Origin of the sequence: Inediibacterium massiliense, assembly GCF_001282725.1 — a bacterium.
GTDB lineage: Bacteria > Bacillota > Clostridia > Peptostreptococcales > Thermotaleaceae > Anaerophilus > Anaerophilus massiliensis.
The window spans coordinates 173,015-230,685 of record NZ_LN876585.1 but is presented as its reverse complement, the minus strand read 5'-3'; the positions used below and the strand labels follow the sequence as shown (position 1 = coordinate 230,685).

At 29.7% G+C, this 57,671-nt stretch carries 44 protein-coding genes and 1 other annotated feature (2 of these 45 running past the window's edge); of the genes, 11 read left to right on the top strand and 33 right to left on the bottom strand.

Annotated elements, in window-relative coordinates; translation table 11 throughout:
* From BN2409_RS03705 to addB, 19 genes are all read right to left on the bottom strand, one after another.
* Positions 1-390 carry the 5' portion of an MBOAT family O-acyltransferase gene (locus BN2409_RS03705; RefSeq protein WP_053955322.1) on the bottom strand. Its footprint begins 1,020 nt before the window's first position, so 390 of the gene's 1,410 nt are visible here — the first part of the coding sequence; the start codon lies at positions 388-390; the stop codon falls past the left edge of the window.
* 15 nt (positions 391-405) lie between these two features.
* Positions 406-1,536, bottom strand: a complete 1,131-nt coding sequence (locus BN2409_RS03700; protein WP_207642554.1) for a hypothetical protein — start codon at positions 1,534-1,536, stop codon at positions 406-408.
* Entirely contained in the window at positions 1,478-3,115 is a 1,638-nt protein-coding gene (locus tag BN2409_RS03695; protein ID WP_053955320.1) for a glycoside hydrolase family 26 protein, read from the bottom strand. Before BN2409_RS03695 ends, BN2409_RS03700 begins: the two co-directional genes overlap by 59 nt.
* A gap of 127 nt (positions 3,116-3,242) precedes the next feature.
* Complete coding sequence (locus tag BN2409_RS03690) at positions 3,243-6,059, bottom strand: phosphodiester glycosidase family protein (RefSeq protein WP_053955319.1); 2,817 nt, start codon at positions 6,057-6,059, stop codon at positions 3,243-3,245.
* Positions 6,060-6,201: 142 nt separating this feature from the next.
* Entirely contained in the window at positions 6,202-6,855 is a 654-nt protein-coding gene (locus BN2409_RS03685) for a LysE family translocator (RefSeq protein WP_207642553.1), read from the bottom strand.
* Between the two features lie 332 nt (positions 6,856-7,187).
* Positions 7,188-8,090 (bottom strand): transposase, encoded by a 903-nt coding sequence (locus BN2409_RS03680; RefSeq protein ID WP_053955317.1) that lies wholly within the window; start codon positions 8,088-8,090, stop codon positions 7,188-7,190.
* A 175-nt stretch (positions 8,091-8,265) separates the two neighbouring features.
* Positions 8,266-8,646, bottom strand: coding sequence for a type II toxin-antitoxin system PemK/MazF family toxin (locus tag BN2409_RS03675; protein ID WP_479691172.1), 381 nt, complete (start codon positions 8,644-8,646; stop codon positions 8,266-8,268).
* Positions 8,618-8,893: a CopG family ribbon-helix-helix protein gene (locus BN2409_RS03670; RefSeq protein ID WP_053955315.1), complete on the bottom strand. Its 276-nt coding sequence runs from the start codon at positions 8,891-8,893 to the stop codon at positions 8,618-8,620. The genes BN2409_RS03675 and BN2409_RS03670 overlap by 29 nt, the downstream gene beginning before the upstream one ends.
* Positions 8,894-9,028: 135 nt before the next feature.
* Positions 9,029-10,204: an alanine racemase gene (alr, locus tag BN2409_RS03665; RefSeq protein ID WP_110942930.1), complete on the bottom strand. Its 1,176-nt coding sequence runs from the start codon at positions 10,202-10,204 to the stop codon at positions 9,029-9,031.
* A gap of 28 nt (positions 10,205-10,232) precedes the next feature.
* Positions 10,233-10,853, bottom strand: coding sequence for a LolA family protein (locus BN2409_RS03660; protein WP_053955314.1), 621 nt, complete (start codon positions 10,851-10,853; stop codon positions 10,233-10,235).
* Between the two features lie 61 nt (positions 10,854-10,914).
* Positions 10,915-12,456 (bottom strand): NAD(P)H-hydrate dehydratase, encoded by a 1,542-nt coding sequence (locus tag BN2409_RS03655; RefSeq protein ID WP_053955313.1) that lies wholly within the window; start codon positions 12,454-12,456, stop codon positions 10,915-10,917.
* A gap of 14 nt (positions 12,457-12,470) precedes the next feature.
* Complete coding sequence (gene acpS / locus BN2409_RS03650) at positions 12,471-12,836, bottom strand: holo-ACP synthase (RefSeq protein ID WP_053955312.1); 366 nt, start codon at positions 12,834-12,836, stop codon at positions 12,471-12,473.
* Between the two features lie 323 nt (positions 12,837-13,159).
* Positions 13,160-13,756: a hypothetical protein gene (locus BN2409_RS03645; protein ID WP_053955311.1), complete on the bottom strand. Its 597-nt coding sequence runs from the start codon at positions 13,754-13,756 to the stop codon at positions 13,160-13,162.
* An 83-nt stretch (positions 13,757-13,839) separates the two neighbouring features.
* The gene (mgtE, locus tag BN2409_RS03640) at positions 13,840-15,177 is read right to left on the bottom strand and encodes a magnesium transporter (protein WP_053955310.1); all 1,338 of its coding nucleotides are present in this window, start codon (positions 15,175-15,177) and stop codon (positions 13,840-13,842) included.
* A gap of 210 nt (positions 15,178-15,387) precedes the next feature.
* Positions 15,388-16,284, bottom strand: coding sequence for a phosphatidylserine decarboxylase (locus BN2409_RS03635; RefSeq protein ID WP_053955309.1), 897 nt, complete (start codon positions 16,282-16,284; stop codon positions 15,388-15,390).
* A 13-nt stretch (positions 16,285-16,297) separates the two neighbouring features.
* The gene (locus BN2409_RS03630; protein WP_110942929.1) at positions 16,298-17,467 is read right to left on the bottom strand and encodes an HD-GYP domain-containing protein; all 1,170 of its coding nucleotides are present in this window, start codon (positions 17,465-17,467) and stop codon (positions 16,298-16,300) included.
* A 5-nt stretch (positions 17,468-17,472) separates the two neighbouring features.
* Positions 17,473-18,369 (bottom strand): tRNA epoxyqueuosine(34) reductase QueG, encoded by an 897-nt coding sequence (queG, locus tag BN2409_RS03625; RefSeq protein WP_053955308.1) that lies wholly within the window; start codon positions 18,367-18,369, stop codon positions 17,473-17,475.
* Positions 18,370-18,384: 15 nt separating this feature from the next.
* Positions 18,385-21,951 carry a helicase-exonuclease AddAB subunit AddA gene (addA, locus tag BN2409_RS03620; RefSeq protein WP_053955307.1) on the bottom strand — a complete coding sequence of 1,189 codons (3,567 nt, stop codon included), beginning with the start codon at positions 21,949-21,951 and terminating at the stop codon, positions 18,385-18,387.
* Positions 21,932-25,312 carry a helicase-exonuclease AddAB subunit AddB gene (gene addB / locus BN2409_RS03615; protein ID WP_053955306.1) on the bottom strand — a complete coding sequence of 1,127 codons (3,381 nt, stop codon included), beginning with the start codon at positions 25,310-25,312 and terminating at the stop codon, positions 21,932-21,934. Before addB ends, addA begins: the two co-directional genes overlap by 20 nt.
* Positions 25,313-25,570: 258 nt before the next feature.
* Between addB and BN2409_RS17600 the strand changes: the two genes are divergently transcribed.
* From BN2409_RS17600 to BN2409_RS03605, 3 genes are all read left to right on the top strand, one after another.
* Positions 25,571-25,702, top strand: coding sequence for a hypothetical protein (locus BN2409_RS17600; protein ID WP_278320178.1), 132 nt, complete (start codon positions 25,571-25,573; stop codon positions 25,700-25,702).
* Positions 25,703-25,941: 239 nt separating this feature from the next.
* Positions 25,942-26,286 (top strand): LysO family transporter, encoded by a 345-nt coding sequence (locus BN2409_RS03610; protein WP_199872915.1) that lies wholly within the window; start codon positions 25,942-25,944, stop codon positions 26,284-26,286.
* Positions 26,276-26,869, top strand: coding sequence for a LysO family transporter (locus tag BN2409_RS03605; protein WP_053955305.1), 594 nt, complete (start codon positions 26,276-26,278; stop codon positions 26,867-26,869). Before BN2409_RS03610 ends, BN2409_RS03605 begins: the two co-directional genes overlap by 11 nt.
* Positions 26,870-26,891: 22 nt before the next feature.
* Here the strand turns inward: BN2409_RS03605 and BN2409_RS03600 are convergent, their stop codons facing one another.
* Positions 26,892-27,680, bottom strand: coding sequence for a metallophosphoesterase (locus BN2409_RS03600; protein ID WP_053955304.1), 789 nt, complete (start codon positions 27,678-27,680; stop codon positions 26,892-26,894).
* 77 nt (positions 27,681-27,757) lie between these two features.
* Positions 27,758-27,996, top strand: a binding site (T-box leader).
* A gap of 157 nt (positions 27,997-28,153) precedes the next feature.
* Here BN2409_RS03600 and brnQ point away from each other — a divergent pair.
* Positions 28,154-29,446 (top strand): branched-chain amino acid transport system II carrier protein, encoded by a 1,293-nt coding sequence (gene brnQ, locus BN2409_RS03595; RefSeq protein ID WP_053955303.1) that lies wholly within the window; start codon positions 28,154-28,156, stop codon positions 29,444-29,446.
* Positions 29,447-29,473: 27 nt separating this feature from the next.
* Here the strand turns inward: brnQ and BN2409_RS03590 are convergent, their stop codons facing one another.
* A complete protein-coding gene (locus tag BN2409_RS03590) occupies positions 29,474-30,283 on the bottom strand; it encodes a histidinol-phosphatase HisJ family protein (RefSeq protein WP_053955365.1) in 810 nt (269 codons plus the stop codon).
* Positions 30,284-30,479: 196 nt separating this feature from the next.
* On the opposite strand from BN2409_RS03590, the gene BN2409_RS03585 reads away from it, so the two are divergent.
* Complete coding sequence (locus BN2409_RS03585; RefSeq protein WP_053955302.1) at positions 30,480-32,609, top strand: ATP-dependent helicase; 2,130 nt, start codon at positions 30,480-30,482, stop codon at positions 32,607-32,609.
* Positions 32,610-32,615: 6 nt separating this feature from the next.
* Here BN2409_RS03585 and BN2409_RS03580 read toward each other — a convergent pair whose 3' ends face one another.
* From BN2409_RS03580 to BN2409_RS03565, 4 genes are all read right to left on the bottom strand, one after another.
* On the bottom strand, positions 32,616-33,650 hold the full coding sequence (locus tag BN2409_RS03580; protein WP_053955301.1) for a 5-oxoprolinase subunit C family protein: 1,035 nt from the start codon (positions 33,648-33,650) through the stop codon (positions 32,616-32,618).
* A complete protein-coding gene (gene pxpB / locus BN2409_RS03575) occupies positions 33,647-34,390 on the bottom strand; it encodes a 5-oxoprolinase subunit PxpB (RefSeq protein WP_053955300.1) in 744 nt (247 codons plus the stop codon). Before pxpB ends, BN2409_RS03580 begins: the two co-directional genes overlap by 4 nt.
* A 61-nt stretch (positions 34,391-34,451) precedes the next feature.
* Positions 34,452-35,672, bottom strand: a complete 1,221-nt coding sequence (locus BN2409_RS03570; RefSeq protein ID WP_053955299.1) for an NRAMP family divalent metal transporter — start codon at positions 35,670-35,672, stop codon at positions 34,452-34,454.
* An 11-nt stretch (positions 35,673-35,683) separates the two neighbouring features.
* Positions 35,684-36,442, bottom strand: a complete 759-nt coding sequence (locus BN2409_RS03565; protein ID WP_053955298.1) for a LamB/YcsF family protein — start codon at positions 36,440-36,442, stop codon at positions 35,684-35,686.
* A 463-nt stretch (positions 36,443-36,905) separates the two neighbouring features.
* Between BN2409_RS03565 and BN2409_RS03560 the strand changes: the two genes are divergently transcribed.
* A complete protein-coding gene (locus BN2409_RS03560; RefSeq protein ID WP_053955297.1) occupies positions 36,906-38,927 on the top strand; it encodes a methyl-accepting chemotaxis protein in 2,022 nt (673 codons plus the stop codon).
* Between the two features lie 46 nt (positions 38,928-38,973).
* Here BN2409_RS03560 and BN2409_RS03555 read toward each other — a convergent pair whose 3' ends face one another.
* On the bottom strand, positions 38,974-39,381 hold the full coding sequence (locus BN2409_RS03555; RefSeq protein ID WP_053955296.1) for an NUDIX domain-containing protein: 408 nt from the start codon (positions 39,379-39,381) through the stop codon (positions 38,974-38,976).
* Positions 39,382-39,656: 275 nt separating this feature from the next.
* On the opposite strand from BN2409_RS03555, the gene nuoE reads away from it, so the two are divergent.
* The 5 genes from nuoE to gpmI all read left to right on the top strand — a co-directional run bounded on the left by nuoE (position 39,657) and on the right by gpmI (position 47,359).
* Entirely contained in the window at positions 39,657-40,139 is a 483-nt protein-coding gene (gene nuoE, locus BN2409_RS03550; protein ID WP_053955295.1) for an NADH-quinone oxidoreductase subunit NuoE, read from the top strand.
* A 3-nt stretch (positions 40,140-40,142) separates the two neighbouring features.
* The gene (gene nuoF / locus BN2409_RS03545; RefSeq protein WP_053955294.1) at positions 40,143-41,885 is read left to right on the top strand and encodes an NADH-quinone oxidoreductase subunit NuoF; all 1,743 of its coding nucleotides are present in this window, start codon (positions 40,143-40,145) and stop codon (positions 41,883-41,885) included.
* A gap of 16 nt (positions 41,886-41,901) precedes the next feature.
* The gene (locus BN2409_RS03540) at positions 41,902-45,468 is read left to right on the top strand and encodes a molybdopterin-dependent oxidoreductase (RefSeq protein ID WP_053955293.1); all 3,567 of its coding nucleotides are present in this window, start codon (positions 41,902-41,904) and stop codon (positions 45,466-45,468) included.
* Positions 45,469-45,566: 98 nt separating this feature from the next.
* Positions 45,567-45,746, top strand: coding sequence for a DUF362 domain-containing protein (locus BN2409_RS03535; protein WP_053955292.1), 180 nt, complete (start codon positions 45,567-45,569; stop codon positions 45,744-45,746).
* Positions 45,747-45,799: 53 nt separating this feature from the next.
* Positions 45,800-47,359, top strand: a complete 1,560-nt coding sequence (gpmI, locus tag BN2409_RS03530; protein WP_053955291.1) for a 2,3-bisphosphoglycerate-independent phosphoglycerate mutase — start codon at positions 45,800-45,802, stop codon at positions 47,357-47,359.
* Positions 47,360-47,625: 266 nt separating this feature from the next.
* Here gpmI and BN2409_RS03525 read toward each other — a convergent pair whose 3' ends face one another.
* The 7 genes from BN2409_RS03525 to BN2409_RS03495 all read right to left on the bottom strand — a co-directional run.
* Positions 47,626-48,252, bottom strand: coding sequence for an ECF transporter S component (locus BN2409_RS03525; protein WP_053955290.1), 627 nt, complete (start codon positions 48,250-48,252; stop codon positions 47,626-47,628).
* Complete coding sequence (locus BN2409_RS03520) at positions 48,249-49,820, bottom strand: ABC transporter ATP-binding protein (protein WP_053955289.1); 1,572 nt, start codon at positions 49,818-49,820, stop codon at positions 48,249-48,251. Before BN2409_RS03520 ends, BN2409_RS03525 begins: the two co-directional genes overlap by 4 nt.
* Positions 49,793-50,653, bottom strand: coding sequence for an energy-coupling factor transporter transmembrane component T (locus tag BN2409_RS03515; protein ID WP_207642552.1), 861 nt, complete (start codon positions 50,651-50,653; stop codon positions 49,793-49,795). The genes BN2409_RS03520 and BN2409_RS03515 overlap by 28 nt, the downstream gene beginning before the upstream one ends.
* A gap of 127 nt (positions 50,654-50,780) precedes the next feature.
* The gene (locus BN2409_RS03510) at positions 50,781-52,076 is read right to left on the bottom strand and encodes a nitrogenase component 1 (RefSeq protein WP_053955287.1); all 1,296 of its coding nucleotides are present in this window, start codon (positions 52,074-52,076) and stop codon (positions 50,781-50,783) included.
* A complete protein-coding gene (locus BN2409_RS03505) occupies positions 52,042-54,261 on the bottom strand; it encodes a nitrogenase component 1 (RefSeq protein WP_242847903.1) in 2,220 nt (739 codons plus the stop codon). Before BN2409_RS03505 ends, BN2409_RS03510 begins: the two co-directional genes overlap by 35 nt.
* A 25-nt stretch (positions 54,262-54,286) precedes the next feature.
* A complete protein-coding gene (locus BN2409_RS03500; protein WP_053955285.1) occupies positions 54,287-57,529 on the bottom strand; it encodes an S-layer homology domain-containing protein in 3,243 nt (1,080 codons plus the stop codon).
* Positions 57,530-57,543: 14 nt separating this feature from the next.
* Positions 57,544-57,671: the 3' portion of a C1 family peptidase gene (locus tag BN2409_RS03495; protein ID WP_053955284.1), read on the bottom strand. It continues 1,474 nt past the right edge of the window; 128 of the gene's 1,602 nt are visible here — the last part of the coding sequence; its start codon lies off the right edge, out of view; the stop codon is at positions 57,544-57,546.

The following is a 57,671-nucleotide window of genomic DNA, read 5'->3' as shown; positions in this document are numbered from 1 at the left end:
ATAAGCAATGAGTTGAAAAGTATAAAAGGAAATTCCTACTGGTAACATAATCTTTGCTAATAGCGTATCTTGCCAAGGAAACACAATTCCCATAAATTTTTCTATATTTTTTAATATAAAACCTGTATACTTAAAAAATACCAAATTTAGAATATTGACCAAAATCCCTATCCAGCAATATATTTTTCCATACTTTTTTGTGATCCCTAAAGAACACATATAGGTAACCCATGAAACAATCATAAATAAAAATAAATATCTGATTCCAGATGCTCCATAAAAAATGATATTGGCTACCGCAAGAATATATATTCTCTGTTTTGGAAAACTATAGAAAAATAAAAAAGTAATTAAAAGTAAAACAAAAAATTCAAAAGAGTGAAATAGCATATTGTGTATCCTCCATTATTCCTTCATATCCCATTTTTGTATTTCATCCCATAACCGATCCGATAATATTTTATATCCTTTAGGGGTTAAATGTATATGATCTGAAAACAAATTGTAGTCTATTGTCTGATTAAAATTTTTATACTCTATAGGTTGATTTTTAAAATAATCATCAATTTTGTTCATATTTTCTTGAAATCCAGGTTTAGACACATTTTCTTCTAACAATTTGTCATTCATTGCTGCAAGAAAAATAAAAGTATCTTTATTCTTTTGAAACTCTATAATTTTATTTAAAAAATATATTTGTGGATTACTCTCATCCATGACAAAAGCTGCATCAGAAAACTCTCTTTGATACATAGGCTCTTTTAATAAATCTTTTAAAAAATCTTTTTCCGTCCAAGCCTTCACATCTTCATTAGAAGCTATATTTCCTCTTACTTCCTTTATCTTTTCTTTACAATAAGCTTGTATATAATCCTTATACTTAAATATAGCTATCTTTTCATACATATTATTTTTCATAGGCTTTAATGTTTTTTGAATAAATTTCTCTTGTTTTTGATTTGCCATTAATTGTGGCTTAATGTGGTCATAAGTTTCTTTATCTACTTCCTTTAATTGATCCTTTAACCAAAAAACTGCTGGAGGATCAGGATTTCTTGCTACAAAGCCTGCATAAATTACATTAATGATCACATGGTCTCTTGAAATACCATATTGATCCATCTTCTTTAAAACAGTATAAATATCTCCTGTTTGCATAGATGGCATAGATAAATTAAACACTCTAAAGTTTTTTCCTGACTGTTTTGCTCTTTCATTTAAATAATGAGCCATAGAAGAATCAGCAGGTCCTGGACTACTAAACCCTACTGAATCTCCTAATATGACTACATAGTCACTTATGTTCTCTTGATCAATTATTTTTTTTACTTGCTCAAAAACTCCTTCTATATTCGTGGGACGATTTTTTACTGCATCATAAATCAATCGATCTTCATATACTGCTTGAGCAGGTATCACATAAGGAATACCAAACTGGAGTACCAATATATATAAGATCATATAAATAAATACTTTTTTAAATGCCTTCATCTTTTTTTCCTTCATCTTTTTTTCCTTCATCTTTCTTTCTTTCATCTTTTTTTCTTTCATCTTTCTTTCCTTCATCTATTTCTTTGTAATCCTTTAATCTTTGTCTAAAAGTATTGACTACATCATCTCTATTGTCAAGTCTGTAGATTCTAGCAGGATTTCTATTTGGATCCCAATCAATTCCATTCCACCAAATAGCTACTTTTATATTCTTAAATGGATGCATGTACATATAATCAAACATCCCATGAATCCAGCTTACCTTATCTCCACCAATTTCATTAGATCCAAATTCTGTAATCATAAAAGGCTGTTCAAATATAGACATATATTCATTATAAACCTGAGGATAAATTTGTTCAAAGCTTCTCCATACTTCACCAGGATAATAATTTCCTGTATTATAGCCTGTAAGACCTATAATATCTACATATTCATCACCTGGATAATAATTTAGATAATGATTCCATTTAAAATTAGGGAAAGATAAATCATGAGGATTCCATACCCAAATTACATTATCTACACCATATTGTTCAAATTTATGATAAATATATTTCCAAACTTCTTTGTAAAGGTTTGTATCCTTAGAAGAATAATAGCTTGAATATACGCACCAATCTCCATTCATCTCATTGTTTAATCTAAATAAAACAGGATGATTAAATTCTTTTAATTTTCTTGCATATTCATCAAAATAAGCATCATATTTTCCATCTAATATATCATAAGTAATGCTTTTATTGTCTTCATTCATATGCATAGTTTGAAGAGTAAGCTCTACATATCGATTGTTATTATATGCATTTTTAAGCTCTTCAAGAGGCATAGGTACATCTAGTGATTGATATCTTACTAAAAACTTAAATTCATAATCTAATCTATTTTCTATACTTTTTAGATAAGAAAAGCTTGCAGGGGCACTTTGTTCAAATATTCCCCATCTTAGTTTATCACTTTTTAAAAAGTATTTGTCATAAAATTCCTTTGTCTCTTCATTTAATTTTCTCTCTACAGGTTTAAATTTTGTGTTGATACTAGAAACTCCTTGCTTTTCTATGATTTTAAAACTAGAAATCACATCCATATAATCTTCAAAATTATAAAATTGTCTAGATGATTTTATAAAAATTGTATAAACTTCCTTGTTATTTTTTACAATTTCTGCACTTACATAAAAGTTTTTATCATTTTCTATTTTAGAAAGTTTTTTTCTATTCCATTTTAATAAATGTACCTTCATACCATTAATAGTTGCCGTATTCTCATATTCTTTTATATGATCTTTATCGTTTTTTATAAATGCATTGCTATAGTTTTTATACGCATTAGCCACATTAGGCGTATTATAAAAACTATCATAATAAATTTCAATTTCTCTTTCTTGGTCTTTGATCACTGTTTTTACAGCTTCAATTGAAGTGTCTACCTCCATATGGCTTGGATAATCTATCATATATCCATCTCCATAATTTACATATCTATTCTTTTCTTGATTGACAGATTCAATATATGAAAATCCACTTTTTTGAATCTTAGTATTCAACTCTAATCCTTGAGCATAGGAAAAAACACTATAAAAACACATAATTCCTATACAAATTCCAATCCCTATTTTTTTCATATGTATCTAATCCTTTCTAATGAAATTTTGACAAATTCCATCTTATTATAGCATAGTTTTATATTCCTTTACATCATTTGTATATAGAAATACTCCTTGAAAGTTCATCCAAGGAGTATTCCTTTCCTTAATTTTTTTCATTTAGTGGCAGAATTTCATATGTTATTCCATCATCATTTACAGTAAACATAAGATAAGTAAAGCCTTCCCACTTATCTATATCTCTATTTTCAGAATAAGATTTTAACTCTGCATAATAAATTCCTTCTTTTGGATATACGCTAAAGAGATCATGTCCTCCAGTAAGAACCCAAACCTCTGCATTTTTTTCTTTTTTAAATTTATTTAATGTATCATTAAATAATTTTTCTTCTAATGGATCTTTAAAACTCAATGGTTTTGGTAAAGTAATGATTATGTTTTTACTATCTGCTTGATTAACTGTATTTAAAAACCATCTCCATTGTTCAAAGTTCGTCTCTCTTAATCCGCCCTTTGTATTATCCAGAGAAATCAATAAGCTGTTTTTATATTTTGTAGAGCTATATCCTCCCCCTACAACAAAGGTAGAATTTTTAAGTTGTTCTTTTAATCTAGGATCTATTTGCTGTGTAAATAAATTGACCTCTGCTTTTTCATTTGAAGTTTGAGCTGTTTTTATTATATCCTCTGGATTCATTCCTAAAATAGCTCCATGAGCAAGCAACTTAAATGAATTTTGTCCTTTTAATTCAGCTTTGATATTTTTAGGATTTTGTTCTTGATTTTCAGACTGTGGAATGGTTCCTGTAAAAGTATTTGGATAAGATACAGTCAAATCGTCTATATAAATTTTCCCTGCATCTTTAGACAGCTTATTTGTTTCTACTACATAAACTCTTTCCAGTCTAGATTTATTGCCTATGCTCTCTGGAATATTTCCTTCTACATATTTCCATCCATCCCAATCTATGCTATTTGCTAATGTTATATTTTGTTCCGTTCCATTTGCTGTAAACATTTTCGCTTTTAGACTATGACCACTATGATTTCCATATACCCACATTCCTATTTTTTGTGGTTTGTCTGTGAAATATTTTCCTCCATTATTAAATTGTAAATAAGCAGCTCTTGTAGCATCTGTTTTTGTAAAATCATAAGAAAGTTCTCCTGATGATTGTCCATTTTTACTTATATTCGATAGTATATATCCTCCTAATACTTCAGATGGATAAGATAAAAACTGGCCATTCATGTTTTCAAAATCATCAATCACTACTTCTTTTGACCCGACTACTACAGGAATATATTTTACTAAATTTTTATAAGAAAGCTTCATCACTCCTGAACCACTTTGATTTCCTGCATGAAAATATCCCATTTCATCTAATGTTCCTAAATTATTAGGAATTTCAACATTTAAATCCTTTATATTGATGCTGCTTCCATATCCATCTTTATCTGTAATTTTAGCCGTTAAATTCGTTTTTTGATTATTTCCTAATTGTATTTTCCCAGGAAATATATCGAGTCTTGTAATTTGATCTATGACATGAATGGGTAAGGTAGCTGTTTTTCCTTCAATTTCTGCCACAATTGCTCCATCTCCTGGACTTTGAGCATAAAAAATTCCATTTGTAACTTTTCCTTCTACTCCTTTTACCTGCCAATTGATTTTATTTACATCTATTGATAAAGGATAATAATTTGCATCATAACCTTTTACTTGGATCTTCTTTGAACTATTTAAAGGCACATTAGAATCTTCTATTTGTAACATCATACCTCCGATTTCATCTGTTCTAGGGGCATTACTCACAACCCCTACTCCATTCATAACTCTTCTTTCTACTCCTTCTGAAAGATTGTTGATCACCTTTTTATTTTCTTCTCCCAAAGGTCTTAAAACCATATCTGTAGAACCGCCACCATCTAGATTAATAGCATCATAAGCCCCCAGTGAAATCATAATCTGTGCCAATTCTTCTTGAGTTACCCCTGTATAAGACCCTACTCTTCCATCTATCGTTACAATAAAAGCTTCTTTTTTATCCTGCGATATCCCTAAAGCAGTTCTTGGTTGATTTCCTTTTATATTGATATAGTAGTTAGATTGTGGTATACCATCCTTTACAAGTAAACCTCCTCCTCCTACAGCAAATTTAAGATTAGAGATATCCATATTCGCCTGATTTGTGAAATTTACCATATCCCCAACTGCAAAATTTTGTTGTAATTCTGTTGCTTTCATTCCTGCAGCAAATATCACAGATCCATTAGGAGGAATCACTTTAGCTGTACCTCCTGGTAAAATCTCTGTTACAATATTATTTTGTATAACCATTTGTATCCCTCCTGCTAAATTTTTAGCAGGCGTTTGAACTCCCCATTTTGGAGTATATATTACAGATATATGTGCATAATCAGATTCTTTATTAGCAGCTAAAACTTCAAAGTTATATCCCTTTGTCACATTGGTTAATACAATTGCATTATTCACCCAATTTTGAATGGTAGGAATTTTTTCATTAGTAAAACTCATACTAGGTACAGCTTGTCCTAAATAAGCTGTAGTCGTAAGCAACTCTCCATCTCTTACCATAGGACCTATGGTAGCTGCTCCTTTCATATTAAAAAAGTCTCCATTCACAGCTCCAACTACATCACTTCTCTGATTTACAAATTCTGATACCTTTGCCTTTTGTCCTAATCCATTTTGATGAAATAATAAATCTAAGGTAGCATATGGTTCATCTAAATTCACTCGAATGACATTTATATTCACCCATCCACTATTGGTAAACTTCAGATGTTGTTCATGCTTTATTCCCTTTGCTATGTACGATTCATTTTTTTGTTCATAAACAGTATTTGCAATATTTGCATAAGAAAAACTTGGTATACTTATAAAAGCTATAGAACACGCAAGTCCCATAGACATAATAACTTTTTTAAAGTTATGCATATCCTACTCCCCCTTTTCATTTCTTTATTTTCATTATATCAATATATGTTGACTCTATGGTTACGAATACATTACAATCTCATATCATTTAAAATTTGCATATTCCTATAGAATAAAATCAAGGTGATCCAAAGGATCACCTCTAACATTTTATCATTCCTTTTACAATATTGACGATTCCTAATAAACTAATAATACATCCTACTACTTTATCTACCAAAGTAAAATTTTCTATTGTATAATCCCTCTTAGAGTATTGTACAAAATTTGAAATACAAAACCATAAGATACAAGAACCTGAAAAAATAGATGCAATCAAAGTTATATGCTGTATAAATGTTTGTTGATTCACATCAACCTTCAATTTTGCAAACATAGCTAAAAAAATAAAGAAAGTCATTGGATTAGATATTCCCATCAAAAAAGTAGAAAAATACGGATGTATAGATTCTTCTTGAAATTCTTTTTTGTTTTTCTTATTTTTTTTATTTTTAATTGCTTGTAACAAAATATTCATTCCAATAATCAAAAATAAACTTCCTGTTATATAATAAATTAAAGCAGTATGCTTTTCTAAAAAAACATCTATATAATCCATGCCTAAAATAGCCATAGTAGAATAGACAATATCAGAAGTGGCTCCACCAACCCCCGAAAAGAATCCTTCTTTCCACCCTTTGTGAATACTTCTTTGTATAGATAAAATTCCAATAGGTCCTACAGGGGTTGACATTAACATCCCCATAATTATTCCTTTTAACATATAGATCATTGTAGTATTTACTCCTTTAAACATATTTAGACATAATTCTTTATTTACTATATGTTTCAAGTTTACAATTATTTCATCATAATTGCAAGCAACCTAGGGACGGTTAACAAATTTTATATACTATTCCATACAAAAATCTTCCTTTGAAAGAATTATCGATAGACTTTTTTGAAATACATAACTGAAACTATGTATTTATCCTCAATTTTATTTACACTTAGTACATAATTTTCTATGTATTATAAAAAAATCTTTTATCATAAGATAAAAGGCTCATTTATTTAATATTATTAAATACTATTTTATTTTTAGGCATCAAAAATAACCCCTTCTTTTTTCTTAATATTTATTTCAATTTAAGCACTCTTTATCTTTAAAAATTGATCTAATAACTCCTTTTCTTTAAATGCCATCTCCATCCCTATCATAGATAAACTAGACACTCTTGTCTGCGTAATATTTCCGACTAATTGACATATATTCTTCTGATTTATATTGCAATAACAACTCATCAAAAAACAGCTAATAGCTCTTAATTTTACATATTGTCTTTTATATTTGACATGCACTCTATTTTTCTCCATTTTAAAATATTTGGCTACCATTTCTATGACTTGTTCTCCTGTATAATCTCGTGGAATAATCCTTCTTTCACTTTTATATACATTTTCAACTTTTTCAAATTCTACATCAATAATATCATCTTTGCTCTCACATTTTTTTACAAATTCAATATAAGCCTTCTTATTTTTCATACGATCTAAATTAAGTATTTCACTTAAAAAAGAAGTATCTAATATTTCAAATTGATTCGTCCCTTTTATATAATCATTCAAACTACAAAATCCATATTCTTCTATTCGGTCTTTGTAATTAGACAAATCCTTAGGATTATTATGAATATAGGCAGATAAAACAATAAAATATTTTTCATCTTTAATTATTTTACTTTTAAATCGGTCTTGAAATAAATGTCCATGTCTATTATATTTTCTATTGAAATATTGAGCATAACAAAAATTAATACTATGCATAATTTTAGATATGTCTGCTCCATTGCAATCTATAATCATATGTCCATGACTATCCATAAGACAATAGGCATACACTTTAAACTGAAACTTTTTTTGATATTTGTAAATTAATTTAAAATATTTAATTTTGTCCAGATCATCTAAAAATAAATTTACTTCGCTGATACTTCTAAACATAATATGATAAATTCCTTCTTCACTTTTTACTCTAGCGACTCTAGGCATAAAGAACTACTCCTTTCATCTTTTAGAAGTAGTTTTTACATTCTATAGTTTATTATACTTAATGTTTAACCGTCCCTTATACCACCTTATACCACCTTACCACCTTATACCACCTTATATGCCACTTAATGTTTAACCGTCCCTTACATGCCAAAAAGACTGTCATTTGACAGTCTTAAAAATCTATAAGTCCGAAACTTATTAATAAACCCTCATTTACTTTATCCATCATTTCGTCATCTGAGTGTCCTATTTTTTCTCTTAATCTTCTTTTGTCAATAGTACGAACTTGTTCTAGTAAAACTACTGAATCTCTCGTTAATCCATATTCTGAGGCGCTAATCTCAATATGGGTTGGTAGTTTTGCTTTATTAATTTGAGAGGTTATAGCAACTACAATAACTGTAGGGCTGTATTTATTTCCGATATCATTTTGTACCACAAGGACTGGTCGAACTCCTCCCTGTTCCGATCCAACTACAGGGCTAAGATCTGCATAGAAAATATCTCCTCTTTTTACAATCACACTATTCACACTCCGCCAGCCTTGATTCATAGGTCTGTAACCCATTTACATCCATATCTAATCCCATCTCCGATAATGCTAGATTCATTGCTCCCATTTCCCTATAGCCTTTTTTCATATCCTCTCTAATTTGCATTTTGCGCCTCTCTCTAATATATAATTTCATTGCTTCTCGTATAAATTCACTTCTATTCCTTTGTTCTATTGCTACAATATCATCTACTTCTTGTAAAAGTGTATTAGGCAAGCTGATCATAATTCTTTTGGATTCAGCCATGTCCGCACCTCCTAAAGTCATGAAAATAGGACACCACATGGGCACTCGTATCCATACTAAAAATATATACAACATTATATACTATTTATTATAAGTGTGTCAATATGATCACTTTTTTATACTAATTTCCAAAATCTACATACCCAAGTAGTCTTTAATCTTTATAACTTCATTATTTTTGATATATACTCTTGGAATTCTTCTTCCAAGCATACATACAATTTCATAATTGATGGTACCTAATTGATTTGCTAGATCATCTGCAAGTATTGTATTTTTACCATCACTTCCAATAAGTATTACTTGTTCTCCTACTTGAATATCTTCTATAGAACTTACATCAATCATACATTGATCCATACATATTCTTCCTACTACAGGTACTTTTTTTCCTTTTACTAAAGCTTCTCCTTTTCCTGATAACATTCTTGTAAATCCATCTGCATAGCCTATAGGCAAAGTTGCAATTTTAGATTTTTTAGGAGTAAAAAATTTAAGTCCATAGCTAATTCCTACTCCTCCATCTAGTGTTTTTACATGGCTAATTTTAGCTTTTAAAGATAGTACAGGTTTTAGATTTAATCTTTCTTTTTTGACTTCTTCTGAAGGATAAAGTCCATAAAGAATTACCCCTGCTCTTACCATATCTAAATGCATGTCTGGTAAATCCATAATGGTTGCACTGTTTCCTACATGACGAATAGGAATATGGATATTCTCTTCTTTAAGCATTCGATCCATACTTATAAATCTTTCATATTGCTTATTTGTAAAATCTTTACTCTGTGCATCTGCTACTGCAAAATGAGTAAACATACCTTCAACTTTTACATAAGGGAATTTTATGATTTCCTTTATGATTTCTACCGTTTCCTTATTAGGCAAAAATCCTATTCTACTCATGCCTGTATCTATTTTAATATGAAAAATTACATATTTTTTTAATTTTTGTGCCACATCTGAATAAGCCTTTGCATCTTCTAATGAATAAATAGTCTGAATAATATTATTTTCTATGACCTCTTGTGCACATTCTTTAGGCGTATATCCTAAAATCAATATAGGTGTGTCCTTATATCCTTTTCTTAATTCCAAAGCTTCTGATAGTGTTGCTACAGCAAATCTTTCTGCTCCATTTTCAAGGAGTGTTCTTCCAATTTCTAATGCTCCATGTCCATATGCATCTGCCTTAATAACCCCTGTAATTTTAATTTCTTTTTTTACAAGATTTCTGATTTCTCTCATATTATGAGCCAAATGGTCTAAATTGATTTCTGCCCATACAGGTCTTGTTTTTTCTAAGGATAACACTTTTCTCCCCCTCTTTCTTTGAAACACCTCATCTTATCTTGAAAAAATCATTTTCTATGGTAGGATTATATTCAAACCCATCATATTTTACCCTCATTCTTATATGATCACTTGAATCATATACTTCTAATAAAAAAGGTTCTTTTTTTTCTATATTGATCCATAATATTTGTTTATGAAAATAAGCATAGTTCCCAGGAATTTCAGTAGTGATTACAAGATAGTCTTTATGTTCTTTTCTTTTTTTATCTATTTGTACATTTTCAGATTCTAAATAATTCTTTATAAAATATCCTAAAAACATATTTTGTTCATCAGATTTTGAAAAATCATCTAGGATAAAGGTTTGTTCAATTAAAGGATGATACACCCATGCTCTTTTTCCATCAAATAAAGTCACTTTTCCTTTTAAAGTGTCCGGATATATGGTTTCAAGCTTATACTTATTTGGTTTTTGAAACCATTGCTTTACAATATACTTTTGCATATCTTTATTTCCATGAATCTCAATTTCTGCTTTACATGTATAAGAATTGATTTGATTTAGTTTTTTTTGAACATCATATAATAAATCCTCTTTTGTTTTTGGACTACATCCTCCTAAAAGACACACTATAAGTATCCATAATCCTATCTTTTTAATTCTCAAATTCATCCCTCCACGCAAAATCTCCTTTATTATCTTTACGTAGAAGTTTTAAAATTTATTCCTATCTTCCTACAACTTCTTTGATAGCTACAGGAATTTCATTGATCATATCAGAAGCAAGCATACCATATTCTCCTAATTTTTGTGCTGCTAAATCTCCTGCTCTTCCATGAATGTAAACTGCTGCAATGGCTGCATGAAAAAGGTCTATTCCTTGGCTAATAAATCCTGTAATAATTCCTGTGAGTACATCTCCACTGCCTGCTTTAGCCATTCCTGGATTTCCTGTCCTATTGATATATATTTCTTTTTTAGGATTTCCTACTATTGTTCTTGCTCCTTTTAATACAATGACTACATTCCATTTTACTGCATATTCTAATACTACTTCTATTGGATGCTTCTTAATATATTCAATGTCTAATCCTATAAGTCTTGACATTTCTCCCATATGAGGAGTTAATACTACATGCCCCTCAATCAGTTTTATAAATTCTTTTCTATTGGCAAGTCCATTAATAGCATCTGCATCTAATACAATGGGTTTTTTCGTATTTTCTAATATATTTCTTAAAAGTTCTTCTATTTCTCTATTATTTCCGCTTCCAGGACCCATGGCAATCACATTAGATTCTTCAATAATTTTTACAATTTTTACAATATCATTAATTCCTAAAATGCCTTTTTTATATTCATGAAGAGGAATCGTAATCCCTTCTACTAATTTTGTCTCCATAATAGTATTTAAACTCTCAGAAATTGGAATTTTTAAAAGACCTGCTCCACTTCTTAATGCTGCTTTGCAACTTAATATACCCGCTCCTGTCATACCAGCAGACCCTGCAAGAATATATACCTTTCCATAGTCCCCTTTATATGTATCTTTTTTTCTTATAGGTAAAATCTTTTTTACAATTTCTTTTGTAATCAAATTCACATTTAAAGATATCTTGGAAAACGTGTCTTTAGGAATTCCTATTTTTTTTATCTTTAGCTCTCCTGTATATTCTGCTCCTGGATATAATAGATTTCCAATCTTAGGAAGTTCCAGTACAATAGTTTGATTTGCGCGAATCGCTTCTCCATAAATCTTTCCATCATTTGCTCCTATGCCTGATGGAATATCTATAGAAACCACTTTCTTTTTTAAGTCATTCATTGTTTGAATTACTTTTTTTGTGAAACAATCTATCTCTCTACTTAATCCTGTTCCAAAAATAGCATCTATAATCATATGAGATTTCTCTAGAATATTCACAAATTTCTTTAAGTCTTTCTGAATTATGTGAATAGGTATATTTAATTTTTGTAAGATATGATAATTCATTTTTGCATCTTGAGAAAATTTCTCTACAGCACCTATAATACATACCTTCGTAGGTATCCCTCTATGAAACAGGTGTCTCGCTACTACAAATCCATCTCCTCCATTGTTTCCCACTCCACAAACAATCACTATTTCTTCATTTTCTTTTATATTTTTTAATATTTCTTCACATACAGCTATTCCTGCATTTTCCATAAGGATCATGCTAGGTATTAAAAACTCATCCATAGCCATCCTATCTAATTTTTTCATTTCATCCCCTCTTACAACCTTCAAACATAACCCCTCCTCTAAATGGCTAATGCTTGTGCTACTGCATAATCTCTACTATGCGATATAGTAATCATGATCTCTTTTATTCCTTTTTGATCTGCAATTTCTTTTGCTCCATTATAAAGTTTTACAAAGGGCTTTCCCAAGTGATCTCTTTCTATCTCAATATCTATCCATTTAAAATTTCTAAGTCCTGTTCCAAGGGATTTCATCACAGCTTCTTTTGCAGCAAAATTTCCTGCTATAGTATTTTTTCTATAATCAATAGATACAAAATACTTGATTTCTTTTTTTGTAAATACTCTTTGTAAAAATTTATCATTTTTATTCATAGCATTAGATATTCTGTCTATTTCTATTATATCTATTCCTATACCTTTCATATTAAAAACTCCTCATTTCTTATATATACTTATATATTCTATTGTATTCTTTAAATTCCTCTTAAAACTAAAAAGTACGTATCAATACGTACTTTAGACTGTTAGCAAACTATGTTTAAGCAAAGTAATAAACATTAGGAACATTTATTGAGAATTTATGAAAATATAGAATAAATGAGAAAATCATTAGCATTACATTGTTTGAGCATAGCGAGTTTGTAATGCTATTTTCGAGTGTTTCTTCATATTTTCCAAATTTGAAAATTAGTGACGTTGTTTATTAATTTGATTAAAAACTCAAAAGTACGTATAATTACGTACTTTTAAAGGAATTTTTTATCTAATTTATTTGTTTCTTCATATCCTAATGTATTATGAAGATAATGATACAAATCATCTACTGTTTTTTCTAGCTCTATCTTTTCATCCCAGCTGCTTTTTAATTGATCTCTTAGTTTTATAATCTCATCTGTAAGATCTTCTATTTTACTGCTTCCTTTGTCAATTTTTTCATAGGCTATAGAAATAGTTTCTGTGAGTAAAGCTTTATTTAATATTTCTATCTCCTTTGGAAGTGTCTCTAGCATAAATTGAAATTCATCAATTTTGTCATTTGCTTGAAGTATTTTCTCTTTTGTTTGTTCTAATGAATCTAGTGCATTTTCATTTTTATTATTATTTACTTCATCAGAAAATTGAAGTACCCTCTGCATTAAATCCTTTTTTAATTTTTTATATATTTTAATTTGTTTGGTAGCTTCTCTGTATTCTATGACTTTTTCTTTTAAAACTTTTGAAGTTTTCTCCATAGACCTTGTCATATCACTTTTAAATAAAGATCTCCACTGACTATCTTCAATCAAAATAGGAATTTTGTTTTTCTTAATAATATTTTCATCTAATTCAATGTTCTTTGCCATGGCCTATAACCTCCGTTTTTGCGATCCATACAAATATATCGTAAATTCAATAGAATCTTCATCATAGGACCTAGGACCCAAATTTATGCAATCCCTAAAATCTTGGTAGCAATAGAAAAATATACAAATAAAGACACTGCATCTACAATGGTGGAAATCATAGGACTGGCCATAATAGCAGGATCTAGTTTAAAGGTTCTAGCCAAAATAGGAAGCATTCCTCCAACTACTTTTGCCCACATAATTACAATCAATAAGGTACTACATACTGTCACACTAATTCCTAAATCTACATGTTGTATATAATATAATCGAAGAAAATTAATCGAAGAAAGTATAATACCTACTACACAGCTCACTCTAAGCTCTTTCCATAAAACTCTAAAAATATCATTAAGTTCTATTTCATCTAATGCCATTCCCCTTATAACTAAAGTAGATGACTGAGCCCCTGCATTTCCTCCTGTGCCCATAATCATAGGCATGAAGGCCGCTAATGCTACTACAGATTGTAATACATCTTCAAATTTTTTAATAATACTTCCTGTAAAAATAGCTGAGATCATCAAAAATAAAAGCCATAAGATTCTTCTTCTTGCTAGTGTAAAAACACTCGTTTCTAAATATTCCTCCTCAGATGGAGCAATAGCCGCCATTTTATGAAAGTCCTCTGTATTTTCTTGTTCAATAACATCTACAATATCATCTATGGTAATAATTCCAATGAGCCTTTCTTCTTTATCTACAACTGGCAATGCAATAAAATCATATTTTTTAAAAACACTTGCAATTTCTTCTTGATCATCTTTTGTAGTAACAGAAATAACTCCTGTCTCCATAATTTCTTCCACTGTTTTATCATCGTCACTCACTACTAATTTTCTTAAAGATACAATTCCTTCTAATTTTCTATTTTCATTCATTACATAACAAGTATAAACAGTTTCTTTATCTAATCCTATTTTTTTAATATATTCTATAGACTCTTTTACTGTCATTTCTTTTTTAAGTCCTACATATTCAATAGTCATCAAACTACCTGCTGAATTAGCAGGATAATTTAAAAATTGATTGATTAATTTTCTTTCTTCCTCTTTTGCATTTTTAATAATTTTTTTGACTACACTTGCAGGCATTTCTTCTAAAAAGTCAATCATATCATCAAAAAACAATTCTTCCATAATATATTCAATCTCTTTATCTGTAATGGCACTAATAATATACATTTGATGTTCATTTGAAATATTAGAAAACACTTCTGCTGATATATTTTTAGGAAGCAGTCTAAAAAGAATTAAAGCACTATTTATATCTAACTCTTCTAAAAGCTCTGCAATATCCATAACATTCATTTGTATTACTTCTTCACGTGCCTTTGCATACTTTTTTTTCTCAATAAGTTCTATAATTTGATCTTTCATCGCACTCCTCCTTAGGAGAGCCATAAAGAGATGGTTATGGCCCTTTTATTTCCTACTTTTTTGTTCCTCTGCCTCGGCAACGGACTAGAATCCATAACCATCACAACCTTTCTATGCTATGATCCAAAACAAAAAAACTCTACTTAACTGTAGAGAAATAAGTATTTTTTCTTTTTTATTATATTCTATATTTCTTCTATTTTCAAGAAATTATGCCTTATTTATTCCTATTCTTTCTCCCATATTCACCTTTGTTTCTATTTCGTTTTCTGTATTTTTGAGTAAATCTTGATCTATATGAGCAGCTCCTTTTTTTAGAAATAAAATAACTGTAGACCCTCCAAATTTAAAATATCCTTTTTCTTCTCCCTTTTGAATTCTCTTGTTTGGTATATACGTTTGAATAATAGACCCTACACAAGTAGCTCCTACCTCTATCATAATCACTTCTTTAAAATGATCTGATTGAAATAAAGTAATTTCTCTTTTATTTTGACAATAAATAGATGCTACTTTTTTAAGAGCAATAGGATTCACTGAATAGTACATTCCTTTTATCTTTTTTGTCTCCATGGGTATTCCACTATCAGGAAAATGAAATCTATGATAGTCAGCTGGACATAGTCTAATCACTATACAAGCTCCTCCATCATACTCCTTAGATAACTTTTCATCTCCTATTAACTCTTCTAAAGTATACGTAAAACCTTTTACTTGTATAATAGAGTTTTTATCTATATTTTCATAAGCAAGAATTCTTCCATCTGCTGGAGATACCAAATGACTTTCCTCTTTTTCAATAGGTCTTGCCTCTTTTTTTAATCTTCTTGCAAAAAAATCATTAAAATTTTTATAATCCTCTATATTTTCTATTTCTGCTTCCTTCATATCAATTTTAAGATCTTCTGCAAATTTATGAATTTTTCTTTTACTAGAAGATAAATCTTGCATTTTTCCATATATACTTGAAAACATCTTTCTTTTTACAATCATTTCAAGAATCGTACTACCCGTTTTTGTATCATAAATCCATCTTAAGAAAGAATCTCCTGCTACAATCTCTTTTTCTTTTGTAGCAGTTTTCCTATTTATATAATAAATCTCCAAACTATTCCTCCTTTTAAGAAATTGCACCTTGTTTTTTAAAAGAATTGTCTTCTCCTAGATTTCTAGATACACAAGCGTTAGGAACCTCATAGAGCATTCTTTCAATAACAAGATTTGTCTCTTTCATTAAATCTATAGACTTCATTTGTACTGTTACTGCATTTTGCTTTACAATTTTTATTTTTGGACGAAGAGGAAAATCTGTATGAATTTCTTCTACTACTCCTATTTCCTTATTGCTAAGCTGTACCAAAGTTCCCACAGGATAAGGAATGATTTTTTTTACAAATACTTTTACCATATCAAAATCAAATTGTCTTCCTGCACTTCCCATAATCATCTCTATGGCTTCATTTGGAGAAACAGCTCTTTGATATGGAGTATCTGAAATCATAGCATCATATGCATCTGCAACAGCAACAATCTTTGCAAGCTTATTAATTTTTTCATCTTTATATTGATTAGGATATCCTGTTCCATCTACTCTTTCATGATGCTGAAGGGCAATAAGTTTTACATTTGTACTCAGTTGATACTGATCTTTTAATTGATCATAGCCTTTCTTTGGATGTTGTTTTACAACCTCCCACTCTTCATTTGTAAGAGTACCTCTCTTTAGAAGAATCTCTTTAGAAATTGATGCTTTTCCTACATCATGAAGCATAGCCCCTATACATAGATCATACAATTCATTTTTATTTAAATTTAATTCAATTCCTAAAACCAAGGATAAAACTGCTACATTTACAGAATGTTGATAGGTATAGGTATCCATATTTTTGATATCTACCAACTGAATCATAATATCTTTGCTTAAAGCAATGTCTTCTACGATATCTTTTGATATTCCACTTAATACTCCTAGCTTCTTTTCTTGTTGTTTCTCATATTGTCTGCCTTTTATACTATTTCTATTTTGATAAGAATGATTAAATCCTTCAAAGGTTTCTTTCATAGATTTTACTGCTTCATTTCTAAGAGTAGGACTAATTACATCTTCTATTTCATTATCACTATATTCATCATGAATGTAAATACTATATATTCCATTTTCTTTTATTTTTTCTATTAATTTTTCATTCAACCTTACCCCTTTTTGAAGTAGCACTCTATTATCTCTATCGTGTAGTGTCTGGGCTAGATACATATCATCTTTTGCAAAATCAACGGGTACAAGTCTCATTATCATTACTCCTTATCTTTAAAAATATATAGATTCCTTTGAATGGTTTTTCTACCTCTCCAGCTAAATGAACGATCCTTATATTTTTTTTGAAATCCTTTATTAGACAAATTTTTGATTTCTGTTTCATCTATTTTATGAATAATGTTTTCTTTAAATTCTTCTAAAGGCGTAATTTTAACATTTTCATTATGGGGACATACATCTTGACAAATATCACATCCAAATATGGTTTTTCCTTTTTTTAAGATATTTTCTTCCTCATCCGTCAAAGCTTCTTTTTTCTGTGTTAAATAAGCAATACACCTTTTAGGATTCATTTCGTAGTTTGAAAGCAATGCTCCTCCTGGACAGCTCTTTATACATTTGCCACATTCTATACAAGTTTTATTAGAAGGAGAATCTACTTCAAAAGGATAATTATTAATCATATATCCAATAAATACATAAGAACCATAATCATCTGTAATAATATGATGATTCATACCAAAATATCCTACTCCAGAAATATATGCTAAATACCGATCTACCAAAGGACCATTGTCCACAAAAGATTGATAAGAAAAATCCTTTATTTCATTTTTTAAAAAATGCCCTATTTTTTCTAATTTTTCTTCAATTACTTTGTGATAATCCAATCCATAAGTATATTTAGATAAATTTCCACTTTCTTTGTTTCCTATAAAATAAGGAAAAAGACATACAATAATAGATCTGGCATCTTCCATAATTTCTTTTGGATTGATTCTTTTTTGTATTTCCTTCTCTTCAAAGCCTGTCAAATATCCTTTTTGAATTCTTTTTTTTAAAATATTTTCTAATTCTTTATAAGGTTCTGCTGGTGCAATTCCTACATGTTCAATATTCATTTCTCTACAAAATTCTTTTAACTTATTCTTCATTTCTGTCCCTTCTATTTACAATACTCTCGCTTCTTTTTCTATATCAAATAAATAAATATAACTTTCTTTTACATTCTTTTTAGTAATTTCTTCTAAAGCTTCTTTGTACAATTCTATCTGTATCATATATTGATTGATAATTTCTTCTTTATTTTGAGTACCTATATAATCTGTCTTGTAATCTATTAAAACCAATCCATCCTCTTCCTCAAAATAGCAATCAATAATTCCTTGGATCAACAATTTTTCATGACAATCCTCTACATTTGAAATGACTTGCAAAGCTTTTTTTACAAAATTAAATGGAATTTCTCTATATATTTTTTTTGCTCCTATCATTCTTTTTCCAATAGAGTTTTTAAAAAAGTTTAGAATCTTTTTAATATCTATATTCTCTACATCTTCTCTTTTTAACAATTCTATCTCTATCATATTTTCTATTTGTCCTTTGATTTGTTCTTGTGTTCCTACCTTTGATAAATTAAGATGCTGCATGACAAAATGAATCAATGTTCCTCTTTGAGCTCCTGTCAACTTTTTTGTTTTTTCCATAAATTTTGGCCTTTGAACTAATGCTGGGATATTCATCTTAATTGTATCTAATTCCTTGAAAGATAATTTTTTAATTTCTGTTACAGACATTTTAGATGGAATTTGAGTAGCAATCTCATAAGGATACCTAAAATTCAATCTACTTTCTACAAATTCTTCATTTTCTACATTCTGCGTTGTAAAATTTTCCAAAAATTTTCTAAATGCTAATTGGTTGATTTTCTTTTCTGTTTCTTCTTGTTGAATATCTCTTTTACTCAATCTTTCAACAGTCCATCTTGAAGCATCTTTCCATAATTTATTTTTATCTACTGGAATATTTGCCCATTCTCTTAATTTTTCTCCATCTTTATGCCTTATAAGTACTGGTCCTATCCAGTCCATATAATTTTTTCCATGAGATAAATAAAAAGAATGAATTGGATTTGTCCATTTCTTACAAGTTTTTTCTAAATCTTTTATAGCTCCTACTAAAATAAGTTTATCTTTTGCTCTTGTCATAGCTACATATAGTATTCTCATTTCTTCCGATAAACTTTCTGTTTTAATTTGATGTTTCATAATAATCTTAGGAAGTGTATCTGTATATTGTCTTAAGTTTGGTTCTACATATCTAGGGCCTAACCCTAAATCTTTATGAAATAAAACTTGTGAATAACTATCTCTAAGGTTAAATTGTTTCCCCATTCCCCCTACAATCACAATAGGAAATTCTAATCCCTTACTTTTATGAATGCTCATAATTCTTACTACATCATCATTTTCTCCTAATGTTTTTGCAGTTCCCATATCTCCACTGCTACTTTTAAGCTTATCAATAAATTTGATAAAATTAAAGAGCCCTTTTATGGAAGTTTCTTGAAATTGCCTTGCTCGATCTACCAATACTCTTAGATTTGCTTGTCTTTGTATTCCTCCTGGCATAGCCCCTACATAATGATAATATCCTGTTTCCTTTAAAAGCTTCCAAATGAGTTCGTCCATAGGAATATATCTTGCATCTTCTTTCCAAATACTTATTCTTTCTAAAAGCTTTCTGCATTTTTCTCCTAACGTATCTTTGTATTGGGCATAGTTATAAACTGCTTCAAAATAACTTTTTTCTATACTTTCTGTACGAATTTTGATAAGCTCTTCCGTAGAAAATCCTCCTATTGGAGAACGCATCATACTGAGTAGTGGAATATCTTGTCTTTTGTTATCTATCACCTTCAAAAGATTCATAAAAATATTGACTTCTACTGCTTCAAAATATCCTGTATTCACATCTGCATAAGCAGGAATTCCTTCTTCTATAAAAACTTCTAAAAAATTTTGAGCCCAGTTTTTTGTACTACGAAGAAGAATCACTATATCTTTATAATTTATTTTTCTAAATCCTTGTAATTTTGAATCATATATTTCTTTTTTTAACAATTCCTTTATTTTTTTCCCTATGATACGTGCTTCTACTTCCATATCCTCTAAATCTTGGATCTCCTCATCTATGCCATCTTCTTTTTTTTCTATGCAACAAAATTCTACTTCCATGTTTTCTATATCTTCATTTTCTCCTCCATAATAAAGATACGAATCCTCATCATAATCTATTTCTCCTAATTCCTTTGTCATAATGTTTTTAAAAATAAAGTTTACTCCATGAATAATCTCTTCTCTGCTTCTAAAATTTTTACTTAAATCAATTCTTCTATTCTTAGCATTTTTATCTTTTTGAAAGCTTTCATATTTATGAATAAATAAAGAAGGATCTGCCAATCGAAAACGATAAATACTTTGTTTTACATCTCCTACCATAAATAAATTATTTTCTCTTTTTATAAGGCTTAAAATCGTTTCTTGAACAATATTGCTATCTTGATATTCATCTACAAAAATATATTCATATTTTTTTCTATATTCTTTCGATGCTTCCTCATTTTCTAAAATGGACAGTGCATAATGTTCTAAGTCATTGAAATCTACAATACCTTTTTCTTTTTTCTTTTCATGATAAAGCTCTCCAAAAGCTACTAAAAGATGATATAAATATTCCATGTAAGGATGTAATTCATTTAAATCTTTTATAAAATCTTTTGGTTCTTTCATAAATATTTCATTCTTAATCTTTTTTAAAATATCCTTTCCTTCTTCTCTTAAACTTTTTACCGCTTCCTTTAAATCTTCATCTGTTTCTTTATCTATTTTTCCAAGTCTTTTATGCTCTATATTAGAAACAACATCATAAAATGTGTGAATATCTTTATCTAAAGCATTCATCAAATCTTCTACTAAAAAAATATCTTGCTGTATAGCGTCTATATACCCCTCTGGTCCATAAGTTTTTTGACAAATTTTTTTTCCTTCTAAAAATACATTTTTTGCTGCAATCAAATACATTTGGATTTGGTTAACAAAACTTTTATACCAATTGGTATCTTTAAAAGTATTTGTATTCAATTTAAAATCCTCAACCTTTTCCTTAAGCCACCTCATTGGATAAGGTTGACTTTGAATAAATTCATATAAATGAAGAACCAGATCTCCAAGAGGTGTATCTTCCTTATTGCCTCCAAATCGCTCTACAAGTCCTAAAAAATATTCTTCTTCTTTTTCATATTGACTTTCAAATAATTCTTCTACAGCCTCAAGCTTCATAATAGTAGTTTCTGTACTATCTCCAATCCTAAAATGAGGATCTATATCTATAAGATGAAAATATTTTTTGACTACATCTATACAAAATGCATGTAGTGTACTGATAGATGCTCTATTAATCAAATGAAGCTGTGTTCTTAAATGTTCTTCATTTGCATCTGTATTTTCTAATTCTTTCATAATAGCTTGTGAAATTCTTTCTCTCATTTCTCCTGCAGCTGCATTGGTAAAAGTTACAATCAATAATCTATCTATATCTAATTTATCTTTTATAAGCATCTGTATAATTCTTTCTACTAACACAGCAGTTTTTCCTGATCCTGCTGCTGCTGCAATTAATAAATTACAATCTCTTGCATCAATGGCATTTCTTTGATCATCCGTCCAATTTACCATTTTCATCCCTCACATTTTTTATCTTTACGATTACTTCATCATCTGATAGCTTTTTCATATTTTTATAGTCATTTCCTTCCACTTTTGTATCAAATTGACAAATACTCAAATACTGACAATAATCACAAGCCGTTTGCTTTCCATTTTTACAAGGATGAATATCAATATTACCTTTCATGATTTCATGAGTAATCTCTGTTATTAATTTTCTTACATGTAAAATCAATTCTTTAAATGCTTTTTCATCTACTGCAGAAGAATTTGAATAAAATTCTCCTTTTTTATTAATTCCTACAGGAATCATTTGAGAATATCCCTCTAGTTCACAATCCATTTTTCTAACAATGTGAATATCCTTTACTACTAACCCCTTCATTTTGAATTTCTTTTTAATTTCTTCTTCTATTACTTCTTTTATTTTTTCTTCTGTTTTCACCATAGGATCATCTATTTTAAAATAAAAAATTCCTCCAGGCTTTCGATCGTCTCCTCCATTTAATACAGCATCTAAATAAATCATAAGCTGTAATTGAAATCCATAATATACATCCGAAAGATTAAAATCTTTATCTCCTGATTTATAATCTATGATTTTAATGTATTCATCCTCTTCTTCTAATACATCTACACGATCTATTCTTCCTTCTACATATATTTTTTCTTCATCAGAAATTTCTATCGTAATAGGAGGATATTTTTTATTCATTCCAAATTCAACTTCATATTCCTTAGGCTCAAATTCACTTTGTTGGATATGTTCTGTTAATGTCCACACAGCTCTTTTAGAAATTCTTTTTAATCTTTTTACAAGATACTTATATCGATTTGTACTCAGCATTACTCCATTTTCATAGGAAGGAATCATCTCATCTATTACATTTTCCATAACTGCTTCACATTGATCTTTTTTTAATTGTCTCCAAGCAATTTTTTGTTCATTTAGCTTTTCTGTAAAAGCTTCCATAGATCTATGAAAAATTTGTCCTATATCTGGTGCTTTTACTTCAAATATTTTTCGATCCTGAGGCTTTAATCCATATTTAATAAAATGAGCAAACGGGCAATTTACAAATTGTTCTAATCTTGAAACACTAGATTTTATGGGCATAGAATATAGTTTTTTCACAGTATCTTTTTGTATATAATTTGTTTGGTTTTGATGAAAAAATCCTTCTACAACCATTTTTAATTTTTCCTGCCAATCATTTTGCTTATAATACCATCCATACACATCCCACCATATAGGATTGATTTCTTTACCATCTACACTCATTCTTATATTTTCAACCAGATGCTTAAATGTACTTTTAGGAGTTGCAATCATTCTTTTTTGTTGATAAACCTCATCCGTCAAATCACTATAGAGCTTAACTTTTGGAAATATTTTTTTAAGCTTGTCTATAAGAATAGATGGACGCATGGCTTTTCCTTCTTCATCAGCCATTGAAAAACTTACCCATAAATAATCACTAGGCTTTGAAAAAGTAGAATAAATTGTAAATTTTTCTTGGTATGCTTTTCTTTCTCGATCATGTCCTAATAATATATTTTGTTCCTTCATATACATTCTTTCTTCATCGGATAATATTCCATCCTCTTCTTTTCCTGATGGTAATATTCCATCATTGACTCCTAATACAAATAAAGCCTTGATATCATGACTTTTTGATCGACTCATATTTCCTATTAACACTTGATCAATCGATGTCGGAATAATTCCTATTTCTATGGATGCAAATCCTGAATCAAGCATTCTTATATATTCCTTTAATGAAACCCTTTGATCTCCCATGATTTCTACAAGCTGATCAAATACTTCCATAATTACATTCCATATTTGTGTATTTTCATTGACATACTCATATTTACCCTTGTCCCTTAAATAATCAATCCACTTTTCTATCTTTTGTTGAAGATTACTTTCTTCTAAATATTTGTATAAACCCTTTGTAATTTCTGAAATATTTTTTTTCCCTTTAATTTTTTTCTCTAAATTTTCTATAGGTTTTATAAAAATTTCTCTATATTTATTAAACTCTTCTAAATCATTGACTTCTTTTCCATATTCAAAATCTCTTTTCCAACGATCCCCTTTGATTCCATACTGAAGAGCATAATTTTCAAGTTTCTCATATTGATCTACATCTATATCTGTAAATCCCGTTTTCAAAAGACGAAATACATCTTCATATCTATACCCTTTCCATACAATAGATAAAGAAGATAAAATAAATTCAACAATAGGATTATGTGTAATTTCCCTTTTTTGATCTAAAAAATATGGAATATTATACTCTTCAAATATACTTTTTATAAGAGGTGCATAACTTTTTAAATCATTAGATACAATGGAAAAATCTTTCCACCTATATCCTCTTTCTCTTACCAAATTAATCATTTGAGCTACTGCATTTTCTATTTCTCTATGAATATTCACTCCTGCAAAAATTTCTATATCCTTTGTTTCTTTTAAAAAAGTATGATAAGGATAAGAATAAATATTTTTTTCTATATGATGAATTTCATCTTTTTTCATAGCAAATTTATTTTCTTGATTCAAATCTATATTTTTTTTAGATAGACCATTTTGAAAAGCCATATCTGAAATCTTTTCATAAGTCATCTCTGATATTTTAAACAAATCTCCATCTTCTTTCCTTGAAGAAGGGTCCATAGAAAAAGTAATTGTAAAATCCTTAGCCATTTTCATTAATTTTTCTATAATTCTATAAGTCTGTGAGGTAAAGCTCTCAAACTCATCAATCCAAATATAAGCATCTTTTAAAAATTTTGCCTCGTCCATCTTTTCAATTAATAAATTAAAATAATCTTCATTATCTATATAACGCCCTTCTAAATAAGATTCAAACCATTCATAAATATAAGTAATATCTTTGATTTTAGAATATAATATTTCATTTTCATCCATATCATCAATTCCCAGTAACAAATCCATAGGTGAAATATCTTGCTGTTTCAGTTCACATAAAAGCTCATGAAACATAGGAATAAATCCATCTTGTGTAGATACATTTTGATAAATAGTAAGATTTTTTTGTCCTTCATCTATAATTTTTCTAAGAATCATATTTTTCCCTTGTTCATTAATATGAACTCTAGTAATTCCTCCTACCTCATTTAAAACTTTATGGGCAAGCCTTGTAAAGCTCAAAACTTCAATATGCATAATTCCTGGAAGATCTAATTTTTCAATCAAATCTCTTTCTGCTTGTAGAGTAAATTGCTCTGGAACAATTAAAATTAAAGTTTGATTTGTATTTTCTATATGTTTTTTTATATCTTCAAGTACAAAATGGGTTTTTCCTACTCCACTTCTTCCAAAAACACAACAAATTCCCATGCTTTCACTCCCTCACTTTATCTTAATATTATATCATAATTTACTTTTTACATAGATGGCTATAGGTGTGATTCATATACAAAAATTTCTCATATTTCTATTAAAATTCCTTGCATTTTCATTTTATTCATTCTATTTTTATTTTTTCTTAAAATTTGACATTTTTCGTGAAATTCAAATAAAAAAATGATATAATCAGTATAAAAATAGGTATATAGTCCTATTTTTTATACTCATATTAGGAAGGGGATATGAAATATGTTAAAATTTACATCTCAAAATAGAATTTGTTTTATTGGTAAACCCAAGGAACTATTATTATTTTTAAATCATTTATTAACTACTTATCCCCAAATTAGAGATATTAAAAAAATAAAATATTATAATTAATTTATAATCATTATTAAAAATAACGTAAATTACCAAATGATATGCAATTTTAGCAAGTAAATATTTTTCCTAATGTATTATGAAAAATATTTACTTAATTTATTTTTCGAAGAATTATCTTTATTTTTCGTATTTTCTAATTATTCTATTTGTTAGGAAAACGCTTGTTATCTATATAAAACTATGTTATCTTGAAGAAGGTAAGGTAATATTTTACTAATCTAAAGGGGGGCAAAGTAATGGTAACAAGATTACTACTCTACTTATTTATTTTAGGAATTGGAGCTTTGATAGGTTTTAAGGGTCATTTGTCTGAAAAATTAACTAGTAAATTAAATTTTATTCAGAACTTATGCCTTCTGTTTTTACTTTTTATTATGGGAATTCGAATCGGTGTAGATGAAAAGGTTTTATCGTCTTTTTTTAAGCTTGGTTATCAAGCTCTTATTATGTCTGTTTTTGCAGTTTTATTTAGCATACTATGTGTAAAACTCGTAAAGGGCTATGTCATAAAGGGTGTAGCATCTCAAAAGAATCATAAAGTCAAAACCATGAAGAAGGAGGCGGCTTCTCATGAGTTTTAATATTATCGGCTCTGTAGCATTTGGTATAGGTTTTGGATATTTCTTTTTATCTGCAGATATATTACAGCATACTGATTTAATCATTGATATAGGATTATGTCTTTTATTATTCTTTGTTGGTTTAGATATGGGTAGAAATAAAGATGCTTTTTCTCAAATCAAAAAAATGGGACTTAAAATTCTTTTGATTCCATTGATGATCGGTATAGGAAGTATTGTAGGCAGTATTGTAGGTGGATTTTTACTTCATCTTCCAATCAATGAATCTAGTGCAGTAGGTGCAGGTTTTGGATGGTATACTTTATCTGCCATGATGCTTACTCAATATTCACCAGAACTTAGTGCATTGGCTTTTATCTCTAATGTAGTTCGAGAAATTATTGCACTTATTTCTATTCCATTCGTAGCAAGATATATCGGGGACTTTGAAGCCATAGCTCCTTCAGGAGCCACAGCTATGGATACAACGCTTCCTATTATTTCTAATGCTACCAATTCTCAAACAGCTATTGTAGCATTTATTACAGGAGTTATATTATCTAGCTCTGTTCCTATTTTAGTACCTATACTTATTAACCTATAAACCTCTCATATGAGAGGTTTTTTTATTCTCCTTCTATTATAATCAAACTCATTTGACTTTGATTGAAAGAACGAATAGGAGCTGTACTTGTTCCTAATCCACTATCAATATATAAAGTGGTTTTCCCTAATGAAAAAATTCCTTTATCATATTTAGGAAATAATCCCTGACCTGGAACCACAACAGCTCCTATAAATGGAATTCTTATTTGCCCTCCATGCGTATGACCACACAATATAAGATCTATAGAAGGTTTTTCTCTAAATATAATATTAGGAGAATGCGACAATAAAATAGAAAATGAATCATCTTTATGTGAAAGTGCTTTCTTTAAATCATCATGATGAGTATACGGATCGTCTATGCCATATATATTTAAAGTGATGCTTTCCTTTTTTAAAATATCATAATCATTATTTAAAATCTTGACTTGTCTTTCTTTTAATCCTCTTAAAAAAGCTTTTGTATTTTTATTTCTCCATTCATGATTTCCTGATACAAAATATACATTTGGATTTATTTTTATTACTTTTTCAACAAAAGAATATATATTTTCATATTCCTTTGTCTTTCCATCAATTAAATCTCCTGTAAATACAATCATATCAGGTTTTAATTTTTTTATTTTTTCTAAAATAGTTTCCATAAAAAGCTTTTTATCATGAACATCAGATATTTGCAATAAAGTAATTTTTTCTTCTTTTGAAAATTTATTTGTCTTTATATGAACTTTATTTACTTTTGTTATATTTACCTGTAAAAATAGATACAAAATACATACAAATGATATTCCTAGAATATATTTTTTCAATTTTATCACCTCTTTTTTAAAAATTAATTGACAAGATTTAAAATTCAGCATATAATACATATTAATTAATTACACAAAATAATGCAATGATGAAGAAAAAAATACGTCTCTTTGACTACAGAGAGCTGACATCTGCTGAAAGTTAGCGTCAAAGCCGTATACAATACTCACTTCTGAGCAGCCATTTTGAAATCAATTAGTAAATTTGGCCGGTTGCCACCGATATCTGGCTAGGATCTGAAAAATTCTTCAATCCAATTAAGGCATTTTTATGCAAAATAGGGTGGTACCACGGAAATATACCTTCGTCCCTATGAATATTTTATTCATAGAGGTGAAGGTTTTTTTATATGAAATTATGTAATTTATAAAATTGTAGCTACATCATAATTTCTGATCTATATTTCAATGGAATATGAATTTTTAGATTTTTCCAAAAATTTCAACTTTTATTTTATTATGGAGGGATGTAAATGAATCAAAAAAACAAAGACGCTTTTGTATTGGGACTTGCTTTATTTGCTATGTTCTTCGGAGCCGGGAACTTAATTTTTCCACCTTTTTTAGGATTGGTCGCAGGTAAAAGCTGGGTTATGTGTGCTGTTGGATTTTTCTTAACTGCTATTGGTATGCCACTTCTTGGAATTATCGCATCTGCAAAAGCAGGCGGAACGATTAATGATATAGGTAATAAAGTTCATCCAGTTTTTAGCAAAATATTTGCAACCATTATTATTTTAGCTATCGGTCCTCTTTTAGCTATTCCAAGAACTGGAGCAACTACTTTTGAAATGGGAGTACTTCCTAATTTTCCAGGAATCAGTCCTGTAATTTCATCTATTATATTTTTCGGTCTTACTTTATATTTTGTTATTAAACCATCTGAGATCGTGGATAAAATCGGTAAAATTCTTACACCTGTTCTTCTTATTGTAATATTTGTAATTATTATAAAAGGATTTGTTTCTCCTGTAGGAACAGCTGCTACTGCAATGGAGGGAAATCCATTTACAAAAGGTTTTACAGAAGGATATCAAACAATGGATGCCTTAGCTTCAGTAGTATTTGCAGGAGTCATGCTTACTGCTCTTGTTGGAAAAGGATATAAAGATGTAAATGAACAAGTTACTATTACTATAAGAGCTGGAATCATTGCAGCGATTAGTTTAGGAGTAGTATATGGAGGGCTTATGTATCTTGGTTCTCATGCAAATTCTGTTTATCCTACTACTATAGATAAATCTGTTTTACTCATGAGTATTACAAATACCCTTTTAGGTGATTTTGGTAAAGTAGCTCTAGGAATCGTTGTATCCTTAGCATGTCTTACTACATCTATTGGATTGACTGCAACTGTTGGAACTTTCTTTAATAAATTAAGTAATAACAAACTAAGTTACCAAGTCATTGTTATTGCAACTTCTATATTTAGTGGTGTTTTTGCTATCGGTGGAGTTGAAAAAATTCTAGCTATTGCAGTTCCTCTATTGGTAACAGTATATCCTATTACTGCTGTACTGATTATTATGAATGTTTTAGATGAATTAATGCCAAAAGGAGCCTATATAGGAGCTGTATTTGGAGCGTTACTTGTAAGCTTTTATGATGGGCTTAGTGCAATAGGTATCAATATTGCTTTCTTAAAAAATATCATTAGTCATATACCTCTTGCAGATGCTGGCTTTGCATGGGTAATCCCAGCTATTACATTTGGAATCATTAGTGCATTTCTTTTTAAAAATGATCCTAACTCTTGTGCAGAATAAAAAAACTGTCTAATGACAGTTTTTTTTTTACAATTTTACAAACATAGGCTTCATATCCTCAAAAGTTGTAATATACTTATATCCTAAATCTCTTAAAATTTTATAAGTCTCTTTGATTCTATATCCTATATCTTCTTCTTTATGAGCGTCAGATCCTACTGTAATGATTTCTCCACCTAAATCTTTATAAAGTTTTAATAGATCTACATCTGGATGATTGGTGCCAATTCCATATCTAAATCCTGAAGTATTGACTTCTATCCCTTTCCCTTTTTCAATAATTATTTTAAATATTCTTTTCATTTGTTCTATATGTCTTTGACCTATAGAAATATCTTCATACTCTCCATAGGCATATCTTCTGATCACATCTATATGACCATATACACTATAACTATCTATAATTTGTGTAATTTTTTCCACTTCTTTAAAATACAAATCATAAGCTTCTTCTTTTGTTCTGTCTTTAAAAATCTTTTTAAAAAACAAATCATATTTTTGTATAGTATGACTTGAGCCAATGACAAAATCAAAGGGATATTTAGAAATGATTGTATCAATCCTTTCTTTTTCTTCCTTTTGAAGTCCAATTTCCATACCTATCTTGATACCAATCTGGTTTTTATATTTGATCTTTAATTCTTGCAACTTTTCTATATAGGTAGGAATATGAAATACCTCATCTACAATTCCTTTATCTGGTCTCCATACACTAATTTCTCCATGATCTGTAAAAGCAACCTCTTTAAGTCCCATAGAAATGGCTTTTTCTATTGCTCTTTCTATATTCATAGAGGAATCAGGAGAAAAACATGTATGGACATGATAATCGTACATATCCTCACTCCAATCCATATTATAAAATAATCCTTATATCTTAAGTTTTTTCAATATCTTTCATTTTATCATAAATAAAACTTCTCTCTATATAGTTTCTACTTTTTCATAAATCATAGATTAGAGACCTTGAATAATCCTTTACGTATGCTATACTATACATTGCATCCTATCTTTTAATAAGGAGGCAGTAATCTTGTACAATTCATTTTTTCAAATGCTACAAAAAAATCATAACATTCAACTAAATACTCAACAAAAAAAAGCTGTTCTTCACAAAAATGGTCCTGCTTTGATTTTAGCAGTTCCAGGAAGTGGAAAAACCACTACTCTCATTTGTAGAACAGCTCATTTAATTTTTCATCATAAAATTCATCCTTCCCATATCCTTTCTGTAACTTTTAGCAAAGCTTCTGCAAAAGATATGAAAAAAAGATTTTATGATGTTTTTGGAAATCATATTCATTCAAAAGTATATTTTTCTACTATTCATCAATTATCTTTAAAAATTGTCAATCAGTATGCTCGAAAAAATAATATTTCCTATACCATTATGGAAGGAAATCATAGTCCAATTCAAAAAACTATTCTTTTAAAAAATATTTATGAACAATTCAATCATGAAAAACTTACAGAAGAAAAACTTGAAGCCCTTTTAAGTCATATAAGCTTTGTAAAAAATAATATGATTGATGAAAATGATTTTTCTTCTTATGATTTTGAAATCAATCACTTTTTAGAAATCTATATTTCCTATGAAAAATACAAAAAAAAGCATGGTTTCATTGATTTTGATGACATGTTATCTCTAGCTTTTTCTATTTTGAAAAAAGACAAAATGCTTCTTCACCAATATAGAAATCATTATTCTTATATTCAAGTAGATGAAGCGCAAGATACTTCTAAAATCCAACATAATATTATCTATCTTTTATCGAGTCCTCATCATAATTTATTTATGGTAGGAGATGACGATCAATCTATTTATGGGTTTAGAGGAGCACATCCTAAAGCCTTGCTTTCCTTTGATGAAATTTATAAAGGTGGAAAATTATTTTTTTTAGAAAAAAATTATCGTTCCTCCGAAGAAGTAGTTTGTGTCAGTAATGATTTTATTAAAAAAAATACACAACGATATGAAAAAAATATGTATACTCAAAATCAATCTTATGAACCTGTACAAATCATAAAAACACAAGATTTTTTTGAACAAATCCAATATATTTACAAAGAATTAAAAAAACCTTATGAAGGAACTACTGCAATTCTTTATAGAAGCCATGTCTCTTCTATGGCTTTAGTAGATTTTCTTTTAAAAAATAATATTTCTTTTTCTATCCATGGATTTCAAACATCTTTTTTTCACCATTGGTTAATCAAAGATTTATTATCTTTTTTTAAAGTAGCACTTAACCCTTATGATTTAGAATCCTTTGAAAAAATTTATTATAAAATGAATGGATATATTTCAAAAAAATCAATTCTTTCTATAAAAGAATATCAAAGACCCATTTCTGTTTTTGATAACCTTTTAAGTGAACCTGATTTAAAGAGTTTTCAAATCAAAAATTTAAAAAGACTTCAAAAAGATTTTCACACTATATCTTCCATGAAACCCTATGATGCTCTTGTATTCATTGAAGAAAATCTTGATTATAAAAAATACTTAAAAAACTATTGTCAAAGAATCAGATCATCTTTTGATAATACATTATTGGTTCTTGAACAATTAAAGCTCATTAGCAAAAATGCTTCTTCTCTTATTGAATTGATAGAAAGATTAAATGAATTAGAATCCTTTTTTATTCAAAACTCTAAGAACAAGGAAAAAGTATCCATTTATCTTTCTACAGTTCATGGTTCTAAAGGATTAGAATTTGATCGGGTTTATATGATCGATCTTACAGATGGACAATTTCCGCCTAAAATTCCTTCTGATCTTTCAAAAGAAGAAACAATAACCCTTATAGAAGAAGAAAGAAGACTTTTTTATGTAGGTATGACTCGTGCAAAAAAAAATCTTTCATTGATGATTCCTACCTTTTTAGATGGAAGTTATCAAAAGAGTTCTCCTTTTGTAGAAGAACTCCAAAGTCATCTAAAAACATATAGTTCTTCTCCTAAAGATTTCTCTTCCTCTCATCCTATAAAATCAGAAAAGACCATAGACCATTCCTTTTCTATCCATATGAAAATTCATCATAAATTCTTTGGAGAAGGAAAAATCTTATCTATAGATCAAGATACTTTTCAAATAGATTTTAAAAAGTTTGGAGTACGCTGTCTATCTATTGGGGTGTGCATAGAACAAGGTATGATCCAATAAGAACGATCATACCTTTATTTCTTCTACCTTTACTTCATAAGATTTTCCATTTACTTTCAGTCTATATTCCTTTGTTCGAATAATTTCCCGGGAAACTGTCACTTTTTTTATTTCTTCTATTTTTTCTTTTCTTTCTTTCAACAGATTTTGTGCTTCTTTTATATCTACTTTTTTAAACATGATTTGATCCATTGGCTTTGCTTGAGCAATTTTATAAAGATCTACAGAAATTACATTTGCAATTTTAGTATATCCCCCTGTACTTTGTCGATCTGCCATCATAATAATTGGTTTTCCATGACCTGGAATTTGTATGGCTCCAAAATTAATTCCATCAGATATAATGTCTCCTCCATTTATATGCTCTATTTCTTCTCCGTCTAATCGAAATCCCATACGATCACATTCATTGGTTACTATATAAGGCTTAGATAGAAAAGTATGGATTCCTTCATCTGTAAAAACATCTTCTTGAGGGCCTAATAGTACTCTTACTTCTATTTCTTTTTCATATTTAGGAATATATTTACTAGGAAGTATTCTACTAGAAAAACTCTTTAATTTTTCTTTGGAAACACCTAAAGGTACTATATCTCCTGATTTTAATGCTCTACCTTCTAGTCCTCCTATTTTTGCTTTCATATAAGTAGATCGGCTTCCCATAATCATAGGAATATCCATGCCTCCACTAAATGCAATATAACTCCTACACCCACTTTTCACAGCTCCAAAGGATAATGTATCTCCTTTTTTTACATAAATACTTCTCCACATAGCAATACTTTTTCCATTCATCATAGGAGATAAATTGCCTCCTGTAATAGATAAAATCCCTTCTTCTTCAAACTCTATAGTAGGTCCCATCATAGTTACTTCTAATACTGCTTCTTTTTCTTCATTACCTACTAATATATTTCCTACTCTATAAGCAAAATCATCCATTACTCCTGACACAGGAACACCAAATTGTTGATATCCATATCTTCCCTCATCTTGAATGGTTGTTAAAAGTCCTGGATGAACAATTTTTATTTGACTCATATGGATTCATTCCTTTCTTTAGAATAGATCTTATATTCATAAGTATTGTGTTTTATTTCATCTTCTATTTTTTTATACTTTTCTTCATTTATAGGAACAAATTTTATATAATTACCTGCTTCTAATAAAATCGGTTCTTTTCTATAAGCATCATATAATTTAAGTGGTGTTCTTCCAATTAACTGCCAACCTCCAGGACTATCTATAGGATAAATTCCTGTTTGACTTCCTGCAATTCCAACAGAGCCTCCTGTAATTTTTGTTCTTGGCTCTTTTAGCCTTGGAGTTGCAATTTTTTCATCCATTCCTCCTAAATAGGGAAACCCTGGTGTAAAACCTAACATATAGATTAAGTATTCCTTAGAGGAATGAATATTTACAACTTCCTCTATACTCAAATGATTATGATTGGCTACATTTTGTATATCAGGGCCATATTCATTTCCATAAAGAGTTGGAATTTCAATAACTTTTGGAAGTGGAATATCTATTTCATTTAATTGTTTCTCTATACTTTGAAGTTTCATTAATAAAGTTTCATAATCTATTTTACAAGGGTCATACTGAACCATTAAAGATCTATATGTAGGGATTAACTCTATCATTCCATCTATATTCATTTTTTTAGTGGCAATCATCATGGCTCTTACCTTTTGATTGATTGTCTCTGAAATTTCATTACCAAATTCTACCACTACTGCTTTTTCTCCTGCCATCAAAAATTTGGTTTGTTCATACATATAGAACCCTCCTCTTCCTTTAAATATGGATAGCATCTAGAAAAAAACTAGATGCTTATCCTTAATGAAGGAGCATTTGCATATTTTGCAGTGCCCCAATTCCTACATATCCTGCTATGAACACAATAATAATACCAAAAATAAGTAACCATGTAGGATGTTTATATTCTCCTACAATATCTTTTCTTTTAGAAGCTAATAAAATTACTCCTATAGTAATAGGTAAAATCAAACCGTTTAATGAACCTGCCAATATAAGAAGCTTTGCTGGCTTTCCAAGAACAGCCATAATTACAGTAGATGCTACAATAAATCCAATAATCCAATACTTTTCATTTTTTTCAATAGAAGGATGAAGTGTCTTTAGAAAAGATACAGATGTATAAGCTGCCCCTACTACAGATGTAATTCCTGCAGACAATAAGACAATCCCAAAAAATTTATATCCAATCATACCCGCTCCATGTTGAAAAGCAGATGCAGCAGGATTTGAAGGATCTAATTGAACTCCTTTCGCAACTACACCTAATACCGCTAAAAATAAAAACACCCTCATAATAGATGCAATAACAATTCCCATTACAGATCCTTTTGTGATTTCTCCTAAATTTTCTTCTCCTGTAATTTTTGCATCAATTAATCTATGTCCTCCTGCAAATGTAATATATCCTCCTACTGTTCCACCTAAAAGAGTGATCGTTGGAAAAACAAGAGATTTTGCATTTTCAGGTGCAATACTTCTATATAAAGCTTCTCCCATAGGAGGATTGGTTACAAAAGCTACATATGCAACAAGTACAATCATTAAACCGCCAAGAATTTTTGTGAATTTATCTACTACAGGTCCTGCATCTTTAGATAGAAAAATAATACTTCCTACCACCCCACATATAATAGCTGCTATTTTTACATCTATTCCTAAAATTACATTGAACCCTAAGGCCGCTCCTCCAATATTACCAATATTAAAAGCTAGACCCCCTAATGCTACTAAAACAGCCACTATATATCCAAGACCTGGTACTACCTTATTAGCAATATCTTGACCTCTCATACCAGATACACCTATAATTCTCCAGACATTTACCTGAGCCCCAATATCTAATATAATAGATACTAAAATCACAAAACCAAAACTTGCAGCAAATTGTTCTGTAAACGTTGCAGTTTGTGTTAAAAATCCTGGCCCAATAGCTGATGTTGCCATAATAAAAGCAGCTCCTAATAAGGCTTTTAGATTGTTAACTTTATGTACTTTTGTATTTTTGTTTGTAGCTTTCATACTATTTCCCCCTATTCAATAAAATTTGAAATAGCAGTAACTTCTACACCTTCTTCTTCTAACTTTTCTCTAATTTGTTTCACAAACGAAACTGCCTTTGGATTATCTCCATGAACGCAAATAGAATCAGCTTGAATATTTATTTCTTCTCCACTAATAGCCATAACTTTTCCTTCCCTAACCATCTTTATCACTCTTTGAATGGCTACATCTGGATCATGAATAACTGCTCCTTCTAAATTTCTAGAAACTAATGTACCATCCACATTATACGCTCTGTCTGCAAATACTTCATGAGCTACTTTTATTCCCACTTCTTCTCCTGCTTTTATGAGAGCACTATTTGCAAGTCCCATTAAAATAATATCCTCATCCACTTCATAAATAGCCTCTGCTATAGCTTTTGCTAGTGCATAATCTTTTGCTGCCATATTATACATAGCCCCATGAGGTTTAACATGTTGGATTTTTTTTGCAAAACCTAATAAAGCTCCTAATTGATATTTTACATATGCTTTTACCTCTTTAGGACTTACCGTCATATTCCTTCTTCCAAATCCTATCAAATCAGGATATCCTGGATGTGCTCCAATGGATACATTTCTTTTTTTAGCCATTTCAACAGTTTTCTCCATTACAAGGGGGTCTCCTCCATGCCATCCACAGGCAATATTTACAGAAGTTACATATTGAATGACCTCTTCATCTAACCCAATCTTATAATTTCCAAAACTTTCTCCCAAATCACTATTTAGATCAACTTTGTACATGAAAACACCTCCATAATATAAATCTTTCAAAGAAAGGCTTTTTTATATTTTCATAGTAACATAGTAAATTTTCATTGTCCATAACAGTTTTCCTAAATTTTAGACAATTCTATTAATATATTGACATTTTTCTAACTATTTCATCATATTGAATTTTCAGTTTTATTTCACTTATTTCATTGATATATTTTTTACTTCATTTTTATTAAAATTCACTTTCATCCTCATTTAAAAATCAAATATTTTTGGAAAAATATACTATAATGAATGTGTAAAATACCTGGCAAAGGAGGTTAAATCCTTATATGTGCTATGATCATGATACTTAAAGAAACTACTTATATAGTCTTTTTTCCAAACTTTATATATCTATAATCATAAACAAAAATCAATAAATTCTCATGGCGATTGGGAACTTACATTTCTTTATCATCGTATAAAACTACAAAAGGAGGCATTTATATTGAAAAAAATAAATTTATCTGTGAAATTTAAAATTGCAAGTTTGTCTTTATCTATTTTATTCATTGTAGTTTTTATAATGACATCTATCTCTTTACATATTGTAAATAATGAAATGGAAAATCAATTAGAAGTAGATGGTATGATATTAGCACAAAAAATAGCCAAAGAGGTAGAAAACAGTCAAATAGCTGAAAAGTACGTAGAAAAATCATTAGAAGAAAAAATTAGAACCTGCGCATATTTAATTGGGAAAAATCCAAATATATCAAATGAGTATCTACAACAACTATCTCAAGAATTAGATCTTTTTACCATTCAAATATTTGATGAAAATAATAAAGTTATTTATTCTAATCTTTTAGATCGTATAGGTAGTGTCTGCCCTCCAGATCATCCTATGGCCCCTTTATTTGAAAGTGGTACTGGAGAAATAATGGAACCCATTCGAGAAAGCAAAAATCAAAAGGGATTGTTTTTAAAATTAGGAGCAGTTGCTTTAAGTCCTAATAGAATCATACAGATAGGTATAGACGCAAACAAAGTCAATGAATTAAAATCAAAGCTTGGTAAACAAAAAATTATTGAAGATTTAAGTGAAAATAAAAATATATTATATACTTTATTCATAGATAAAAATTTAAAAATCGTAGCTCATACAGATCAGAAAAAGATTGGATCTAAAGTAGATGATATAGGAAGCAAAACTGCTGCAATAGATGGAAAACCTCATAGTAATGTTTTTCAATATAAACCAGGAGTTTTAGCTTATGATGTACTCATTCCAATATACGAAAATGGACAGCATATAGGTGCTGTAGATGTAGGTCTTTCTTTAGAAAATCTTAACAATGCAAAAGATCATATTCTTACAATATCTATTTTGTTAGGATGTGTATCTTTCTTAATAGCAGGAGCTTTATTATTACTCATCATTCGAAAAATCATTTCTCCACTAAGAGATCTATCTTCTCTTGCTGAAAAAACTTCAGATGGAGATCTTAATGAAAAAGTAAACATTATTACAAATGATGAAATTGGATTGTTAGGAAATAGCTTTAATCACATGATAGATAGTTTAAGAGAAATGATACAGAAAATAAAAGATATTTCATCTACTTCATTATCTGATACAAAAGAATTAGTTAATATATCCTTACAGGTTGAAGATGTTTCAGAACAAATCGCTAGTGCTACACAAAATATTGCCGAAGGAGCAGAACAACAAGCTCTATCTATGAACGAAGCATCGATCAATATTCAAAATGTAATGACTCATATAGAAGATGTACACTCTGAAATATCAAAAGTGGTAGGATATTCAGACGAAACAAACAAAGTCATATCTATTGGAGAAGAAAAAATAGACAATTTAGCTACTCAAATGGATAAAATAAAAGATCGTGTCTATTCATCTTCTCAAGTGATCAATGAACTTGAACTCACTTCTACAAAAATAGGAGATATTGTAGATATGATCAATGAAATTGCCAATCAAACAAATTTGCTTGCCCTTAATGCCTCTATTGAAGCTGCAAGAGCGGGAGAAGCAGGCCGTGGATTTGCAGTAGTAGCTGAAGAAATAAGAAAATTAGCTGAAGAATCTATGAATTCAGCAGATCACATTAAAAACTTGATTCTTAATATTCAAGATCATACAAAAAAAGCATTAACCTCTATTGGTGAAGGAAATCAAGAAGCTGAAGCTGGAAAATTTGTTTTAGAAGAAGTATTACAGTCATTTAAAAATATCATAGAAGGATTCCAAATGACAAATAATAGTTTATATACAGCAAATGAAAAAGTAATCCTTGTGAACGAAAAATCTCAAATCATTACCAAAAGTATAGAAGATGTAAGAAGTATTACAGAGCAATTTTCTGCCAATACAGAAGAAGTGGCAGCCTCCACTGAAGAACAAACAGCTTCTATGGAAAGTATGGTAAAAACTATACAAGATTTAGAAGAAAATATTCAAAACTTAGAACTAGCTGTTCAAAAATTTGATTATAAACAAAAATAAAATTTGAACAACCTCTTGAAAAAATCAAGAGGTTGTTCTCTATTTATCATAAACTAAATATACTTTTTTTATATTGGTTTATTACTTCTTTACTAGGTAAAAATAATGAAAGCTCTTTTAATTCCTGTAAAGAAAACCATCTTAATTCTTTCATTTCATCATCTTGAGGTTTTTCATCCCCACTAAAATTTTTACATAAAAAAACCTTAGGACTGACTCTTTTTTCTTCTCCCCTTACATAAGCCCTTGACTCTATATGTCCTAATTCATCAAGTTCATGGGCAACTAAATTAAATTCTTCTTTTAATTCTCTCCTTGCTGCCATTTCATAATTTTCTCCTTTTTCTAATTTCCCTCCTGCCATACTCCATCCCTGTCCATCTTTTCTAAATCCCAGTAATATTTTTTCATCCTTCACAACTGCAATCGCACAACAATCTTTAAAAATTTCCATATCCATTCCTCCTATTTATTCAATAAGTTTGCATAAATTAGAATCGTAAGCTGTATATTTATATTAATTGTTTATTTCTTATTCTATATCTTATCAAAAATATTCAATTCAGGTAAATTTTTGTCTACATATTTGTTTTTTTATCGTTTTTTCATTTATTTCTGAATATTTTTTATGTTCAATTTACTTTCAGTTATGCTCATGTTATAATGAAGTTGAAAAAATTCTTATATTTTATAGTTTGAAATTAACTTTATATAAAGGGAGTGTAAAAAATGAAATGTAAAGACTTCCAAATTCTAGATCAATTTTTAGAAAATTATCAAAAAAATTCCACAAACTTAATTTCTATCTTGCAAGAAGCTCAAGGATTATATGGTTATCTTCCCTTAGAGCTTCTTGACTATATTGCCCAAAAAACTCATATCAAAGCATCTAAAGTACATGGTGTAGCAACCTTTTATACCCAATTTCGTCTTCATCCTATAGGAAAATATCTTATTATGCTTTGTCAAGGAACTGCCTGTCATGTAAATGGTGCAAAGCTTATTGAAGAAGCCGTTTGTGATGAATTAGGAATCGTTGAGGGACAAACTACAGAAGATGGACTTTTTACTTTAAATAATGTTGCTTGTCTTGGTTGTTGCAGTCTCTCTCCAGTAATGATGATCAATGATACTACTTATGGAAAATTAACTCCTGAAGAAGCCAAAAAAATCATAAAAGAAATCAAAGAAAAGGAACGTAAGGAGGTATAAGACATGAAAATCGTTGTGGGCTATGGAAGCTGTGGTTTGGCAGCTGGTGCTAAAAAAGTATATGAAACATTAGAAAATGAAATACATAAAAAAAACTTAGATATAGACTTACAGATTGCAGGATGTATTGGTATGTGTCATCTTGAACCAATTATAGATGTATATGATAAAGATGATGTAACTACTTATGTAAAAGTATCTCCTCAAATGATTGATGAAATATTATCAAATGCTATGATCCATAAAAAATCTACAAATTATATGATTTCAGAAGAAGATTTAAATATCTTACATGAACAAAAAAGAATTGCTCTAAGAAATTGTGGAATCATAAATCCTGAATCTATTGAAGAGTATATATCTATTGGCGGTTATGAAGCTATAAAAAAATGTATCTTAGATAAAGGACCTGATAAAGTCATTGAAGAAATAAAAATATCTGGCCTAAGAGGAAGAGGTGGAGCTGGCTTTCCCACTTGGTTTAAATGGAATGCAGCCAAAAAATCTACAGGTTCTCCCAAATATATTGTATGTAATGCTGATGAAGGTGATCCAGGAGCTTTTATGGATCGAAGTGTTTTAGAAGGAGATCCTCATACATTAATTGAAGGAATGATGATTGGTGGCTTCGCTATGGGAGCCAATGAAGGAATTGTATATGTTCGTGCTGAATATCCCCTAGCTATTCAAAGACTGAAGAAAGCCATTATACAAGCTCACGAAAAAGGATTTTTAGGTAAAAATTTATTTGATAGTCATTTTGATTTTGATATAAGAATCAAAGCTGGTGCTGGTGCTTTTGTATGTGGAGAAGAAACAGCTCTGATTGCATCTTTAGAAGGTGAACGTGGTATGCCAAGACTAAAACCCCCATTCCCTGCTGAAAAAGGGTATCTAGCTCATCCTACAAATATTAATAATGTAGAAACCTTTGCAAATGTAGCATGGATTTTGCAAAAGGGAGGAGAAGCCTTTGCCTCTATGGGAACACAAAAAAGCAAAGGAACCAAAGTATTTGCTTTAACAGGTAAAATTAAAAAAGGAGGACTTGTAGAAGTCCCTATGGGAATGCCCCTTCGTAAAATTATATTTGACATTGGCGGAGGCATTAAAGATGATAAAAAATTAAAAGCTGTTCAAATGGGAGGACCATCTGGTGGATGTATTCCTTCATCTTTAGTAGATACCTCTGTGGATTATGAATCTATCACTGCTACAGGAGCCATCATGGGCTCTGGTGGAATGGTAGTTATGGATGAAACTACTTGTATGGTAGATATGGCTCGTTTCTTTTTAGATTTTACTTGTAAAGAATCTTGTGGAAAATGTATTCATTGTAGAATTGGCACAAAGCGAATGTTAGAAATTTTAAATAGAATTTGTGATGGTAAAGGGAAAGATGGAGATATCAAACTTTTAGAAGATTTGGCAGTACAAATCAAAGAAGGCGCCTTATGTGGACTAGGTCAGACTGCTCCTAATCCAGTCCTTACCACTCTTAAATATTTTAGAGATGAATACGAAAAGCATATTTATGAAAAAACATGTCCTGCTCACAAATGTAGTGCCCTACTTTCTTATCATATTGAAGAAAATTTATGTAGGAAATGTGGAATTTGTATAAGAAGTTGTCCTGTAGGAGCTATTTCTAAAAAAGAAGGAAAAGTACTCATTGATCCACAAAAATGCATAAAATGTGGAAAGTGTCACTCTGTCTGTCCTTTCCATGCCATAGATCGCAAATAACGTAAGGGGGGAATATATGATGAAATTTTCATTAAATATAGATGGCAAAGAAGTAACTGCTTATCCTAATCAAACGATTTTAGAGGTAGCAAGAGAAAATGGAATTTCTATTCCTACTCTTTGCTATGATGATCGACTTGAAATTTATGGTGCATGTGGACTTTGTGTAGTAGAAGTAGAAGGAATTCCAAAGCTTTTAAGAGCTTGTGCTACAAAAGTAAGTGATGGTATGGTTATCAAAACTGACACCTTAAGAGTTAAAAAATCTAGAAAGACAGCCCTTGAACTTTTATTATCCAATCATACTGGAGATTGTCGTCCTCCATGTGTTTTAGCTTGTCCTGCCCATACAGATTGTCAAGGATATGTAGGGCTTATTGCAAATGGAGAATATAAAGAAGCTTTATCTCTTATCAAAGAACAACTTCCTCTTCCTGCAAGTATTGGAAGAGTCTGCCCTCACCCTTGTGAAGAAGCCTGTAGAAGAAATTTAGTAGAAGAACCCATCTCTATTGCACACTTAAAAAGATTTGTAGCAGATTTAGACTTACAAGATAAAAATACTTTTATGCCTCATATGAAACCCTCTACAAACAAAAAAGTTGCAATCATAGGTGGAGGGCCTAGTGGATTGACTGCTGCATATTTTCTTTCAAAAGAAGGACACAATATTACTATTTATGAAGCTATGCCCAAAATGGGTGGAATGCTTCAATATGGAATTCCAGAGTATCGTCTTCCTAAAGAAGTTTTAGACAAAGAAATAAAGCTTATAGAAAATATGGGCGTTACAATGATTACAAATACAAGAATTGGGCGAGATATAGATTTTTCATATATTAGAGAGCATTTTGATGCTGTATATGTATCTATTGGTGCATGGAAAAGCACTCCTCTTTCTTGTCCTGGAAATGATTTAGATGGTGTAATGGGTGGAATTGACTTTTTACAAGATGTTTCTATGAATAAACCTGTTCAAATCGGAGAAAAAGTAGCTGTCTTAGGTGGTGGAAATACTGCCATGGATGCTTGCAGAACTTCTATTCGATTAGGTGCAAAAGAAGTTTATTTATTATACAGAAGAACAGAGGAGGAAATGCCTGCAGAAAAAATAGAAATCCAAGAAGCAAAAGAAGAAGGAGTTGTTTTTAAATTTTTAGTAGACCCTATTGAAGTCATAGGAGAGTCAGGAAAAGTAAAACAAGTTAAACTTCAAAAGATGAAACAAGGAGAAAAGGATGCAAGTGGTAGACGAAAATCTATTCCTATAGAAGGAGAATACGATTTATTAGATATAGATTCTATCATTGTAGCCATCGGTCAAATGGCAAATACAACAGGCTTTGAAGATATTACTTTAACTAAAAAAGGAACCCTTTCTGCAGATGAATCCTCTTTTCAAACCAACATCCCTAAAGTATTTGCTGGTGGAGATGCTACCAATAAGGGAGCGAGCATTGCCATTTCTGCCATTGGAGAAGGAAAATATGCATCCCAAGTGATTTGTTCTTATTTAGATGGAAAAATTGTTCCTTATAAAAAGCCATTTTACGTAGAAAGAGATGACTTAACAGAAGAAGATTTTAAAGATCGTGAAAAATTGCATCGTCCTTCTATGTGTCACCTATCCCCTACTATTCGAAAAGAAAATTTTGAAGAAATCGTATCCAACTATACAGAAGAAGAAGCAAAAAAAGAAGCTTCAAGATGTCTAGAATGTGGATGTCATGATGTATTTGAATGTAAACTTTTAGAATATGCAAACGAATACCATGTATCCCCTCAAAAGTATGAAGGTGAAGTACATCACTCTCAAATAGAAGATGATCATCCTTTTGTACATAGAAATCCTGATAAATGTATTCTTTGTGGATTATGTGTAAGAGTTTGTGATGAAGTCATGGGCATTGCAGCTTTAGGCCTTGTAGATAGAGGATTTGATACAACTGTAACTCCTGCTTTAGATAAACCTTTAAATGAAAGTGGATGCATATCTTGTGGAGCTTGTATTGATCTATGTCCTACAGGTGCATTAGGAGAAAAACTAAGTATTCAAAAGAGTGTTCCTGTAAAGACAAATACAACTCACACCATATGTTCTCATTGCAGTGTAGGTTGCAATATCAATTTAACTACAAAGGGAGATTTACTTCTTCGTTCTCTTCCAAATAAAGAACGTAGTATTGATCATGGTCTTTTATGTGTCAAAGGAAGATTTGGTTTTGATCCAAATAAAATGGGAGAACGTCTTCAAAGACCTCTTATTCGAAAAGAAGGAAAACTTACAGAAGTATCTTGGGACGAAGCCCTTTTATACACAACAAAGAAAATACAAAGTATATCTTCTCTTTATGGAAATGAATCTATTGGAGTCTCTGTATCCGATCGATATACCAATGAAGAATTATATCTTTTAAATCAGATTTCTAAAAAAATTTTTGGTACTCAAAATATAGGTTCTTTTAACAAAACAGCTTCAGGACTTAAAGAAGTTTTAGGATATGATGCATCTACCAACACCTTTGAAGAAATTTTATCTACTGATTTGATTTTAGTAATAGGTGCAAATGTTATGAAAGATCATACTATTGTAGGACTAAAGATTCAAAAGGCTGTAAAAAAAGGTGCTCAGCTTATTGTGATCAATCCATTTTCTTCTTCTATAGATGAATGGGCACATAAAAAAATATGTCCTGAAAATGATTTATCTCTTTTAAAAGGTATATTAAAGGCATTAATAGATGATGGATGTATTCCTAAAAATGCTGATAACTTTGAAAAATTAAAAGAAAGCTTGTCTCATGTAGAAGTTACTCAAAATGCCAAAGAAATTGCAAATCTTTATGCTTCTTCTAAAAAAGCTATCATTATATTCGATCAAGCATTTTTAAGCTATAATGCACAAAAGCTTATTGCCAATATGGCTGTCATATCTAATCATATTGGAGAGGCTCGATGTGGAATCATTCAATTAAAACCTAACAACAATAGTCAAGGTCTCGTAGACATGGGTATTTTCACCCATAAAGATACAATGAATCAAAAAATTCATGACAAACAAATAAAAGGTCTTATGATCTTTGGAGAAGATCCTCAAGGTATAGATCTTTCTTCCCTTGAGTTTTTGATGGTTCAAGATACACACCTAACAGATACAGCAAGATTAGCTCATGTAGTACTCCCTGGAGTGAGCTTTGCTGAATCTAGAGGAACCTTTACAAATAGTGAAAGAAGAATTCAAAAGATCCATCGAGCTATTCCTCCACTATGCGGACTAGAAAACTGGGAAGTGATTTTAAAACTTGCAAATTCTCTTGGTCTTCATATAAAATACAATAATCCTGATAAAATTAGAAAAGAAATTTGTGCAAATATTCCTGAGTATTTTTACTTCAATGAAGAAAATAGTGTATTTTGGCCTACTGATCAAAGTCCTATTTTATATACCAATGGATTTTATTTTGAAAATAAAAATGCCAAATTGCAAATTGTAAATGATGGAGTTTTCTTTACACAACATAAAAACACAAATCATTTCACAAATGATTTTGTGAAATTTCTTCAAGAAAAAGAAATACTATAATCTCTAGTAAGCCCTACTTTAGGGCTTACTTTTATTTTTCAACATATTTCTACTATGATATAATAAAAGTACTATAAAATATTAAAAGGGGTTTGTATATGAAGAAATATTTTATTATAAAAAAAGATTGTGTAGCCTGTAATGGCTGTTTGAAAAATTGTCCTGTAGGAGCTATTGGAGGACTTGCAAAAGAAGGATATGAAATTGATCAACAAAAATGCATTCATTGCGGAAAATGCAAAAGTGTTTGTAAATTTCATGCAATTATTGAAGAGTAATAGACCCATTTGGGTATATATAAGTTGATATTCAACAAGAAAGGAGATTTACTATGAAACGCCCTACAATTCTTATGATTTTAGATGGTTTTGGATGGAATGAAAAAACTCATGGAAATGCTATTAAAATGGCAAATACTCCAAATATTGATCAATATTTAAGTAAATATCCACATAATCAAATACATGCTAGTGGTTTAGATGTAGGTCTTCCCTATGGACAAATGGGAAATTCAGAAGTAGGTCATTTAAATATTGGTGCTGGAAGAGTTGTATACCAAGAGTTTACAAGAATTACAAAAGCTATTGAAGAAAAAACTTTTTTCGAAAATGATACTTTGTTAGCTGCTATGGATCATGTAAAAAAAAATAATACTGCTCTTCATTTATTTGGTCTTTTATCTGATGGAGGAGTTCATAGTCACAACACTCACCTTTATGCACTTCTTGAAATGGCAAAAGAAAATAATATTGAAAAAGTATATGTTCATGCCTTTTTAGATGGAAGAGATGTTCCTCCAGATAGTGCTATAAAATATATAGAAGAATTAGAAGATAAAATTAAAAAAATAGGTGTAGGAAAAATAGCAACCCTCTCTGGTCGTTATTATGCAATGGATCGAGACAATAGATGGGATAGAGTAAAGCTTTCTTATGATGCGATTACTTTAGGAGTAGGTGAATTTGCTAACTCATCTATAGAAGCTATTCAAAATTCCTACTCAAAAGATGAATTAGATGAATTTGTAAAACCTACAATTATATTAGAAAATAATCAAGCTACTGCTAAAGTATCAGAAAATGATTCTGTTATTATGTTTAATTTTAGACCAGATCGAGCAAGAGAAATTACAAGAAGCTTTGTAGATAAAGATTTTAAAAGATTTGAAAGAAAAAATGGATTTTTCCCTCTTCATTATGTGTGTATGACTCAATATGATGCGACTATGCCTAATGTAAATGTATCTTATCCTCCTCAAACTCTTACAAATACATTAGGAGAATATTTATCTAAATTAGGAAAAAAACAACTTCGTATTGCAGAAACAGAAAAATATGCTCATGTAACTTTCTTCTTTAACGGAGGAGTAGAAGCTTCCCTGCCAGGAGAAGATCGAATATTGATTCCTTCTCCAAAGGTAGCCACTTATGATTTAAAACCTGAAATGAGTGCATATGAAGTCACTACAAAATTAGTAGAAGCCATTGATCAAGATCTATATGACTTTATAGCAGTAAACTTTGCAAATCCTGATATGGTAGGTCATACGGGTGTAATAGATGCAACGATTGCTGCTATAGAAGCAGTAGATACCTGTGTGGGAAAAGTTGTAGATAAAATCATAGAAGTAGGAGGACAAATGATCCTTACTGCTGATCATGGAAATGCTGATGAGATGCTTGATGAAAATGAACATCCTATTACTTCTCATTCTACAAATCCTGTTCCTATTCTTTTAATCAATGCTTCTAGTGAATATAATATCCAAGAAGGAAAGCTTGCAGATATAGCTCCTACCCTTCTTCAATTGATGGATTTAGAAAAACCAATTGAGATGAGTGGAGAATCTCTCCTCATTCCTTCTGAAGAACCTGCTTTGGCAAATGCATAAATTCAATTTAATTCTTCAATTAATAGAAATTGCTAGCTTTTATATAAAAGCTAGCAATTTAAAGCTATGACCAAATAATGTGTTTACAAGGTTATAAAAATAAGGAATAGTTGTTGAGAATTTGTGAAAATATAGAATAAAGGAAAAAATGATTAGCATTACACTGTTTGAGCATAGCGAGTTTGTAATGCTATTTTTAACTGTTTCGTTATATTTTCCAAATTTGAAAACCTAGTGACGTTTTTTATACCTTTGTCATAATCACTCTAGGATGTTTTATTTTCAACAGGTATTTCCGTATAGGAAATTCTATCCTTAAATCTTGATAATAAATGAATAAAATCCTTTCCAAATAAATAAGCAAAAAAGAAATTTCCTGTGGCATGCATCAAATCAAAATAAAATGAATTCATATAAGTAAATAAAAAGCTTTGTAGAGTAAGGGGATATACAAAAGCTAGCCAATGCCATAAATTCATAATATAATCAAATAAAAATCCCCAAAAAAATGCAAATATACTCAACATCATCCTTGAAGGATTTTTATAAAATTTCTTTAAAATCCCTGCACTCACTCCACAGAGTCCCCAGGCAAGCATCTGCCATGGAGTCCATGGTCCTTGTCCTAAAAAGAAATTAGAAGATAATGCAGCAAAAGCCCCTATCATAAATCCAAAAAAAGGTCCAAATACATAACCTGAAATAATTACCAAAAAAGTAGTAGGCTGTACATTTGGAAGAGCTGCAAAGGGAACTCTCCCTACTCCTGCTAAAGCAGACAAAGTAGCAATTAAAGATATTTCTTTTACTGAAACTTTTTTTCTTTCATAAGAAATAAAAATCAATATAAAGCAAATCAATATGGTCGCCGCTGATATGACTCCATAATTCATATGCTCACCTCTTCTTTGGTGGCTTTTAAAGCATCCTCTAAAGTAAGAATATGATCTATGTATCCATTAAATAATTTATTCATTTGAGTAGTATAGTAAATTCCTTCTGTCAATACATGATACTTTGAGCCCATCTGAGCCATAGTTCCATCAAACATCAAGCATACTCTACCACAATATTTTGACACAAATTCTGCATCATGCGTAACTAAAATAATAGTTTTTCCTTTGTTTTTTAAATCATTTATAATTTTTCCTAATCTTTCTTTCAGATTTCGATCTAGCCCTCTTGTAGGCTCATCTAAAATCAAAATCTCAGGCTCCATAACCAGTATAGAACCTAAAGCGACTCTTTGCTTTTCTCCTCCACTTAAGTCCCTTGGATTTTTATCTCTATAATGAAAGATCTCTAAATCTTTTAAAACTTTATCAATTCTAGATAAATCTTTTATGTTCTTTTGATCTAATGTATATTTCAATTCTTCATATACTGTATCATTAAATAAATAATCATTTGGATTTTGAGAAAGGTATCCTACTTCTTTTTTTACCTTTAGTTTTCCCTTTGTAGGTTTTACAAGTCCTGAAATATTTTTAAGAAGAGTAGATTTTCCTCCTCCATTTTCTCCCATAATTCCAAGAATTTCTCCTTCAAAAACAGTTAAATTTAATTTTTTTAAAGCTTCTTTCCCATTTTCATAGGTAAAAGATAAATTTTGAATAGATATAACTTCTTCATTAGATATTTTTTCTTCTTCATATGTAAAAGGTATAGACTCATCCATAGAAAAATTTTTTCGAATTTTTTTTCTTCCTTCTTTTATTGTCAAAGGAACATCTCTTTCTTTTTTTCTAATAAAATACTCAGAAACAGAAGGAGAAAAGTTTTTACCATTTTCATAACTAAAATTTACAAAGCTTTGTGGTTCTCCATCAAATGAGAGTTTTCCATTTTCCATAAAAAGTACTCGATCTGCTAAATGAAAACATCGGTCAACTCTTTGCTCAATCAATACAATTGTATATCCTAACTCTTCATTTAATCTTTTTAAAATATGAAGTATCTCCTCTGCTGCTACTGGATCTAGCTGAGAAGTAGGTTCATCTAACACCAAAAATCGATATCCCATAGCAACAGTAGCTCCTATGGCCACCTTTTGCTTTTGTCCTCCTGATAGCTCATAGGTCTTCTTATCTTTAATATCCCATATATTTAAAAAGCTTAAAGCTTCCATTACTTTTTTTCTCATAATTTCATATGGTTTTCCTAAGTTTTCTAGTCCAAAAGCAATTTCTCTTTCTACACAGTCCATGACAAGTTGTTTTTCTGGATCTTGAAATACCATTCCAACTTCTACTTGATTGTCTACCTTTCCCTGTATTTTTCCTCCATAAAACTCTGGTACAATTCTATTGAATACTCTTCCTAATGTGGATTTTCCTGAACCTGACTCTCCTAACAAAAGAACAAATTCTCCTTCTTTTATGGATAAATTAATTTTTTCTAGTGCAGGCTCTGATTTTTTTGGATAATAATAAGTTAAATCTTGTATTTTAGAAATTTCCATCTTTTACACCCCCATAATAGTAAAGTACAACTAAATAGGGCTACATCTATCCAAATTACAAATAAAAGATTCTCTATATGAAAACCTGTAAAAGTAGGATAAAACAGCACCAATCCTTTTTGTGACAATAATCCATATATAAATACAGCTAATACTATAGTATTTAAACTTAGAAATAAATAATCTCTTCCATTCATCTGAAGCTTTGAATAAGAAGTTCTTGAATGTTTTCCGTATCCCCTTGAATAAAGAGACTCTGCTCGATCTAAAGATCCTTCCAAAGAGGACATAAAAATAACCTTTAGTATTGGATAATAAGCTTTTACTCTTTTTATGATATTCTTTTCTTTAAAATTAACTCCCCTTAGAATCATTACATCCTTTACTCTTAAAACCTCTAGCTTTAATCTATGAATAATATTAATAGTCATAGACAAAGTAAGAGTGAGTCTATGAGCATATTTTGAAAAAAAGCTAAAAGTATCATCTCTATCTGTCATAACTCCATAAAAAGCAAAGATTAATAAAATACAAATAAGCTTTAAAGCACTATTTCCACCATAAGCCAATGCTTCTAGAGTAATTTTAAATCTTCCTATAATGGGAAGTCTCATTCCTTCATAAATCACCGTTCTTCCTTCATGATATACTAAAGGATTGACGATGATTATAAGGATTGCTCCATAAATTCCATATTTTATGCTACTTATGATCTTTTTAGCTTCTCCTACAATACATATACTCATAATCATAAATAAAAGTATAGAAGCAATATATATAGGATGAGAATATACAAGGGTCATGAAAAGCAAAGTTATAGAAAATAATATCATTGTTAATGGATGAAATTTCATTTTATCACGTTCCTCTATATAACAATTTTCTACATTTCATGCAATTTATTCTATCATCTTATGGTATTTCTTTCAATGATTATTTCTCTATTTGAAATGAATGTATCTATGATAAAAACCTTAGTCCATTTAATATTTGCTCTATAATCATCAAGCTTCCTGATATACCAAATATACTTTTAGGAATAATATGCAAATATCCCAAAGAAGGAAGAGAGATTTCTATTCCTGTAAATTTTTTTTCATTCCATCTAAGCTGTGCAATAGTGTTTCCATCTGCAAATAAAATTTGTCCTACTCTTTCAGAAATTAAAGTACTTAGTACCTCTTCATAAGATAAATCCTTTAAAAACTGCAACAATTTTTCTTCAAATAAAGTATTACTACTTTTTACAATTTCAATAGATACAGGCAGCATCCCTAAATAGGTATATAACCATTTGGTCAAAGCATATGCTCTGGAAGCCTCTGCTTTGATAGAAAAAGTAGCCCCTTTAGGTAGTCCTGTTAAAGAATGAAATCTTGAAATATATAAATAACTTCTTGCCCTTGCCTTTTCTAATTCTTCTATAAATAGATCCATATGGATCTTTAGCACATTAGATAATTGTTCAATCATTTCTTTTGTAGCATCAAAGCCTATAGGAGCTCCTTTTTCTAATAATAAATAAGGAATATGATAATGCTTATCCATCCATTTGGCTATATCTAATCCATATTCAGCAGATAGAACAATATTATATTCTGCCTTTGAAGCATTTTTTAAAGTTTTTATGGAATCCCCTGCACAAAGGGTAGAGATGACTTTTATTCCACAAAGATTTAAAATTCTTTTTATTTCTTTTATATTTCCTTCATAATACAAATCATAAATAGGAATTCCTATGAGATTTACACTATTTGGAATGGTTTCTTTTGTTTCATTTAAAATATCCTCTAATACTTTGATCATAGCCTTTTGAAATCCATCTGAGAAAAATCCAGAAAACCCTGTGCTTTCGATAGAAATACAATGAATACCTTTTACTTCATTTTTTATGAATCGATTCAAATCATCTCCTATCAATGCAGCTCCTGGAGAATTCACAATGGCTAAAAAACTGTATTCATCTTCTTTAATGGTCTTTAATATTTTTTTTAATTTATCACTAGCACCATACACGTAATCATATCCATCTAAATACGTACAAGGAATTCTAGGTTGTCCAAAATAAAATTCTTCTGGAAAATTTAGTGGATCAAAGGATAATTGTCTTGGATATTGACCATCAGATATGGCACTATGATAAAATTTACATCCTGTAGGGCCATTTAATATAACAAGTCCATCTTTTATTCCTTCTAAAGCCAACAATGCTCCTGTCAAACTATCGCCCATAATATTTTGAGAATAATTTTTCATCTTCTTTCCACCCCTCTTTTACATGAAATTCAAATAATCCTGCCCATCTTTTTGCCAAATTTAGTCCACTAAAAAATCCTACATCTGGGCATAATGGAATATTATCTGTCAATGCTTCTCCATCTAAAGAGGGTGAAGTATAATTGGAAAGAACAATATCTGGTTTATATTTTTTTATGTCCTCTCCTCTTTTGTTTTGATCATAATGGGTTTCTATTAAAAATTTATCTTTATGTTTTGTTTGAAACAAATTATCCTGTGAATAATTTAAAATGCATACCTTTACAATATTCATTCCTATATCTATAGCCACATCTAAAATCCAATCTATATTATGATTGTAAGTCACAATCATCAATTTTTTATTTTTAAGATGTCTCTTTAATTTATCAATTTCTTTTTCATATTCTTTTTTATTTTTTTCAATAAGATCTTCTACCTTGTCTTCTTTTTTAAATCTTTTGGCTAAATCTTTGATCCATTTTTGTGTATCAAAAAATCCTACTGGAAAAGGATGTTCAAAAAAATTTGCTTCATATTCTTTTTCAAAGAAACTTTTCATTATTCTTCCCATATAATCTTCATATGCTAATAGATTTACTTTTCCTCTCATAAAGTTTTGAATATCATTGACATTTGTTCTGCAAATATATCTGCAATTGACCTCTAGATCCATAGCAGAAAGAATTTCTTTTATTCTCTCAAAATTTTCTTCTGTATTTTTAGCAATTGTTTTTTCAGCTAAAATATTGACCCTATTTTCTTGAGGTTTTACAGATTTTTTAATAAGCCCTCTTGCAATCTCCATATAAGCATAAATCATTCCTTGAAGATAATCGCCTGTAATATTTCCATCTGTTTTTATAGGAATAATAGGAACATCTTCTTCTATACTTTTTACTTGTTCTATATCATCTCCTATAATCCCTGATGGACAGGTAGTTACTAAAAAGAATGCTTTTGGATCATATTTTTTTAATTTCTTCACTTTATTTTTTAACTCTTCTACTCCTCCAAATACCATAACCCCTTCATTCATTTCAGAACTTACAAGAGGAGGATCCATTTGGACAGGCATAAAAAGTCCTCTTTCATATAAGCTTCTTCTTCCTATAGATGTAATGGTTTGATAAGAAATATGTGCACAGCTCTTAGGTCCATGGGCAATAGTCATAGCATCTTCTAATTGAATGGCAATATTGACAGCTCCATTAAAAGCACATCCATGTAATGGCTCTCTATATAATACATTTTTAGATAAATACTCTTGATAAGAATGTTTATGACTACATTTTTTCTCTTCTATTTTTTCAGTTTTTTTCACTGAAGTACTATTTTTTCTTTTTTGTCCTAATACCACCATTTCCAACTCTTCATCTGTAAGAGGCTTCGCTTCATAAAATTCATTTGTATCCATAATTCTTTGAGCTAAATTTAAAAATTTAGTAGAAAGAGAGGAGTCTTTCATTTCTACTAGAGGAATACTTAGTCTTTCAGAATTTGTAAACTCATCACTTCTTGGGAAAGTTTCACAAATAGGGGTTCCTACTTTTTCTGAAAATCTTTTCACTCTTTCCGTTTCATACTCTACTCCCCTTTGATTGAAAATCAATCCTCCTACTCTCTTCATATGATCATCATAGTTTTTAATTCCTCTTAAAATATTATTGGCAGCATAAATAGACATAAATTCTCCTGATGTAACAATATATACAACATCTGCATATTCATGACGAATAGGAACGGCAAAACCTCCACAAACTACATCTCCTAATACATCATAAAGAACAAGATCATATCCTCTATCCTTTACAGAAAATCTTTCCAATAAATCAAAAGTAGTAAGGATTCCTCGTCCAGCACACCCTACTCCTGGGTTAGGCCCTCCTGCTTCTACACAATCTACTTTCCCATAGCCTTGTTTGATCACATCTTCTATTTTATATTCATCAGGAGACATATCTCTTATATAGTCAAGAACTGTCGTAATATTTTCTCCCCCTAATAAAAGTCTTGTAGAGTCATGCTTAGGATCACAACCTATTTGAAGAACCTTTTTTCCTAGTTTAGATAAAGCTGCTGATAAATTGGAGGATATGGTTGATTTTCCAATACCTCCCTTTCCATAAATGGCAATTTCTTTCATATTTTCACCTTCTTCTTTTGTAATAAAAACTGCTAGCATATACTAGCAGTTTTTATGGTTCATTTCATTCTATAACTAAATGGTATAATTTGTAAAGGATCACAGCTGCTTGTGCTCTGTTTGCATTTTCTTTTGGCATAAAAGTGCCATCTGGCATTCCACTAATAATAGATTCTTTTACACATAATGCTGCATTCTCATTTGCCCAAGAAGCTATATTTGCTTGATCAGTAAATCTTTCTAATTCATTTATACTTGCTTTTTCTTTTCCTTTTTGAGTCAGTACCTTTCCAATAATTGTTGCCATTTCTTCTCTTGTAATTTTTCCATTTGGATCAAATATAGTTTTGCTTCTTCCACTAATGAGTCCATTTTTGTAAGCAGCTTTTACATATGGAGCATACCATTGATTTTCTTTTACATCTGTAAAGCTTAATTTTATATCTTCTGTATCTAATTGAAGCATTTTTGTAATTAAAGTTGCAAATTCTGCTCTTGTAATAGATGCACTCGGGTCAAATAGCTCTTTACTTCTTCCATTGATGATACCTTTTTGAGCCATTTCTTCTATAGCTTCCTTTGCCCATTCATAATCTTTTAAATCATGAAATCCTATTTTTATTTCTTCTTTTTCTACTTTTTGAGCAAAATATTTGCTAAAATGACTTGTTTCAAAGGTAACCATCTTTGTATCTTGATCATATTGACCACCCATGTTTTCTATAGTTTCCTTATCCTTTAGATAAAATACTTGCACTACTTCTTCTTTTTTAACTTCTCCATTGTATAAAATAGCTACTTTTATTTTTTCTTTAAATTCTTTAATCGGTTTTTCCCCTAAATAAACTGTCAAATCTACTACTGTACTTTCTTTAGGTATAAAAGAATACAATGTATTTTTTTCTATTTCCTTTACATTCAATATAATATTGTCTTTTACTTCCTCAAATGTATTTTGTGTAAGGGTAAACACTGCTTTTTCTGTTTTCACAAGAACTTTTTCTATATTGTTTTCTTTTGCTATTTTTATTGTATTAGCTGGTAAAATGGTTTCTACTTCTTGTTTATTTATATTTGGCATTTGAAGAATCATCTTGCCTTCTATATTCTTAGCTTCTATATGATTTTTATTACATTTTTCTTCTAAGATTTTTACTGTATTTTCTATATCCTTAGCCAATTCCTTTACAGTATTTTCACCTACTACAATAGTTGCTTTTTCTTGTTCTATATTTGCTTTTTCAATTTTTTTTGTACTTGCTTTTTCCAAAGTCTTTTCCATAAGCTTTTGAGTATTTTCTATAATATCTTTTGCATTTTCCTTGCCTATTCCTTTAATTACTTTTCCATTTGCATCTATAAATTCACCTGCTAAAATAGTAACTTCTTTAGAATCATTTATTTTATCCATAAGCTTAATAGTATTTTCTATATTTTCTTTGACTACTTGATTGACTTCTTTTTGATTCTCTGATCTAGATATTTTTTCTGAAGCTTTTCCTAATATATTTACTATTTTTATATTTTCTTTGACTACTGTTTTTGCTCCTTCTTCACTTTTTACTTTTTCTATAACCTTTTGTATAGACTTAGAAAAATCTTTTGTATATTTCACCATATCTTGCGCAGCTTTTTCTGTTTGAATCTCATTTTCTTTAAATTGTTCTACAGCTTCTTTGATTAATTTTGTAATATCTTCTTCTTTTGCATTTTTATCCTTGAAAATATCATTAATTTTTTCAATTTTCGAATCTATTGCTATTTCTTTTTTTGATGAATTATTTTTATTTCTAGAATCTTTTGTATAATCACTGGTATAGAACCACTCAATTACATCTCCTGCCTTTAAAACATATTCTCCTGCTCCCTTATTAGGTGTATCTCCATTCACATTGAACATCCAACCGCTATTAAGACCTTTATCTTTTTCTCCATATTTTCCTATTCTTTTAAAATATCCATTCTTCTCTTCATAAGAAACACCTTGTTCATCTAATATTTTTTTCGTAAGGATTAAAACAGTGTCTTCTTTTTTGATTTGAACTTCTTTTTTATAAATATTAGGATTGTTATCATATCCTTTTATAGATATATTAACCTTTTGCTCTTGATTTGATTTATTTCCTCCACCTTGATCTGTTGGATTATTTTCTTCTTTTCCAGATGAATTGTCGAATCCTTCATTATTGATGTTGACTTTTGTAAACATGGATTCTTTTTTATATAAATCTGAAAGAGCTAGAAAAGCTTGCTCATTTGCCATACCACTTCCAAAGTGTCCATCTTTTTCACAATCTAACAATGCTCCAAACATATTTTTTCCTTCTACCGTCCAATCCTTAGATAAAGGATTTCCTCCTATGGAAACAAGTCCTTGTATGACTGTAGATAAAGTAAATACGTTTCCTTGCTCTATAATATTTTTCTTATGATTAAATAAATATTCCTTGGCTTTAATAATTCTATCTTCTACTTGATTTATATTTTTATGCTTTTGAAGGGCCATCATACACATACTTGTATGATCTATACTTCCAAAACTTCCTTGCTTGTCTTGACTATTCATTAATGCTTTTATAGCGCCTTCTTCATTATATTGTGCCTTGGCCATATCAAGAGATATGATGCTCCAAGCTAATTGAGTAGATTGATTTCCTTCTCCATTGATTTCAAATACTCCATTTGGTTTTTGAGCCTTGATCAATAGATCTACATATTTTCCATCTTCATATTTTTTGGGGTCAAAACCTTTTGCAATAATTCCTATTATATTTCCTGCATAATCAGTTGGATATCTACATTCTGTTTTTTCTTTATATTTTTCCTTTATGGTTGCTTTATCATGATCTAAATCATCACTTGTATAACAATATCCTATAGCTTCTCTGAAAGTAAAATTTTCTTTTTCTTTATACTTCTTTCTTAGAGATTTTATAATTTCTTCAATTCTTTCTTCATTTGTTTTTTCTTTTTCTACAGAAGAATCTTCTTTATCTGTATGAAAAATAAAACTTTCTTTTTCTCCTTCTACTAATACGTATCCTTGATATGATTTGTTGGTATTTACTTGAGATTGAAATTTGAAATTTCCATCTTTGTCTGTTAATACTTGGTCAAAATAAACTTTTTTCTTCTCATCATTAATTTGAATACTAATAGGTTGATCTTTATAATCACTATGACCACTAATGATTATATTTTCTCCTTTTATTTGTTGCTCTATTATAATTTGCCCAAAGGAAGTCATACTAAGTGATACTATCATCCATAAAGACAATACAAGCATTCCTATTTTTCTTTTATTCATATTTATAGTCTCCTCTATTGTATAGTTATTTCTATAGGATTTCTATTATAAGAAATACCATGGTCTGAATCATCCCATACAAAGCCTCTTGCTGTATATTTCCCTTTCTCTGGAACATATACAGATGAAGACAATTTTATTT

What these genes read in the sequence shown, in the direction of transcription:
- BN2409_RS03700 (WP_207642554.1), bottom strand. Translation starts at nt 1,536, where the DNA reads ATGAAAGAAAGAAAGATGAAGGAAAAAAAGATGAAGGAAAAAAAGATG.
- BN2409_RS03695 (WP_053955320.1), bottom strand. Translation starts at nt 3,115, where the DNA reads ATGAAAAAAATAGGGATTGGAATTTGTATAGGAATTATGTGTTTTTAT.
- BN2409_RS03690 (WP_053955319.1), bottom strand. Translation starts at nt 6,059, where the DNA reads ATGCATAACTTTAAAAAAGTTATTATGTCTATGGGACTTGCGTGTTCT.
- BN2409_RS03685 (WP_207642553.1), bottom strand. Translation starts at nt 6,855, where the DNA reads ATGTTTAAAGGAGTAAATACTACAATGATCTATATGTTAAAAGGAATA.
- BN2409_RS03680 (WP_053955317.1), bottom strand. Translation starts at nt 8,090, where the DNA reads ATGCCTAGAGTCGCTAGAGTAAAAAGTGAAGAAGGAATTTATCATATT.
- BN2409_RS03675 (WP_479691172.1), bottom strand. Translation starts at nt 8,646, where the DNA reads ATGAATCAAGGCTGGCGGAGTGTGAATAGTGTGATTGTAAAAAGAGGA.
- BN2409_RS03670 (WP_053955315.1), bottom strand. Translation starts at nt 8,893, where the DNA reads ATGGCTGAATCCAAAAGAATTATGATCAGCTTGCCTAATACACTTTTA.
- acpS (WP_053955312.1), bottom strand. Translation starts at nt 12,836, where the DNA reads ATGAAAGGTATAGGAATAGATATAATAGAAATAGACAGAATATCTAAT.
- BN2409_RS03645 (WP_053955311.1), bottom strand. Translation starts at nt 13,756, where the DNA reads ATGGCAAAGAACATTGAATTAGATGAAAATATTATTAAGAAAAACAAA.
- mgtE (WP_053955310.1), bottom strand. Translation starts at nt 15,177, where the DNA reads ATGAAAGATCAAATTATAGAACTTATTGAGAAAAAAAAGTATGCAAAG.
- BN2409_RS03630 (WP_110942929.1), bottom strand. Translation starts at nt 17,467, where the DNA reads ATGAGACTTGTACCCGTTGATTTTGCAAAAGATGATATGTATCTAGCC.
- queG (WP_053955308.1), bottom strand. Translation starts at nt 18,369, where the DNA reads ATGAAGAATAAGTTAAAAGAATTTTGTAGAGAAATGAATATTGAACAT.
- addA (WP_053955307.1), bottom strand. Translation starts at nt 21,951, where the DNA reads ATGGTAAATTGGACGGATGATCAAAGAAATGCCATTGATGCAAGAGAT.
- addB (WP_053955306.1), bottom strand. Translation starts at nt 25,312, where the DNA reads ATGGGAATTTGTTGTGTTTTTGGAAGAAGTGGAGTAGGAAAAACCCAT.
- BN2409_RS17600 (WP_278320178.1), top strand. Translation starts at nt 25,571, where the DNA reads ATGTTAAAATTTACATCTCAAAATAGAATTTGTTTTATTGGTAAACCC.
- BN2409_RS03610 (WP_199872915.1), top strand. Translation starts at nt 25,942, where the DNA reads ATGGTAACAAGATTACTACTCTACTTATTTATTTTAGGAATTGGAGCT.
- BN2409_RS03605 (WP_053955305.1), top strand. Translation starts at nt 26,276, where the DNA reads ATGAGTTTTAATATTATCGGCTCTGTAGCATTTGGTATAGGTTTTGGA.
- brnQ (WP_053955303.1), top strand. Translation starts at nt 28,154, where the DNA reads ATGAATCAAAAAAACAAAGACGCTTTTGTATTGGGACTTGCTTTATTT.
- BN2409_RS03590 (WP_053955365.1), bottom strand. Translation starts at nt 30,283, where the DNA reads ATGTACGATTATCATGTCCATACATGTTTTTCTCCTGATTCCTCTATG.
- BN2409_RS03580 (WP_053955301.1), bottom strand. Translation starts at nt 33,650, where the DNA reads ATGAGTCAAATAAAAATTGTTCATCCAGGACTTTTAACAACCATTCAA.
- pxpB (WP_053955300.1), bottom strand. Translation starts at nt 34,390, where the DNA reads ATGTATGAACAAACCAAATTTTTGATGGCAGGAGAAAAAGCAGTAGTG.
- BN2409_RS03570 (WP_053955299.1), bottom strand. Translation starts at nt 35,672, where the DNA reads ATGAAAGCTACAAACAAAAATACAAAAGTACATAAAGTTAACAATCTA.
- BN2409_RS03565 (WP_053955298.1), bottom strand. Translation starts at nt 36,442, where the DNA reads ATGTACAAAGTTGATCTAAATAGTGATTTGGGAGAAAGTTTTGGAAAT.
- BN2409_RS03555 (WP_053955296.1), bottom strand. Translation starts at nt 39,381, where the DNA reads ATGGAAATTTTTAAAGATTGTTGTGCGATTGCAGTTGTGAAGGATGAA.
- nuoE (WP_053955295.1), top strand. Translation starts at nt 39,657, where the DNA reads ATGAAATGTAAAGACTTCCAAATTCTAGATCAATTTTTAGAAAATTAT.
- nuoF (WP_053955294.1), top strand. Translation starts at nt 40,143, where the DNA reads ATGAAAATCGTTGTGGGCTATGGAAGCTGTGGTTTGGCAGCTGGTGCT.
- BN2409_RS03540 (WP_053955293.1), top strand. Translation starts at nt 41,902, where the DNA reads ATGATGAAATTTTCATTAAATATAGATGGCAAAGAAGTAACTGCTTAT.
- BN2409_RS03535 (WP_053955292.1), top strand. Translation starts at nt 45,567, where the DNA reads ATGAAGAAATATTTTATTATAAAAAAAGATTGTGTAGCCTGTAATGGC.
- gpmI (WP_053955291.1), top strand. Translation starts at nt 45,800, where the DNA reads ATGAAACGCCCTACAATTCTTATGATTTTAGATGGTTTTGGATGGAAT.
- BN2409_RS03525 (WP_053955290.1), bottom strand. Translation starts at nt 48,252, where the DNA reads ATGAATTATGGAGTCATATCAGCGGCGACCATATTGATTTGCTTTATA.
- BN2409_RS03520 (WP_053955289.1), bottom strand. Translation starts at nt 49,820, where the DNA reads ATGGAAATTTCTAAAATACAAGATTTAACTTATTATTATCCAAAAAAA.
- BN2409_RS03515 (WP_207642552.1), bottom strand. Translation starts at nt 50,653, where the DNA reads ATGATATTATTTTCTATAACTTTGCTTTTCATGACCCTTGTATATTCT.
- BN2409_RS03510 (WP_053955287.1), bottom strand. Translation starts at nt 52,076, where the DNA reads ATGAAAAATTATTCTCAAAATATTATGGGCGATAGTTTGACAGGAGCA.
- BN2409_RS03505 (WP_242847903.1), bottom strand. Translation starts at nt 54,261, where the DNA reads ATGCTAGCAGTTTTTATTACAAAAGAAGAAGGTGAAAATATGAAAGAA.
- BN2409_RS03500 (WP_053955285.1), bottom strand. Translation starts at nt 57,529, where the DNA reads ATGAATAAAAGAAAAATAGGAATGCTTGTATTGTCTTTATGGATGATA.